We start from the raw sequence: 56445 nt of genomic DNA on the forward strand, positions 1-56445 counted from the left end.
ATCGGCCATCAGTGGCTCACCACTCCTGTGTCGTCAGCTCCCTGGACGTCGATGCCCCGGGCATCGGCCTCGTGGGTCTCGGTGTCGCGGCGCGGGAGGCCCGTTCCACGGCTGCCCCCGCGGCGCCACGCACTCGCCACGGCGACCGCATCGCGACTCTTCTCCACATCGTGCACCCGCACTGCCCAGGCCCCGTCCATCGCGGCCAGCGCCGAGATCGACGCGGTCGCGATCTCCCGGCCCGCAGGTGGACGCAACTCGCCGTCGCGGGCGAGCAACGTACCCAGAAACCGTTTGCGCGAAGCCCCGACGAGAACCGGGAATCCGAGACCGACAAACGTGGGCAGTGCGTGCAACAGCGCCCAGTTGTGTTCGGCGGTCTTGGCAAAACCGAGGCCAGGGTCGAGCACGATGCGATTGGGATCGACCCCCGCCGACACCGCGCTGTCGACCTGTGCCAGCAGTTCACCGGACACCTCGGCCACCACGTCGCGGTATCCGCCGACGTCTCCGATGCCGTGTGTGAACGCACCGTCGCGGTTGTCGCGGTCGATCGGCCGCCAGTGCATCAGAATCCAGGGCAGGCCCGCATCCGCGACCACACGGGCCATGTCGGCGTCGGCGCGCCCGCCGGAGACGTCGTTGATCACCGCGGCGCCTGCCTCGATGGCCGCTGCTGCGACCGGTGCGCGCATCGTGTCGACCGAGATGGGCACGCCCGCGCCGGCGAGTCCCGCGATCACCGGCGCAACCCGCTTCGCCTCGTCGGCGGGATCCACCCGGCTCGCTCCCGGCCGAGTCGATTCACCACCGATGTCGATCAGATCGGCACCCTGTGCGATCAGTTCGTGCCCGTGCGCGATGGCCGCGTCGTGGTCGAGGTAACGACCACCGTCGGAGAACGAATCGGCCGTCACGTTGATGACGCCCATCACGAGCGTGCGGTCGGCCGGCGCGAGCACGCAGTCCCGTTGTTCTGACGGCATCGGTCGGCGAACCGCGCTCAGGTCCGCGAGATCAGGTCGAGGGCCTCACCGCGGGAGACCGCACTCGTCTTGAACAAGCCGCGCACCGCGGAGGTGGTGGTGGTGGCGCCCGGCTTGCGGATGCCGCGCATGGCCATGCACAGATGCTCGGCCTCGATGATGACGATCACCCCGCGCGGATCCAGGCGCCGCACGATCGCGTCGGCGACCTGACTGGTCAGCCGCTCCTGCACCTGCGGGCGTTTGGCGTACAGATCCACCAGTCGCGCGAGTTTCGACAGCCCGGTGACCTGGCCGGAGACACCCGGGATGTAGCCGACGTGGGCCACTCCGTGGAACGACACGAGATGGTGCTCGCACGTCGAGTACAGCGGGATGTCCTTGACCAGGACGAGCTCGTCGTGGTCCTCGTCGAACATGGTGCCCAGCACCTCGCTGGGATCGGTGTAGAGCCCGGCGAACATCTCCCGATAGGCGTTGGCCACGCGTTTCGGCGTGCGCTGCAGCCCCTCTCGGGTCGGGTCCTCGCCGACCGCGATCAGCAGCTCGCGGATCGCGGCCTCGGCGCGCTCCTGATCGAAGTGCCTGCCCTCGGGTGTCGTGAGCTCGCCTCCGGCTGCGTCAGAATTCGGCCCGCTCCGGGCGCCGTCGGCATTCGGCCCGCTCGCTCCGCTCCCGGCGCCGTCCACACCATTGCGATCGTTCACGCGGGCGTCCTGATGTTCACTGACCGTCATCGTTCATCTGATCCGTTCTACGAACGTGTGTGCGGGCAGCCGACCGGTTGGCCGGCGCCCTGATCAACCGCCGGGGTTCTCGGGATGTCCGTGGCGGCCGGAACCATTCGTTCCGTTGCCATTCGACCCGCCACCGTTGGTGCCCGATCCGTTGGGACCGCCAGGCGAGGGGGCGGAGTCCTGCGGGGGCCACCCCGGCGCCGACCAGTCGCGCGGAGCGCCGTAGTCGGGTCGCGTGCCGTGGGTCGGCTGACCCGGATAGCCCTGCTGACCCGGGTGGCCGCTCTGCTGGCCCGGATAGCCTCCGCCGCCGTACTGCTGCGGACCGGGCGCCGACTGCGGCGGGTAGGCGGGCGGATATGCCTGTCCCGGAGTCGGATTCGGGTACCCCGAACCCGGCTGTCCCGCACCGGTGCCGGCGCCGCCGGAATGCGGCCCGCTCGCTCCGCTCCCGGCGCCGACCGGTTCCGGCACCGGCTCCGGGGTGACCGGCTCGGGCGGCCATGGCTCGCCCCGCTCGATCGCGAGTTCGCCCGGTGTCTTGACCGGCGGCTTGTCACTCGGCGTACGGTCACCGAACTCGTTGAACGTGGTGATCCGCGGACGCTTCTCGACACCGGAGAAGATCTTCTCGAGATCCTTGCGGGTCAACGTCTCCCGCTCGAGGAGTTCGGTCGCCAGCACGTCGAGGGTGTCGCGGTACTCCGCGAGGATCGCCCACGCCTCGGTGTGCGCGGCCTCGATCAGCCGGCGCACCTCCTCGTCGATCTCGCTGGCGATCTCGGCCGAGTACGTGGCCTGGTTGCCCATCGAACGCCCCAGGAAGGGGTCACCCTGTTCCTGTCCGTAGTGGACCGCGCCCAGCTTGGCACTCATGCCGTACTCGGTGACCATCGCGCGCGCGATCTTGGTGGCCTGGTCGATGTCCGACGACGCGCCCGTGGTCGGCTCGTGGAACACCAGTTCCTCGGCCGCCCGGCCACCCATGGCCATCACCAGACGCGCGATCATCTCCGACCGCGTCATCAGGTCCTTGTCCTGTTCCGGCACCGCGAGCGCGTGACCGCCGGTCCGCCCGCGGGCAAGGATGGTGACCTTGTAGATCGGGTCGAGGTCGGGCATCGCCCACGCAGCGAGGGTGTGCCCGCCCTCGTGGTACGCGACGGTCTTCTTCTCTTGTTCGCTGATGATCCGGCTCTTGCGGCGCGGTCCGCCGATCACTCGGTCCACGGCTTCTTCGAGCATCTCGGCGGTGATGGTGTTCTTGTTCTCGCGGGCCGCGAGCAAGGCGGCCTCGTTGACAACGTTGGCCAGATCGGCACCGGACATGCCCGGCGTGCGCTTGGCCAGACCGTCGAGATCGGCATCGGAATCGATCGGCTTGCCCTGCGCGTGCACCTTGAGGATGGCGCGACGACCCGCGATGTCGGGGTTGCCGACCGGGATCTGGCGGTCGAATCGACCGGGACGTAGCAGCGCCGGGTCAAGGATGTCGGGACGGTTGGTCGCCGCGATCAGGATGACGCCGCTGCGCTCACCGAAGCCGTCCATCTCCACGAGCAACTGGTTGAGGGTCTGCTCGCGCTCGTCGTGACCGCCGCCGAGGCCTGCACCGCGCTGGCGGCCGACCGCGTCGATCTCGTCGACGAAGATGATGCAGGGGCTGTTGTTCTTGGCCTGCTCGAACAGATCGCGCACCCGGGACGCACCGACACCGACGAACATCTCGACGAAGTCCGAGCCGGAGATGGTGAAGAACGGCACACCGGCCTCACCGGCGACGGCCCGCGCGAGCAGGGTCTTACCGGTACCGGGCGGACCGTAGAGCAGCACGCCCTTGGGGATCTTGGCGCCCAGCGCCTGGTAGCGCGCCGGGTTCTGCAGGAAGTCCTTGATCTCGTAGAGCTCTTCGACGGCCTCGTCGGCACCGGCGACGTCGGAGAAGGTGGTCTTCGGCATGTCCTTGGTGAGCTGCTTGGCCTTGGACTTGCCGAAGCCCATGACCCCGCCCTTGCCGCCGCCCTGCATGCGGTTCATCACGAAGAAGAACAGGCCGAACAGCAGGATCATCGGAAGGATGAAGATGAGGATCTGCCACAGCGCCGACTGCTGACTGACGTTGGTCTGATAGGGCGCACCCGTGGTGGTGACCGAGTCGAAGACCTGCTCACCGGCCGACGCCGGGTACTTGGCACTGATCTTGGTGACGTCGTCGCCGTCGACCTTGATCGGATTCTTCAATTCGATCCGCAGGGTCTGTTCGCGGTCGTCGATGTCGATCCGGTCGGTGTTCTTGACGTTGAGCTGGGTCAACGCGACCGAGGTGTCCACAGACTTGTACTCACGACCCGAGTCACGCATCACGCTCCAGCCCCACAGGGCGAGCACGATGAGCGCCACGATGGCGAGGTTGCGGAAGACTGACTTTCGGTTCATGCCTGTTGGTGGTGGTGGGGCTCGGCTTGTGTCCAGCCCGCGCCTTCCCACTGTCCTTCCCGGTCGACGTCGTGGACAGCCTCAGGTGTCTTCTGTAGGGCTGTCCGTATTAGAGGCTACCGGTCAACGAACAGCCAGGGAAAACCGTTCCGTGCCACACCGGTGGCACCTCGTCCCTGGTAGGACGTCAGTTCTGGTACACCGACGGCCGCAGCCGGCCGATGTAGGAGAGATCGCGGTAGCGCTCGGCGTAATCCAGCCCGTACCCGACGACGAACTCGTTGGCGATGTCGAACCCGACGTCGGCCACGTCGACCGGGGAACGCACCGCTTCCGGTTTGCGCAGCAGGGTGCACACCTCGAGCGACTTCGGATTCCGGGTGGCCAGGTTCTTCATCAGCCACGAGAGCGTGAGACCGGAGTCGATGATGTCCTCGACGATCAGGACGTCGCGGCCGGCGATGTCGCGGTCGAGGTCCTTGAGGATCCGCACCACACCGGACGACGAGGTGGCCGAGCCATAACTCGACACCGCCATGAACTCCATCTGCGACGGGATGGGCAGCGCCCGCGCGAAGTCGGTCATGAACATGATCGCGCCCTTGAGCACGCCGATCAGGACCAGGTCCTCGTCGATGTCGGCGTACCGCGCGGCCACCGACTCGGCCAGCTCCGTGGTGCGTTGCCGGATCTGCTCCTCGGTGATGAGGACCGCTTCGATGTCGTCGCCGTACGGGTCTGTGCCGCTGAGACTTGGGGACTGCACGCCTCTAGCTTGTCATGCCGGGAACGGACTGCGTCGGCGACCGCGCGGTCGCGCTCCTCTCCGGACCTCCGTGACCGCCGCGTAACGCTGTAGGACGTTCGTACGACATCCCGCGAGAGAACGGTGTGTCGCTGATCACACTCAGATCACGAATGGCAACATATCTTCACACGCGACACATTTTTCTCCTGAGATGACCGCGAATTTGTGAAGGTGAACTGTCCGCAGAAAAAGCGATTAAAGGGGGCCTGATCCTTTGTTCTGCGAACGAAATTCACCAGTGCCGACAATTTCCCCAGGCTCGTGTCGACGGAGCCGATCACGCGAAAGACATTCCCTATGTTCACAGCCCGGCGCACCGACGCTTCCCGGCGACACACGCGCCTCCATCTCACCACCTTGGCAACGATTTCCCTTGCAACCGCATTGATTACGGCCTTCGCCGGATCGGTACAGGCGGCACCGGCGAAACCTGCGCCAACCACCTACGACGTCGCGGTCGGAGCTGGCTCGTTCAGCCTCACCGTGCACAACGGTTCGATCAGCACCAATTCCGGTGCACTCGTCATTCGCAATTCCGCCGGCGCCGAAAAGTTCCGGATGCCGCTGGCATATCGCAAGGAATATCAGCAATTCCCCATCGATGCGAGGACCGTCGGAAATACCGCGACGCTGATACCGTCTCGAAATGTTGCGCGGTCGACGCCGGTTAATCCGGTGGAGGTGGAGGGCCTGCGAACCATCGCAGCGAGTCAGGTTGACGCTCCGCGGACCAAGCAGGAACGAGACGATCAGGCCTTGGCGCGGTTCAATCAGATGGCTTCGGCCGGTCTGACAATCTCGTCTCTCGTCGGCATCACAATTGGTGCGGTGCTAGGTGGAATTGTCGGCTGCGCAGGGGGCCTGCCAGCATTCGCAGTCGGATGTTTCCCAGGCGCGGTCCTGGGTGCATCGGTGGGTTCAATTGCTGGCCTGATCCTCGGAGGCGGCGGTTCCGTCATCGGAGCAGCCATCCAGTACTTCAACACCATCAACTCGCCGTTCGTCCCACCGCGGCGTTAGAGAACCACCCACCCCGACGGTCCGCCTCAGTGTTCGACGAGGCGGGCCGTCAACCTCTCACCGATTCGGTAGCAGCAATCCGCGCCTGGCGCGGATTGCTGCTACAAATCCGGGTCAGGCCAGAAGGTGCGCGTATGGATCGTCGTCAGCGCCGATTTCTTCCGGCATCGGGTAGTACGTCTTGATCAGCAGATTGCCTGCGTCATCCCAGGCGAAGGTCTCGATGCTGTATGCGGACATGATGTCCGGCTCTGTGCCGAAGCGATTCTCACAGACCCAGGCCATCTCGTTTCCGTTGACCTGCACGGTCAGCATGGTGATCCGCAAGATGTGCTGAAACATGTCCCAGGCCTCGACAGTCGCCACCTCGAAGCCGTGTTTCTCCTCGGTCCCGACCGGATCGAACATGCGCACCTGCGCCGGCATGATGGTGCGCCACGACGCCACCCAATCGTCCTTCTTTCCGGCGTTCCACAGCTCCGCATGCTGTCGTGCATGCGCGAGCCGGGCCGCTCGACTCGGGACAGACCCCATACCCATCACCACTCCCACCTATGGACAGCTATCTGGACAGATGTCCACGTTAGCACCCATCGGCGCTGCGCCGGCCTCACCGATTCGCCGCCGGACCTCGCCGAGCAGCGCCGTCCGTATCCGCTCCGGAATCCGCGGCCCGATCGACATGTACAACGGGACGTCGGGAACGTGCGGTAGCTCGCCAACCCGGCGCAGTCCGTCGGGCGGCGCACCGAAGCGTGGCAGTGGTGTGACGCCGAGCCCTCGGCGGGCGGTGCCCACCACGGTGGTCAGGTCGGAGCATTCGCGGACGATGGTGAAGTCCCGGCCGCGCAATGCCGCGATCGCCTGGTGACGCACCGCGCACGGTGGCGAGAAGAGGACGAGCCGATCGGTAGGGGCACCGACGGTCCCGTACCACTCGAGCGGCAGGTGGGCCACCATGCGACTGTCACGGGCCGCGCTGGTGAGCATCAGCGCGACATCGGCACGATCCTCTTCGACCAGATCACGGACTCGTGCGCTGCGCGTGAGACGCAGCCGCACATGGTGATTCGGCAACAGTTCGTTGAGCATCGCGACCACGTTCGGCACCAGGAACTCCGCTGCGTGCTCGGTGGCCGCCACCAGGAGTTCGTCGTCGGCCGGCGGGAGCAGTTCGCGCACGGCGTCGTCGTGCTGCTGGAGGATCGTCCGCGCCCGGCCGGCGAGTTCTTCACCGTCGCTCGTCAGCGCGATCCCCCGTCCCTCCCGGACGACGAGTGGACATCCGAGTTCGCGTTCGAGCTTGCGGATGTGCCCGGTGACCGCCGACTGCGAGAGGTGCAGCGCCTGCGCGGCCCGGCGGACACCCGAGAACGCGACGACGGCGTCGAAGCTGCGCAGCGGGGCGATGTCGAGGGTCGGCACCCCACCCAGTATGCCCTCCCAACCGTTCACGTTTCGTGAACGGTCTTGAGAGGCGCATCGCCCACTCGTCACCGTTGCGGACATGGAACAACGCACGTTGCAGATGCGGCTCGCAGTCCCGACGGTGCTGCTCTACGGGGTCGGATATCCCCTCGGTTCGGCCACCGTCGCCGTCATGTCACCCTTTCTCGTCATCCTTCTCCGGTTCGCCGCCTCGGCTCTGTTGCTGTGGGTGATCGTCCTCGTCCGAGGTCTCCGACTGCCGTCCCGACGACTGATCGGACATGCCGTGGTCGCGGGAGTGCTGACCCAGGGAGTGCAGTTCCTCGGCCTGTACTGGGCCTTGGCCCATGGCGTGCCGTCCGGCCTGGGGTCGCTGATCATCTCGCTGAACCCGGTGGTCACCGCAGCGTTGATGTCCCTGTTGATGGGCCATCGCGAGACACGCGCCGGGTTGATCTCGCTGGCCCTCGGCGCCGGCGCTGTCGTGTTCGCGTGCGCGCCACGACTCCTCGCGGACCACAGCATGGGCGCGGGTGTGCTCGCCGTCGTCGTCGCGATGCTCGGGTTGTCCGTCGGCGGGATCTATCAAGGACGTCACTGCACACAGATGGATCCGTGGATGGTGACCGCCATCGGCCTGACCGCCTCCACCCCGTTCGCCGGCGTCGCCACGCTCCTGACGCCGGTTCACTGTGACAACTGGCCGCGCGCGCTCGGCCTGCTCGCCGTGATGGTGGTGCTCAGCTCGGTCGGCGCGACGACGCTCTACGCGGCCTGCATCAGACGGTCCGGTGCCCGCGCAGCGTCGATCTTGTTCGCAGTGATCCCGGCCGCCGCCAGTGTGATGGCGTGGATCGGGCTCGGGGAGGATCTGTCCGCGTTCACCCTCATCGGACTGGCACTCGGCAGCGCCGCCTGCCTGCTGCAGTCCAGATCGGCTGCACCGCAGCCGAACAGGGTAGACCGAGGAGCGCGTTCGGAGTCGTCGGCCCGCTGATGGTCGCCAGAACGCCGGCGCCACAGTGAGCAGTCATTTCCGCGATCGACAAGTCTGTCATTCATGCCAGTACAGCCGTTAGATTTCTTCTGCAATGTTCTGGACTTCTCGGGTTGCCGCTTGCATGGCGCCCGATCAACTGTCGGGAGATCCGGTGAGACTTTTCCGCGCCATACTTGTGTCACTTGTATTGGCTTGTGGCCTGGCAATCCCGAGTGGATTCGTCAGTTCGATCGCTGCGGCCGCGCCGAGTTGCGGCACGCTGGATGCACGGGTGCAATCCCTCAACGCTGAGGCACAGGGTTATCGCCAACGCGTCGGGATACACAACGCGAAGGTGGCTCAGCTGAATGCACAACGTGATTCGGTTGACCGACGGAATTCTGCGGCGGTGGCCGCGTGGAATGCCTCGCGGCAACAACTTCTCAATGAGGAGTACGCGCTCCAAACCGAAGGCGCGCAGGGACAGCGACAAGCCTATGCCCTCCGCGAAGAAGCACGTCAGTGCGGCGCAGAGGATTCGACCGAGCCGCCGACCTTCACACCGCCGTCCGGCCTGAACCCCGCCCCTGACCAATCGCGGGAGCATCGGCAACCGGCACCGCCCCGCAGGAAGGCGCCAAGCCCGCCGAGTCAGCGAAACTATCCGGAACCTCCTGCGAACTGGAAGTCGAATTGGTCGAACGGAAAACTCGGCGATTCCCGAGCCAACGCGCTCACGCACTATGAAAACCATGGTCATGAGTTCCGCGGCATCACCTCCCCCGAGCAGTATGCGGCCGCAGCAAACGGTTTCCTGAAGAATCCGCCTCCCGGAACATTCCGGCTTACCCGTCCCAATGGCGATGTGTTGCTGTATAACTCGGGTACCAACACTTTCTTATCGGCTACCCATTCGGGCCAGATCAAGACGATGTTCAAGCCGGACGATCATCTCGACTACTGGCTGGGACAACTAAAGGCGGCCCCTGGCGCCCTACCCGGTATCATCAGCCGGAATATCGCGGATGTGCTGGGATGACCATGAAGGCGGGTGCCGTGAACAGTGACGAGTTGATCATTCTCGACCTGACGAGCGCCGAGCGAGATTTCCTCTTCCACGGTCTGATCGAATGGGGCGGTCCGGGGAGAATGTCGGATCCGTTGGCAATAGCCATCGGCTTCGATGACGCCGAGGACTTCCGCTCATCCAAGGGCGCTCTGGCAGACGCGATTGTGGAAGGTCGGGGACTGAGCCCGCAGGACTGGCGGCGTGCACTTGCCGCGGCGGAAATCTGCTTTGCCAGTGACACTCTGGGGGTGGGTCTGGAGTGGGAGGACGTCGGCGTCGATTCAGATGAGGTGACGTTCGAGGCGATGCGGTCCGTACAGATCAAGATCACGATGCACGGCATCGCGTAGCCGTTGCTCCAGAACCGATTTTGTAGCAGCAATCCGCGCCTGGCGCGGATTGCTGCTACAAATCCGGATCACCGGGGCGCCCGGCGGACCGTCAACCGCGGTCCGGACCTCTCCACCACCTGCCGGGCCGTCGGGTCGCCACCGATCGCGACCTGGGCGCGGGACCGTGCGTCGGTCACGAGGTCGTCGACCGCGGAGATCACCGGATGGGTCGGTTCGGTCGCCCCGATGTCGAGCAGCCATCGTCGGAGGACGCGAGTGCGTACCGCGGCCGGCGCACCGTGCAGCCCGTCGACGTCGAGTTCGCCCGCAGGCATCTCGTCGCCGTGGGCCAGGCGGCCGTAGAGGTCGTCGGCGAAGTGATCGAGTGCCTCGTTGTCGGCGCGCACCGACGACGCCGTCCGTCCCAACGCCTCCACCACCCCGCCGTGCAGGACGTCGTCGAGCAGGGGTAGCACCTCGGCCCGCAGCCGGACCCGGGTGAATCGCGGATCGCGGTTGTGCGGGTCGTGGTGTGGACGAAGGCCGAGCTCGGTGCAGGCGGCGAGCGTCTGAGCCCGACGGATTCCCAGCAGGGGCCGTCCCCACGGCGGATTCCACGGACGCATGCCTGCGATCGACCGCGCCCCCGAACCACGGGCCAGGCCGAGCAGCACGGTCTCGGCCTGATCGTCGGCGGTGTGGGCGAGCAGTACCGGGCATCCGTCGCGGGCGTCGTCGAGGGCGGCGTACCGCGCCTCGCGCGCCGCGGCTTCCAGACCGCCGGTCCGGCCGACCTCCACGCCGAGCACCTGCGACAGGGCGCCGAGCCGTCGGGCCGCGGCGGCAGCCTCCGCGGCGACGTCGTCCGAGCCGTCCTGCAGCGCGTGGTCGACCACCAGCGCCCGCACCGACAACCCGGCACGAATCGCACATGCGGTGAGCGCCAACGAGTCCGGGCCTCCGGACAGTCCGACGCACACCTGCCCGCCGGGTTCGAGGTGGGTCGCCGCGAACTGGGCGACCGCACGGGTCACAGCACCCGTTGCATCCATACCCGCGGCTCGTCGATCTCGTTCGGGCGCGGCATCGTCTCCGGCGACGTCCAGATGGTGTTGAACGTCTCCATCCCCACCGCCCCGACGACCTCGTCGACAAAAGCCTTGCCGCGCACGTATTGCGCGATCTTGGCGTCCATACCGATCAGCGCACGGATGATGCGCTGCACCGGATTACGCGGGGCGCCACGGCGTTTGTCGAAGGCCGCCCGAATGCTCGCCACCGTCGGCACGTGCACGGGCCCGACCGCATCCATGACGTGGTCGGCATGACCCTCGAGCAGGGTGCCCAGCATCATCATCCGGTTGAACGCCTCGAATTGCTCCGGGGTCTGCAGCAGTTGCATGGCACCGAGCACGCCCTTTTCCCGGGGCTGTTCGTCGGAGCCGCGCAGCGTCGAGGTGATCCGGGCGACGATCTCGCTCGTCGATTCGCCGGACTCGGAGGTCAGGATCTCCAGATTGTCGACCATGTACTGGCGCAACCACGGATTCGCCGAGAACTGGACGCGATGGGTGACCTCGTGCAGACACACCCAGAGCCGAAAATCACTGGGCACCACACGAAGTGAACGCTCGACCGAGATGATGTTGGGCGCGACGACCATCAGCACCCCGGGATCACCGGTTTCGGGATCGGGGGTGAACGGGTCGTACTGGCCGAGGATCGCGCCGGACAGGAAGGCGAGCAGTCCGCCGGCCTGCAGGCCGCCTGCCTTCGCGGAGAACCCGGCGAGGGCGGTCTCGATCGCGTTGGGCGATCCGCCGTCGTCGGGATCGCTCACTCCGCTCCCGGCGCCGAGACCATCCGGCCCGCTCACTCCGCTCCCGGCGCCGAGCATCGACTGCATCGACTGCGCGGCCGCATCCACCCATTCCTTGCGGTCGAGGATGCGGGTGGTGGGCACGCGCAGGCCGTCGGCGAGGCCGGTCACCTCACGCACCGGTGCCTCGGCCCGGGTGGCCGCGTCGGCGAGTTCGGCGTACGCGGCGTCGAGGGTGTACGCGGTGGTCTTCGGCCCCGGGCGCGCCAGGCGCTTTCCGGTCGCGGCCGCCAGCCCCCAGTCGATCCGCGCGCCGATCGACTCGGCGTCGTCCCGCCCGCGATCCGCACCGGGCGCATCACTGCTGGTCGAATCGCTGCTGGTCAGATCGCTACTGCTCAGCTCACTGCTGGTCATCGGCACCCACATTCCCTCAGCTCGCCGGCCACGTTGTCGAGCGCGGGCCGAGCGTCGGCCGGAGATGTTCCGCCCGACATCAGCGCGAACGAGAGCACCCGGCCGTCGATGGTCTGGACTATCCCCGTCAACGAACTCACCCCGGTGAGGGTTCCCGTCTTGGCCCGGACCCACCCGGCGCCCGGATTGGAGTTCGGGTCGAAGCGATCCGCCAGGGTGCCGGTGCCTGCGGCGACGGGCAGTCCGTCGAGCATGGGCCGCATCAGCGGCTGCGACGGCCCACTTGCCCCGGCCATCAACTTGTCGAGCAGCGTTGCCGGCACCTTGTTGGCATAGGAGAGGCCCGAGGCGTCGTGCAGGGTGACCATCGACATGTCGAAACCACGTTCCGCCAGTGTGTTCTTGACGGCGGCCACTCCTCCGGCGAGCGACGCCGGCCCGCCCTTGGCCACCGAGAGCTCCACCGACAGTGCCTCGGCGAGCACGTTGTCGCTGTAGCGCAGCATGTCGTTGACGCGGGTCACCAGCGGCGCCGACGTCACCGAGGCGACGGTCTGCGCGCCGGTGGGTGCGGTCTGCTCGGTGACCGGAGCGTCCACGCCGAGTGCCTTGGCGAGCGCCTCGCCGGATGTGATGGCCGGGTTCGCCACCCGCGGCGAGTACTCGTCGAGCGGCTCGATCCGGCCGCCGTCGGCGATCAGGGATTCGATCGGCGTGATGTCGCCACCGGCGATGTCGCCTTTGTCCCAGGTGCTGTCCATCGTCGGGCCGCTGAACGCACTCGTGTCGACGGCCACCGACGTCACCGGGACGCCGGCTTTGCGGATCTGCGCGGCGAGGTCGGCGATCCGCGCCGGGTTGGTATAGAAGGTGTCGGCACCGCGCGGCTGGGCAGACAGCGTCGGGTCGCCCGCGCCCTTGAGGATCACCTGGCCGTCGGCGCCGACGACGACCGTCGTCGTCAGCCGCTTCTCGTGTGGCAACGCGAGCAACGCCGCGCTCGCCGTCAGGATCTTGGCGTTCGACGCCGGGACCCGTGGCTGTGTCGGTCCGTCCGACCACAACGTCGCGCCGGTGAGGGCATCACTGATCTGTCCGGTGAACTGACCGAGCGCGGGGTCGCGGACCGCCTGGGCGATCTCGGTGCGCACCCCTGCGGCGGTCGGCTCGGGAGCATTCGCCGACACCGTCTTGATCTGCGGGTTCACCGCGATCGCAGCCGGTTGGGGCGGAATCCCGGGCGGGAGTTCGTCGGAGTCGTCGAGCCGCAGCGCCACCGCGACCGAGCCGACGGCGATCAGCGCCAGGACCACCACCGAGATGACCGTCCACAGCATCGTGCGTCTGGTCGACCTGCGCCGTGCGCCCACAGAACCTCCGGATCAGTGCCTCGGGGTCCGGCCCGGCCCTGACCCCTCTCGACTTCTCACAGTATCGTTGAGGCGATCTGCGCAGGCGACCCAGCGGTGACGTCGGGCCGCGTGCGATCACCACCAGCGAACACTTGCCAGGAGGAACCGTGGAATTCGATGTGACCATCGAGATCCCCAAGGGCGGACGTAACAAGTACGAGGTCGATCACGAGACCGGGAAGGTCTATCTCGACCGTTACCTGTACACCTCGATGGGCTACCCGGCCGACTACGGGTACATCGACAACACACTGGGCGAGGACGGCGATCCGCTGGACGCGATGGTGCTGCTCCCCGAGTCGGTGTTCCCCGGGATCATCGTGAAGGCGCGCATCGTCGGCATGTACACGATGACCGACGAAGCAGGCGGCGACGACAAGCTGCTGTGCGTCCCGGCCGGCGACGTCCGCTGGGATCACATCCAGGACATCGGCGACGTCAGCGATTTCGAGCTGGGGCCGATCTCCCACTTCTTCGAGCACTACAAGGATCTCGAGCCCGGCAAAGAGGTCCAGCCGGGCGGCTGGGTCGGCAAGGACCAGGCCGAGAAGGTCGCCCAGGAGGCCATCGATCGTCTGAAGGCACATCCGGAAGAGGTCAACGAGCCCTCGCGCGGCTGACTTCTCTTCCGCGCCGACGGCAACACCGAAAACGCCGACAGCAACCTCCACTGGTTGCTGTCGGCGTTATTCGTGTTGCTGTCGGCGCTATTGGTGTTGCTGTCGGCCGGGTTGTTGTGCGCCGGACTCAGGCCGCGTCGACGGTCTCCGGAGCCCCGATCGGCTTGCCCTGTCGGAGCGGCAGCTCCTTCCAGGTGATGGTGCCGACGATCGCGAGCAGCGACATGATCGACACCGCGAGGAAGACCCGGTCCATCGAATCGGCGAATCCCTCCTTGATCGGCGCAGCGAGCTCGGTCGGCAGCTTTTCGATCACCGACGTGTCACTCATCACGCCGTCCGAGGACGACGATGCCGCACCCGGGTTCTGCGACGCCGCGACCAGCGACTTCCCGAACCCACTGACCTGCGGATCACTGCTCTGCGCAGCCTGCACCACGGCCGTGCGGTACTCCGGCTGCGAGGCCGCCGACGTCATCTCGTCCTTGATGTTCGGGCCCATGAAGGAGAACAGCAGCGAGAAGAACACCGCGACACCGAGCGTGCCACCCATCTGCCGGAAGAACGTCGCGGTTCCGGTGGAGAGCCCCATGTCCTTGGGCGGCAGGATGTTCTGCATCGCCAGGGTGATCGGCTGCATCAGGTTGCCGAGGCCGAAGCCCAGCAGCGCCGCCATCAGCATCACCAGATAGACCGGCGTCCCGGTGCCGACCAGGTGCAGCAGGAATGTCGCCGACGTGATCAGCACGGCGCCGATGATGGTGAAGACCTTGTAGCGCCCGGTCCGCGATATCAGCTGGCCGGACACGATCGAACCGGTCATCAGCCCGAGCACCATCGGCAGCATCTGGAGGCCGGCGACCATCGGGCTCGACCCCCGCAGCACCTGGAAGTACTGCGGCAGCATCGAGATACCGCCGAACATCACCGCACCGACGATGACGGACACCACGATGCCCTGGCTGAACACACGGTTCTGGAACACCCGCAGCGGGATGAGTGCCTGGTCGCCCATCTTGTGCTCGATCCAGATGAAGGCCCCGATGCCGATCACGCCGATGGCGTAGCAGAGCATCGCCAACCCGGAGGTCCAGCCCCACTCACGACCCTGCTCGGCGACGATCAGCAGTGGCGCAACGGCCACGGCGAGTGCCGTCGCACCCCAGTAGTCGGTGCGTCCGCCGACGCCCTTCTGCTGGTCGTAGTTGAGCACCTTGTAGACCACGAACAGCGCGACGAGCCCGATCGGGACGTTCACCAGGAACACCCAGCGCCAGCCGGAGACCCAGAGAATCGACGCCTGCCCGGCGAACAGTCCGCCGAGGACCGGGCCCAGAACGCTGGACGTGCCGAACACGGCCAGGAAGTAGCCCTGGTACTTCGCACGTTCACGCGGCGGCACGATGTCGCCGATGGTGGTCAGCGCGAGCGTCATCAGACCGCCGGCACCCAGGCCCTGGAATGCGCGGAACGCGGCCAGCTCGTACATCGACGTCGCGATACTGCACAGCAGCGATCCCACGATGAAGATCGAGATGGCCAGCAGGAAGAACGGTTTACGACCGTAGAGGTCGGAGAGCTTGCCGTAGAGCGGTGTCACGATGGTCGCCGTGACCAGGTACGCGGTGGTCACCCACGCCTGCATGTCGTAACCCTGCAAGTCGTCGGCGATGGTGCGGATCGCGGTCGACACGATGGTCTGATCGAGTGCCGCGAGGAACATCCCCATCATGAGGCCCGCGAGGATCGTCAGGATCTGACGATGCGTCAGTCCTGCGCCCGCGACCTCGTCGGGAGCCGCCGTGTCCACGGCGGCCGTTGATTCTGTCATGCCTGTCCTTTCACAAAGTCTGTTATCGCCCGCGGCGCCTCATCGGTCTTGGCGCACGGCGGCGCGATGACGGATTCGGCGGCATCGACGAAGCGACTGAGCAGACGCACCAACGTCGCGAGCTCGTCGTCGGTCCAGTCCGACATCGCATCGTCCATCGCGGTCCGGCGCACCATCCGCATGGCCTCGACCCGTTCGCGCCCGGCATCGGTGATCACGAGCAGAGTCGCGCGGCCATCCGCGGGATCCGCCTCACGCCGCACCAGCCCGAGTTCGACGAGCTGCGCCACGTGGCGGCTCACCGTCGAGGGATCGGCGTTGAGGCTCTCCGCCAGCTCACGTGAGCGCATCGACTCGCGAGCGAGGTGGAAGAGGCCTTTGAACGCGGCCGTCTCGAACTCCCCGTCCGCGGTCTTGAACGTCGTGTGGACCGCACGGTCGCGCAGGCGCATGTACCGGGAGAGCACATCGAACAGATCATCGACGGCTTTTTGATCGAGCATGCCCGTCCCCTCCCTGAGATCAGCGATTTTACTTTCTCTTTGCAATTAGTTGCTGACTGCAATTAGTTGCCGATCGCAAGTATGCGCTCGACCTCCGGCTGAATGCAACCTGGCCTACGATGAGAACCCGTGACTCCCCAGCCGCCGGCCACCGCGGGCAACCGCCCACATTTCACTTCCATGCCTGACCTGGCACTTCGCGACCTCGGAGGCGCGGTGGTGTGGACCAACGACGATCTGTTCGCGGAGGCGCAGAACCTGATCAAGACGGCAGCCGCCCAGTATCAGCCGGCGACCTTCGGCCACAAGGGACAGGTGTACGACGGGTGGGAAACCCGTCGTCGCCGCGTGGGTGGCGTCGACCAGGCCATCGTGCGACTCGGCGCACCCGGCGTGATCTACGGCGTGGTGGTCGACACGTCGTGGTTCAAGGGCAACTACCCGCCGTTCATCTCCGTGGAGGCCGCCGCCGTCGAGGGCGTCGTCTCCGTGGATCAGCTCCTCGACGACGTCGAGTGGGTGACGATCGTCGAGAAGACCGCGGCCGAGGGCGACACCCGCAATCCGTTCAAGGTCGACGCCAAGGATCGCTTCACCCACGTCCGGCTGACCATGCACCCCGACGGCGGCGTCGCGCGCTTCCGGGTCCACGGACGCGGCGTACCCAATCCACACTTCTTCCGGTACGGCCACTTCGACCTCGCGGCACTGGAGAACGGCGGCCTGATCACCGCGTGTTCCAATATGTTCTACAGCTCGCCCAACAATCTGCTGATGCCCGGCCGGGCGCGCAACATGGGCGAGGGCTGGGAGACCTCACGCCGTCGCGACGAGGGCAACGACTGGGTGCAGGTCCGCCTCGCCGGACGCGGGCAGGTCAGTCTCATCGAACTCGACACGAGCTATTTCCTGGGCAACGCACCGGGAGCCGCCATGATCCGCGGTCGCGACGGCGAGGACGGCGAATGGTTCGAGATGTTGCCGCGCACCGACTTACAGCCCGACACCCGGCACCGTTTCGTCGTCGACCTCGATCGCCCGATGACCGAGGCCCGGATGGACATCTACCCCGACGGCGGGATGGCCCGCTTCAAGCTCTACGGAACGCTGACCCCCGACGCCGAGGCCGATCTCGTCGAGCAGTGGGAGCGCGGCGAGGCCTGAGGGGCGCGGGAACGGTTGCCGTCGGCGGGATTTCGGTTGCCGTCGGCGAGATTTCGGTTGCCGTCGGCGAGGTCTCGGTTGCCGTCGGCGGGATTTCGGTTGCTGTCGGCGGGGGGGGGCGGGTCAGGAAACGGTGACCTTGGTGTGCTCGACGGCGTCACCGAGGATCTTGTGCAGGTTGTAGATCGGACGATGTGATTCGAACTGGGTCTCGTAGGGGACCTTCATCTGCGCGACGAGTTGCCCGTAGTGGTTGTTGACCATGTCCTGGTAACGCGGCAGCAGTTCAGTGGTCACGTACTTCCAGCGCAGATCGAACACCGACCAGTCCCAATCCGGGATCGGGGTCGCGATCTTCACGGTCCGGCCGTCGGCCGTCCGGCCCTCGTAGGTGTAGGAGATGAAGTCGCGCAACGCCGGAACTCCCGCCACCGACGGGGAGCCGGCGAGCGTCATCGCATAGGTCAGCGCCGAGCCGACACCGGCCGACCTGCGGTAGTTGCGCACATTGTCGAACTGCCAGCCGACCACGTCGTACTGCTCGCGGCGCAACAGCGTCCCGTTGCCCTCGGAGACCCGAGCCGGTTCGTTCGACTCGATGTCGCGCCAGGCGGCGGCGACGGTGTCGTCGACGATGCCCGCACGACGGAACTCGTCGATCCCGTCGAGGCCGTCCTTGACGAACGCGACGTGCATCGGCATGAGGTCGGAGAAGATCGCCTTCTGCATCACCAGGATCTGCTTGGAGAACCACGCCAGATCGGCCGGGGTGATCTGGTCGGCGTGGTAAGCGAGGTTCTGCAGACCCTTCGGGAACTGGCCGATGATGCCGGGTCCGGCGACCTGGGTGGCCTTCTCGATGATCTGGGCGGCCAGCGGTTGCAGTCCACGGATGCCGTAGATGTCGCCCGCGAGGACCACATCGGCAGTGCCACCGCCGAAGTCGGCACCGACCATCCCGGCCATCCCCGCCCATTGCAGGTTCCGGTGGGCGATCTGGAAGTTCTCGTAGTAACGGTAGCTCTTGATCATGGTCGCCCGCGTCGCGTGGAATCCCTTGGCCGGATCCCAGCCGGCGAGGTCGATACCGGCGTCGGTGGTCGCCTGCACGAGGCGGTACTGGAACAGCAGTGCCGCATAGCGTTTCGGCGCGATACCGCTCGCGCGGGCCTCGCGCACCAGCTGTTCGAGTTGGTGGAGATCGGTCGGCAGGGCCCGGTTGACGCCGCCGCCGTACTGGTCGGCGAACCGGTTCGTCAGCGGCAGGTCGAGGTAGCGCGTCACGGTACCGGCGTGTGCGGGCGCCGCCAGCGAGACACCGCCGATCAGCGCGCCCATCACGGCAACGACGGCCACGGCCAGGCGGCCGGCCCGCGACACAGTACTTCCCCGATGCATGCGTTCCCCCTCGCCGGTCATCCCCTATGACCGAGACGGCAGAACCGTACTGACCAGTGCGAAGCAGTGTCAACACAGCCCGGGGTGAGACGAAACACATCACCGGTCTCACTCCCGGGCTGTCGATGTCGAGGCGTCAGGCGACGCGTCCCCGAGCGGGATCCAGGACGGGAAGCACCTGCTCGCGTACCCGGGCCGTGGTGGCCGAACCGTCGAGCGGCACGATGATGACCGCGTCGGCGATCTCGGCCACATAGATGTCGCGGATCAGCGAGACCAGCCCGTGTGGCGTCCCGACGTACCGGATCGTCTCGGGTTCGTCCGCGACCGTCGGGCGGTCGTCGAGATCGGCGGATGCGCGCGCCGATGCCGGATGCGGGGCGATGGCCGCCTCCACCTCCAGCGCGACGACGAAGTTCGCCTGATCATTCACACCGGCCCGCAGCAGCGACCGGGCCCGCTGCGCATCGCGCAGGGTCGGCCGCCGCACGACGATCGGGAACGTCCTCGCCGAGGCGTCCCCCGCCAGGGCGACCTGCAGTCCCGGGCGCCCGATACTGATCGTCGACGACGGGCGGGCGTATTCGATCGTCTCGGTTCTCTCGATCGTCCTGGTTCTCTCGATCGTCATCGTGCCCTCGCTCTCGTGGTCAATCTCGCCAGCGCGCCGACGAGGCGGTCGATGTCGCCGGAGCCGGTCCCGAGTCCGAAGCTCGCCCGCACCGCGCCGTCCGGATACCCCAGACGGTTCAACAGCGGGTGCGCGCAGAACTTCCCGTCGCGGACCCCGATTCCCGCGCTCTCGCTGAGGAACACGGCCGCCTCACGCGGCGTGCAGCCATCGACGTCGAAGCCCGCGATACCGACCCGGTCGGTCGAGTCCTCGAAGATCCGCAGCTCCGTGACACCGTCGATCGTCGCCAGCCCGTCGTCGAGCCGTGCGCGCAGTAGTTCTTCGTGCAATCCGATGTGCTCGAATCCGACGGCGTCGAGCGCCTCACATGCGGCCGCGATGGCCACGGCCCCGAGCACATTCGGCGAACCCGCCTCGTGCCGGGCCGGGCCGCCGTGCCACTCGATCGCGGTGTCGGCGCCGGTCTCGCCGAAGGAGACGCTCGCCGATGCGCCGCCGCCGGCGAGATAGGGCTCGGCGGCGTCGAGCCAGTCCTGGCGTCCGATCAGCACGCCCGCCCCGAACGGCGCATAGAGCTTGTGTCCGGAGAAGACCAGGTAGTCGATGCCGTGACCGACCATCGACACCCGACGGTGGGCGACGAGTTGGGCCGCGTCGATGAGGATGCGCGCGCCGTTGCGGTGGGCGATCGATGCCAGTCGACCGATCGGCAGCACCTCACCGGTGACATTCGACGCCGCGGTGACGGCCAGCAACGCGGCAGGCGCCGCGGCGAGTTCGGCCTCCAGCGCCGCGAGGGTGTCGTCGATGGTCGCGCACGCACCGACCACGCGCACGCGCGACGACCCGTCGCGATCGGGCGCGCACCATGGCAGCAGGTTGGCGTGATGTTCGATGTCGAGCACCACCACGTCACCGCGGGTCGCATGGGCTGCGAGGTTGATGGCGTCGGTGGTGCCGCGCGTGAAGACCACGGCGTCGTCGGCGCGTGCCCGGACGAATCCCCGGATCACCTCGCGGGCCTGCTCGTAGCGGGCCGTGGTGACCTGGGACAGGTGGCCTGCACCCCGGTGGACGCTGGCGTACTGCGACAACGAGTTCGTGACGGTCTGCGCCACCGCGGCCAACGCCGGCGCGCTCGCCGCGTAGTCGAGGTTGGCGTAACGCACCGTCTCGCCGGTCGAGCACGGCACGCACTCGTCGGCACCGACGACCTGCGCCAACGGCGGGATCGTCTCGGTGTCGACGACCGGGGTGTGGCGAGGCGACAGCGCTGGGGTGGTGAGGGGCGCCGGGTTGGTGAAGGGCGCCGCAGTTGTGAAGGGCGCCGAAAGGACAGCAGTCATGACAAATAGCTCCTGAGGAATCCGCACTTGCCGTGATCACTTCGAACACGGCCGGGTCGTCACCCGGAGCACCCCACCGCGGAGGAGGGTTGCCGACCAGCGAGCCGGGGCTTGTCACTGGCACTCATGACCCACGTCAAGATTCACTGATCGCGCCTCGACGTGTCAATTTTCACTCACCGTGCGCAAAAGCCCGGCGGTAGCGTGAAGCCATGGTCAACCCCGACGCCGACGGCGCGGAACCCGATGTGTTCATCCTGTCGCGGCCGACCGGCTCGGTGGTGGCGAACGGTGTTCGTCGTGGTTTCGTCGACGCCCGTGCGGCCGCGGAGGCCCTGCGCACCGGCGCCGTCGATGCCGTCGTCGGCGCGATCCCGTTCGACGTCGACGATCCCGCCGCCCTGATCGCCCCCGGCACCCTCGTCCACTCCGCACGGCCCGTGGCCGGATCGACGGGTGCGCCGCATCAGGTGCTGTCGATGTCGCTCCACCCCGACCAGTCGGCCCATCGTGACCGGGTCGAACGCGCGATCAAACGGATCGCCGACGGCGAGCTGGACAAGGTGGTGCTGGCACGATCGGTCGATATGACCCTCGACCCGGCGGTCGACGTCGACGACCTGATCCGGGCTCTGGCGCATGGCAATTCGGAGGGTAATGCGTTCGGCATCGACATCGGGGCGGCACGAGGAAGCGGCGGCTGGCTCCTCGGCGCGAGTCCGGAGTTGTTGGTGCGCAAGCAAGGTCGGACGGTGACCTGCCATCCGTACGCCGGCTCGGCGCCGCGTTCCGCGGATCCCGCAACCGACCGTGCCGCCGCAGACGCGCTGGCCGCATCAGCCAAGGACCGGACCGAGCATGCGTTCGTCGTCGACTACCTCAGGGATCGCCTGGCCCCACACTGCGCGGAGATCACCGTGCCGTCGTCGCCGGAGTTGCGCTCGACCGGCGAGATCTGGCATCTGGCGACGCCCATCCACGGCATCCTCCGCGACGACGCCATGACCGCCCTGGACCTCGCTCTGCTGCTGAGCCCCACGCCGGCGGTTTGTGGAACACCCAGTGACCTTGCCGCCCAGTTCATCCGGGACGTCGAGGGCGAGCGCGGCCTCTACGGCGGAGCGATCGGCTGGTGCGACGGCGCCGGGGACGGCGAATGGATGGTGACGATCCGCTGCCTGGAGCTGACCGCGGATCGACGCAGCCTGCGCACCTGGGCGGGGGGCGGCATCGTCGCGCAGTCCGACCCGGGCGCCGAGGTCGACGAGACAACGGCCAAACTGCGGACGGTGTTCAACGCGCTGGGGATAGAGCAAGCCGCCAACCGCTGATCGAGCCCACCGAGAACGAGATCCGCCGACCGCCCGCTACCCCAGCGCCTGATCGAGATCCGCGAGCAGATCCTCGACACCCTCGAGCCCGACCGACAGGCGCACCACCGAGTCGGTGACCCCGATCGACGCCCGGCCTTCCGGCCCCATCGCACGATGCGTGGTGGTCGCGGGATGGGTGATGAGCGACTTCGAATCACCGAGGTTGTTCGAGATGTCCACCACCCGAAGCGCATTGAGCACTTCAAAGGCACGCTTCTTGCCGTCGACGCCGTCGCGGTCGGCGATCTCGAAGGTGACCACCGTGCCACCACCCGACATCTGCTTGTGCGCGAGCACATGCTGCGGATGTGATTGCAGGAACGGGTATTTCACCCAGCGAACCCGCGGGTCGTCTTCGAGGAACTGCGCGATGCGCAGAGCCGAGGCCACCGAGGCGTCGAGCCGCAACCGCATGGTCTCGAGCCCCTTGAGCAACGTCCAGGCGTTGAACGGACTGAGCGCCGGACCGGTGTGGCGCATCAGCGTCTGGACAGGTCCGTCGATGAATTCTCTCTCGCCGAGCACCGCTCCGCCCATCACCCGGCCCTGACCGTCGATGTGCTTGGTACCCGAGTACACGATCACGTCGGCACCCATGTCGAGCCCGCTCTGCAGCAACGGCGTGGCGAAGACGTTGTCCAGCACCACCTTTGCACCGGCGGCGTGCGCGAGTTCCGAGACCCGCACGACGTCGACCAGTGTCTGCATCGGATTCGACGGCGTCTCGAAGAACACCGCCGTCGTCGGCTTCGACAACGCCGCTTCCCACTGGTCGAGGTCTTCGCCGTCGACGAAGACGGTCTCGACACCCCAGCGGGGCAGGATCTCGTTGCACACCACGAAACACGAACCGAACAAGCTGCGCGCGGCGACCAGCCGATCGCCCGCCTTCAGCAGTGCGCCAAGCGCGACGAAGACCGCGGCCATACCGCTCGCGGTGGCAAAGCACGCCTCGGCACCCTCGAGACTGCGCAGCCGTTCCTGGAAGATCTCGACGGTCGGGTTCCCGTACCGGGAGTAGACAAATCGGTCGTCCTCACCGGTGAACGCGCGCTCGGCGGCCTCGGCGGACTCGTAGACGTAGCCGCTGGTCAGGTACAGCGCCTCGGAGGTCTCGAAGAATCCGGACCGGTCGAGCCCGGCGCGGACGGCGAGCGTGTCCGGCGAAACCCCTTCGGGCAGTTCCCTGCTCACGACTGCCGCCACGGAAGATCGAGCGCACGCCAGCCCCGGCCGCCGCGATGGTCGTTCTCGTCGAGCGCACCCTCGAAGCCGTCGAGAATGTTGTAGGCCGCACCGATCCCGTCGGCGGTGGCCGCCTCCGCGGCGCCGATGGAACGATGTCCCGACCGGCAGATGAAGATGACCTCACTGTCGTCGGTGACGCCGCCGTCGCGCAACTGCTCGACGAAGGCCTCGTTCGGCATGCCGTCGGGGAACGTGGTCCACTCCACGAACAGAGTCTTCTTGCCGATCACCTCGAGGTCGGGAACGCCGACAAAGGCCCACTCGGCCCTGGTCCGACAGTCGACCAGCACGGTCTTCGGATCGTTCTCCAGTTTCTCCCACGCCTGCAGCGGCGTCAGATCACCCGAATAACTCACGACGTACACACCTTCCAGTCCCCGTCTTCACGCACCACGACCGTGTCGGTCACCTGTTTCTGGTCGGGCTTGTCATCGAAATGCCAATGTACCTGCGCCCTCGCCCGGTCTCCCGACACCGTGATGCCGGTGATCTCGGGGATGACGATATGTCCGTTCTCATCGAACGACTTCCGGTTCTCGTCCACGAACGTCGACTCGTTCGGGAATGCCGCCGACGACACGTCCTTGGCGCAGATCGACGCGCGATACTTCTCGTAGTCGACGTCATTACGGGCGGTGTAGGCGTCGTTGATGGCGTGCTGGACCTGCGCGTCGGTGCTCATCCGCTCGTCGGCCGGCCGGATCAGATACGAGATCCCGATCCCCGCGGCCGCGATCACAACGACACCGAGAGCGACCAGTACGGGCCACGCGTCCTTCCACGACCGTTCGCGGTCCTGCGCGCCCTCTGCCATGGCGGGCAGTCTATCGACCACCGTCGATACCGGTTCCGCGGGCGCCGCCCGCGCTCGATCCGGCCCGTAGTTAGGGTAGGGTAAGTCCGACTTCCATCGACCTGAGGCTCCCGTTGCGCACATCCCGAGTACAACTGTCCCGTCCGATCCGACTGGCGGCCGTCGGGCTCACCGCTGCCGCGACCCTCGTCGTCGGCGCCTGCAGTGCCCCCGAAGAGGATTCGTCGGCGTCGTCGTCGATGCCCGCCGCCGAGGCGGGCTCGATCCCCACGACGATCCAGCACGCCTACGGCTCGACGACGATCTCGAAGCAGCCGTCCCGGGTGGCCGCGATGGGCGTCGGTGACGCCGACACCCTGCTCGCGCTCGGTGTCACGCCGACCACCGTCGCGCCGTTCGGCGATCCCCCGGAACGCAGCACCCCGTGGAACGCCGACCTCCTCGGCGACGCCCAGCCGGTGGTCCTGCCGCAGACAGCGAACGACTTCGGCAGTCAGATCCCGAACGCGCTCGCGACCGACCCCGACCTGATCACCGCGATCGGCGCCGCACCCACACAGGAGCAGTACGACATCCTGACCAAGGCCGCACCGACGATCGTGCGGCCAAAGGAGTACCCGAACTGGCAGATCCCGTGGGATGTGCAGACCACCGAGATCGGCCGGGCCGTCGGGCTGCCGGCCACCGCGCAGCGCAAGATCGACGAGACCAAGAAGTACCTCGCCGACGTTCGTGCGAAGCATCCCGAGTTCGCCGGCAAGACGGCCGCGGTGGTCTCCGGACTGCCCACCGGAGCGGTGTCGATCTACAGCCCCGAGGACGGTCGCGGCCAGACGCTGACCGACTACGGCTTCACCTTCCCGGAATCGCTGAAACCTGCCCTCACCAACGGTTTCTACGGCGAGATCTCGGCCGAGAACCTGTCGATGCTCAACGATGTGGACGTGGTGGTCGCGGTGGACTGGCAGGGTTCCAACGCCCGGCTGAAGAACGATCCGACATGGAGCAAGCTCCCCGTCGTGACGCAGGGACGGGTCGTCTATCTGGACCAGCAGGTGGGCAGCGCGATGTCGGTGCCGACGGTCCTGACCCTGCCCTGGGTCGCCGACCAGTCGGTGGGTCCGATCTCCGAAGCCGCCAAACGCTGACACCCGGCATGTGGCACAAGTGAGGTAATCCTCACAAACAGATTTTGGCCACGCGCGTCGAACGCCTACCGTAGAAGGGATAGGCGCCGCGTGAGCGGCCACCACCAGCGACTCTTTCGCCAGAGTCACACGAGAGCCACGGAAAGCACCTACTCCATGAGTGACACCAGCCGCCCGTTGCGGGTTGCCATCGTCGGTGCAGGTCCCGCTGGGATCTACGCAGCAGACGCGTTGATGAAGTCCGACACTGCGAAGGACCTGGCGCCGGGAGCAACGCGAGAGGGCCAACCGATTTCCGGCGTCAGCATCGACCTCTACGAGCGGATGCCCGCCCCCTTCGGACTGATCCGTTACGGCGTCGCGCCCGACCACCCGCGCATCAAGGGCATCATCACCGCGCTGCACAAGGTTCTCGACAAGCCCCAGGTGCGGCTGCTCGGCAACATCGACTACGGCACCGACATCACCCTCGAAGAGCTGCAGGATCTCTACGACGCGGTGATCTTCTCGACCGGCGCCACCGACGATCGCGTTCTCGACATCCCCGGCATCGATCTCGACGGCAGCTACGGCGCCGCACAGTTCGTCGCCTGGTACGACGGCCACCCGGACTTCCCGCGCACCTGGCCGCTCGACGCGGAGAAGGTCGCCGTCATCGGCGTCGGAAACGTCGCGCTCGACGTCGCGCGGGTGCTCGCCAAGACCGGCGACGAACTGCTCCCGACCGAGATCCCGGCCAACGTCTACGAGGGACTCAAGGCCAACAAGGCCATCGAGGTCCACGTGTTCGGCCGCCGCGGACCGGCCCAGGCCAAGTTCACGCCGCTCGAGCTCAAGGAGCTCGACCACTCGCCGAACATCGAGGTCGTCGTCGCTCCCGAAGACATCGAATACGACGAGGGATCGGCCGTCGCGCGTCGCGGGTCGAAGATCACCGACCAGGTCGCCACGATCATCGAGAACTACGCGATCCGCGATCCCAAGCAGGGCGCCATCCACAAGCTGTTTTTGCACTTCTTCGAGAACCCGGTCGAAATCCTCGGCGAGGACGGCAAGGTCGTCGGGCTGCGGACCGAACGCACCCAGCTCGACGGAACCGGCAACGTCAAGCCGACCGGCAAGCACACCGACTGGGATCTCGGCGCTGTCTACCGCGCGGTGGGGTACCTCTCCGACAATCTCCCGAAGATCCCCTTCGATCAGCAGGCCGGCGTGATCCCGAACGAGGCAGGCCGCGTCTTCGACGAGGGGCAGCACCTCACCGGCATCTATACCACCGGCTGGGTCAAGCGCGGTCCCGTCGGACTGATCGGCCACACCAAGGGCGATGCCAACGAGACCGTCGACTGCATCCTCGAGGACATGACCAACGGGGCGCTGCTCTCGCCGGGCAAGCCGTCGGAGGACGCCGTCATCGAGCTGCTCGAGGGCAAGGGCATCCCCTTCACCACCTGGGACGGCTGGTACCGCCTCGATGAGCATGAGCGCAGCCTCGGTGCTGCCGAAGGCCGCGAGCGCGTCAAGGTCGTCGAGCGTGAGGACATGATCGCGGCGTCCGAGCCGCACAAGGTGTCCCGCCCCAGCAGCTGACGCCCCCCCCCCCGATCGGGCACAGAATCCCGTCGATCGTGCGCAGTTTCGCGCCGATCGTGCACGGAATCCCGTCGATCGTGCGCGCAGCGGTTCCCAGGCGGACATCCCGTCGGGATCTGCGCACGGTCGGAGCGAAAGTGCGCACGATCGGCGAGTTTCCGGGCCCGATCGGCGAGGATTTGAGCCCGCTCGGCGAGAACTGAACAGGACAGCAAAACGGCGACCGGTGATCCGGTCGCCGTTTTGTCGGGTGAGGGTGAGTGAGACGAGGCGCCTCGCCTCACGCGGCCCCTCGGGGTCAGTTCCCGGTGGTGGTGCCCCCGGTGTTGTTCGCCGGGGGGTTGTCCTGGCGGCGGAAGTTCTGCCAGTAGCCGAAGTTGTTCGTCAGGTTCTCCGCCTCGTTGGCGAAGGTGAAGCCCGAGATCGACGACGGGAAGCAGCCGAACCAGCGCGTCTCGACAGGACGGACCCAGCGCTGCGCCTTGTTGTCCCACTTGGACAGTGACGCGCCGGGCTTGAGTTCCTTGACCCGGACCGACTTCCCGTTGATCTCGTTGAGGATCACGTCATGCATGGTGGTGCCGCCGATGTTCCGGACAGTCATCCAGCGGTACATGTACCAGGCCTGGTTCCACGGCTGGCCCCACTGCCCGAAGTGGCATTCGATACCCCCGATGATCTCCAGGTCGCCTGGCGTCGCCGCCTGCGCGGGGGTGGTGCCGGCCAGCGTGCCGGCCGCGATTCCGACGGTTGCCAGGACTGCGGCACCCGCGCGCTTGAGCGATGCTCTCATCAATCTCTCCTACTCCGGTGTCCTCGTGACGTTCTGGTTGGACTATCGACCCATGCCAAGCGAATCGTTACGCACCACACAGGTTCTTCACAGCAGCGTAGATCTTTCGTTATCCAAACGACATCGACGGCTGGGACGCTCTGAGGGCCCATCGGAGTGACAACAGCGAGGAGGTAAGGTAACCCTTCATGCGCCGAATGACCGGGATCCTGCTGCTCATCGCGGTGGTCGTGGTGGCGCTCTTCGCGTCGATCGCTGTCGGCACACGACAGCTCGGCATCGGCGAGGTGATCGATGCGCTGCAGGCCGGTGGCTGGCCATCACTGAACGTCACCGACTTCCACGGCATCCCCTGGATCGTGCTCGAGGCGCCGCCTGCACCGCCGGGAGCCTCGGACGTCTACGGCATCGTCTGGGATCTCCGCTTCCCACGGACCGTCCTCGGTCTGGTGATCGGCCTCGCGATCGGCGCCGCCGGCGCGCTCGCCCAGGGGCACACGCGCAATCCGCTGGCCGATCCGGGGATGCTGGGGGTCAACGCGGGCGCGGCCTGCGCCGTCGTCGCGGGTGTCTATCTGCTGGGGATCCAGAGCCCGATCGCTTTCATGGCTTTCGGCCTGATCGGCGCACTCGTCGCGGCGAGCGCCGTGTTCGGTCTCGCCGCGCTCTCCGGCGCGAGTCCGCTGACCCTGATTCTCGCGGGCACCGGCCTCTCGGCGCTGTTGTTGGCGATCACGTCGGGGATCGTGTTGTCGGACAGCGTCACCCTCGACGCCTGGCGTTTCTGGAACGTCGGTGCCACCACCGGCCGAGGGCTCGACGTGTTCTCCGCCGCCCTGCCCTTCGTCGTCATCGGCCTCGTGCTCGCGCTGGGCAGCGGCTACTTCCTGAACGTGCTCAGCCTGGGCGACGACATGTCCAAGGCCCTCGGCTCACGTGTCGTGCTGATCCGCGTCATGGGCATCCTCACCATCACCCTGCTCGTCGGTGCGGCCACGGCCGCGTGCGGTCCGATCGTCTTCCTCGGGCTCGTCGTCCCGCACATCGCACGCGCGTTCACCGGGTCCGACTACCGGTGGATCGTGCCGTATTCGGCGCTGCTGGGCGCGATCCTGGTGCTGGTCTGCGACGTCATCGGACGGGTCATCGCCCGGCCAGGTGAAGTGCAGGTCGGTGTGGTCCTGGCGCTCGTCGGCGCGCCGTTCCTGATCGCCCTCGTCCGCAAACGGAAGTTGGCCAGCGTATGACCACCGACGTCCGACCGGGTCCGCTGAGCCCCGAACCACAAACACCGCAACGGACGCGACATCGCCGCATCCTGCGCGTGGGGTCGTCGTCGTGGGTCGTCCGCCCCCGGATGCTGGTGGCGATGGCCGTCGCCGTCGCGATCACCCTGCTGCTGTTCCTGCTGAGTGTCGGGGTCAGCGACTACCCGATGAGCCCGATCGACGTGGCGCGCGTCCTGCTCGGTGGTGGCACCCGGATCGAGAACGTCGTGGTCTTCGACGTCTCGCTGCCCCGCGCACTCGTCTCGCTGCTGGTCGGCTTCGGCTTCGGCATGGCAGGCGCCCTGACCCAGCTGATCGCACGCAATCCGCTGGCCACGCCGGACATCCTGGGCATCACCGCGGGAGCGAGTGCCGCGGCCGTCGCGGCCATCGCGTTCTCCACCTCGTGGGGGGCCTGGCTCGCCGGTCTCGGGGTCCCTGCGGCCGCCCTCATCGGCGGCTTCGCCACCGCGATCGTGATGTACGTGCTCGCCTGGCCGGGCCGGTCGGCGAACATCGGCATCGACCCGTTTCGGCTCGTCATCATCGGCGTCGGCGTCACCTGGATGCTGCAGGCGCTGACCTCCTACATGCTGACGCGCGCTCAGATCGCCGACGCGGCACGCGCGCAGACCTGGCTGGTGGGTTCGGTCTCCCAGGCGACCTGGTCCGATGTATGGCCTGCCACGATCGCGGTCGGGGTCGGTGTGGTGACGGTGATCTGGCTGTCGCGGGCCATCGGCATCCTCGGACTCGGTTCCGAGGTCGCCCGGGGCCTGGGCATCAACGCGGGCCGGGTGACCGGGATCCTGCTGATCGTCGCCGTCCTGGTGGCCGCACTCTGCGTCTCGGCGGCAGGCCCGATCGCGTTCGTCGCGCTTCTCGCGCCGCAGATCGCGTTGCGCCTGACCGGCTCGTCGCTCCCCACGCCGCTCGCCTCCGGCGTCATCGGCGCAATCCTCGTACTCGGCGGCGACCTGCTGTGCCGCACGCTCCTGCCGGGCGGTCTGCCGGTCGGCATCGTCACCGCGGCGATCGGCGGCCCGTGCCTCATCTACCTCATGATCGCGATGTCCCGAAAGGCCACGGTATGACCCACTCCGACGCGGCGATCACCCAAGCCACCACCTCGCCGTCACGACTGCGCGCGGCGGGCCTGCAGGTCGGCTACGACGACCGCACGATCATCTCCGATCTCGACATCGCAATCCCCGACGGCGAGATCACCACCATCATCGGCCCCAACGGGTGCGGAAAGTCGACGTTGCTGCGCGCCCTGTCCCGGCTGCTGCCGCCGCGGGCCGGGACCGTCTACCTCGACGACGCCGACATCAACCGGATGCGGCCGAAGGACGTCGCGCGGCAGCTCGGACTGCTGCCGCAGAATCCCGTTGCACCGGAGGGTCTCATCGTCGAGGACCTGGTCGCCCGGGGACGACACCCCCATCAGCGGTGGTATCAGCAGGCGTCGGCCGCCGACGAGGCCGCGGTCGCGCTGGCCATGGAGCAGACGGCGACCACCGACCTCGCCGATCGCCCGATCGAGGCACTGTCCGGTGGGCAGCGGCAAAGGGTGTGGATCGCGCTCACCCTCGCCCAGGAGACCGACCTCCTACTCCTCGACGAACCCACCACCTACCTCGACCTCGCTCATGCCGTCGAGATCCTCGACCTGGTCCACACGCTGCGCACCGAGCACGGCAAGACGGTGGTGATGGTTCTGCACGACCTCAATCTCGCTGCGAGATACAGTGATTCGCTGTTCGTGATGAGGTCGGGCGAGATCGTCGCACACGGACGGCCCGACGAGGTGATCACCACCGACCTCCTCGAAGCGGCCTTCGGCCTGCAGTCGCACGTGATGACAGATCCGGTGTTCGGCGCTCCGATGATCGTGCCGCTGGGTTCACGCGCGGGCGCGCGCCTGCCCTGATCACCAGATTCCCGCGCCAACCAGCCAGACCGCCGTTGCCAGCAGGGCCGCGAACAGCTCGATCCCCATCGTGATCAACGCCGCCTTGGACGCCGACACGGTGCCTCGCCAGGCGGCACCCACACTGCGTGTGCGGAAGAGTTCGGCCAGCAGTGCCCCCAGGACGAACCCGATGAACAAGCCGATCACCGGGATCACGAAGAACCCGACGATACCGAGCAGCCCGCCGACCGCAATGGTGACGTTCGGGATGCCCGCGGACTTCAACGACCGGCCGGCGACCACGTACTTGACGACTTCGCCGAGCAGGATGAGCGCCGCCGCGACACCGAAGATCGCCCATGCCCAGCCTCCGACGATCGCTGCCCAGACACCGATCGCACCGACGACCAGGAGGCCGCCGGGCAGGACCGGGAAGACGATCCCGAGCAGTCCGACGAGGATGACCGCTCCGACGAGCAGTTCCCCACCCAGGGACATCGGTGGCCTGCCGGTCTAGCGCACGCTCAGTCGACCGAGGCGCGCGTCGGGTTTGGGTTTCCCGACGGTCGGGGCGGCGGCGGTCCGGCCGGGCGGCCGCCGGTCGGCGGGACGGGCCGCGGCGGCGGGCCCGCCGGTCGTGCCGGAGCACCCCGTGGCGGCATCGGCCCGCGCGGCGGAACCGGTCCCTGGCGCGGACCGGGCGGCTGCGGGGGCCCGGGGGTGCCGCGTGGCGGTGCACTGGGCCGCGAGGGTGCAGGTGGCGGTGGAGGAGGCGGCGCCGGCCGTGACGTCGTGGGCGGGACCACCGGCTCGGCCATCGGGGCCGGGGTCAACCGCTCGAACGGGCGCCCCGACACCGGGGTCACCAGTGACGCTGCGTGGACGGCACGCTGCCGGGCGACGGCGACATCGTCGGCGGTCGCGGTGATCACGCCCATCCGCCGACGATGGAAGCTCTCCGGCTTCCCGAACAGGCGGATGTCGGTCTCCGGCACCGTGAGTGCCCGGGCGACGTTCTCGAATCCGATCGCGGGCTCGTCGAGCTGGCCGTAGATCACCGCCGATGCACCCGGCGACGCCAGCGTGACGTCGACGGGCAGGCCCAGGATCGCCCGGGCGTGCATCTCGAACTCCGACAGACGCTGGGTGGCCAGGGTGACCAGACCGGTGTCGTGCGGGCGCGGGCTCACCTCGGAGAAGTAGACGTCGTCGCCCTTGACGAACAGCTCGACACCGAAGACACCCCGGCCCGCGAGCTTTCCGTCGCCGAGACCGGTGGCGATTCGTGCCGCGATGGACGTGGCCGCACCGAGCGCGTCGGTGGACATCTCGTGTGGCTGCCAGCTCTCGACGTAGTCACCGCCGACCTGCTGATGGCCGATGGGCGCGCAGAAGTGGGAGGCCAGCCGCCCGGTGGCGGGATCGATCGCCCGCACCGTCAGCAGGGTGATCTCGTAGTCGAACTCGATGAATCCCTCGACGATGACCCGCTCGCCCTGGACGCGGGCACCGGTGGTCGCGGTGTTCCAGGCCGGCCCGATGTCGGCAGGCGCGCGGACCACGGTCTGGCCCTTGCCCGACGACGACATCACCGGCTTCACCACGCACGGGAAGCCGATCTCCCCGACCGCCTCCTCGAGCTCCTCGTGTGAGGACGCGAAGAGATACGGCGACGTCGGGAGTCCGAGTTCCTCGTCGGCGAGACGTCGGATGCCCTCGCGGTCCATGGTCGCGACCACGGCTCGCGCCGTCGGGATCACCTCGGCCAGTCCGCGCTTCTCCACCTCGACGAGCGCCGGAGTCGCGATCGCCTCGATCTCGGGCACCACGTAGTGCGGTCGGTAGCGCTCGATGACGGCCATCAGCGCATCGGCATCGGTCATGTCGACCACCTCGGCGCGGTGGGCCACCTGCTGGCCGGGCGCATCGGCGTACCGATCCACCGCGATCACCTCGACGCCGAGTCGCTGGAAGGCGATGATCACCTCTTTGCCCAGTTCACCGGCGCCGAGCACCATCACCCTGGTCGCGGTCGGGCTCAGCGGCGTCCCGAGCACCGCCGGCGGTCCGACCGCGGCATGTCCCACCTGCTTCACCGGCCCGCCCTGCACCGGTGCGGCCTCCCCGTCGGCCGGCACCGACGCCTCGGAAGCACCTTGGCTGTCTGACGTCATGCCCAAATCCTACGTGCAGTTCAGTACAGGCCCGCGGCGCCCACGGAACCCTCGCTCAACCCGTGACCTCGTGCACGTAGCACCACCGCCACACCTCGCCGGGCTCGGCCGAACGCATCACCGGGTGGCCGCTCTCGTCGAAATGTGCGGTGGCGTGACGACGCGGGCTGGAGTCGCAGCATCCGACATGACCGCATGTCAGGCAGATTCGCAGGTGCGCCCAATGATGTTCGCCGAGCGCGGTGCACTCTTCGCAGGCCGCGTAGTCACCGGCGCGCGGGGCGGGATCGGCGTTCGAGTCGACGCCGTAGGTCGCCAGCTCGTCACATCGTGATCCGCCGCCCGACGATCCACCCCCACCCGTGGTCTCGGATCGATCGTCTGCCCCTCGCCGGAAGATACGCATGTATGCCATTATCCGGATCGTCGCGACCCCCGCGACGGGCGATGCCGGGATAGGTTCTTCGCGTGAGTGCATCGCTGTTGTTGGTGGCGGTGGTCGCCGTGGTCCTCGCCGCACTGTGCCGGCGTTACGGATTGTCGGCACCACTGATCCTCGTCGTGATCGGGCTGGGTATCGGCTGGATCCCCGGCACCCCCGAGGTGACGCTGGAGCCGGAGCTGGTGCTGTTCCTGATCCTGCCGCCGCTGCTCTATTCGGCCGCGCAGGAGAGCTCCTATCAGGCGATCCGCGCCAACCGCCGGGCGATCGGACTCCTCGCCATCGGCCTGCCGCTGTTCTCCACGGTGATCGTCGGACTGGTCGCCTACGCGACGGTGCCCCACCTGCCGCTCGCCGCGGCGCTGGTGCTCGGTGCCGTGGTGGCACCGCCGGACGCGGTGTCGGCGCAGGCGATCGGGCGGCGCGTCGGACTCCCCCGCCGGATCATGACCCTCCTCGGCGGCGAGAGCCTGCTGAACGACGCGACCGCCCTCACCGCCTTCCGGGTGGCCCTCGCCGCCGCGATCGGCGCGACCGCGTCGGTATGGGAGGGGTTGTCCACCTTCGCCATTGCCGCCGTCGGCGGGCTCGTCATCGGGCTGGCGGTCGGATTCGCAGTCTCCTGGCTGCGGCTCTGGCTCACCGACCCGCCGATGGAGACGGCGATCGGCCTGGTGGTGCCGTTCGGGACGTACTACGTCGCCGAGGAGATCCACGCGTCCGGTGTGATCGCGGTGGTGGTCGCGGGGCTGTTCCTCGGTCAGCGGTCGGTGCGGCTCGGCTACGCCACGCGACTGCAGGACGACGCGGTCCGCAAATCGATCGACGCCCTCCTGGAATCCTTCGTGTTCCTGCTCATCGGTCTGCAGCTGCCGTTCCTCATCCGCGGTCTCGCCGGTGAGTCGTGGGTCCAGATCGCCATCGATGCCGCAGCGGTGCTGGCCGCGACGATCCTGGCGCGGTTCCTGTGGGTCTACCCCGCCACCTACCTGCCGAGGGCCCTCTCGTCCAAGATCCGTCGGCGCGAGGAACGCCCCACGCCACGCGCGGTGTTCATCGTCGGGTGGGCCGGCATGCGGGGTGTGGTCTCGCTCGCCGCGGCCTTCGCCATCCCGCTGACCACCGACGACGGCGGACCTTTCCCGGCGCGCGCCGAGATCCTGTTCCTCACCTTCGTCGTCGTGGTCGGCACGCTGCTCCTGCAGGGCACCACCCTGGGCTGGATGATCCGCCGACTCGGCATCGGCGCCGACGACGCCGCGAAGGACCGACTGGCCTACGCGTCGGCGCAGGATCGTGCATCCCGGGAGTCCGAACGACGACTCGACGAACTGGCCGCAGAACTCCCGGAGAACGACCCGCGCAGGCATCAGGTGGCGATGTTGCGGAAGTGGGTGACCACCCAACGCAACGTCGGCTGGGAGGAACTCGGGCGTGGCCCCGAGGACATCGGCGAGAGTCCGACGGCGGCCGGTAACCGGATGCGCATGGACCTGCTGCAGATCCAGCGCAAGGTGTTCATCGAGGAGCGCGACGACGGGCATATCGACGACGAGGTCTTGCGAACCGCGTTGCGCCGGTTGGATTTCGCGGAGGGACAGATGGATCGGGAGGTCGACTAGCGTACCCTGCACCCATGTCCGAGCCGCCTCCCTTCAGCCCCACCGTGATGCTGCTGACGGTGAGCCGCGTATGGGAGGCCGCACTCGCCGAGGCGTTGAAGCCGCTGGGTCTCACCACCCGAAAGTACGGTCTGCTCGGGCACATCCGCGGGACGCCGGGCATCTCGTTCAGCGAACTCGCGCGGCGGTCCCGTATCACCGTGCAGAGCGCACACACCGCGGTGACGTCGCTGGCCGAGGCCGGGCTCGTCGACGACGGCACCGCACATGCGGGTTCGGCGTCCAGTCTCCAGGTCACCGCCGCGGGCGAGGCGCTGCTGACCCGGGTCGCGACGGAGGTCGCCCGCCTCGACCACGATTTCGCCGCACGACATCCCGACCTGACCGAGGCGCTGCGCGCCCACATGCGCAGCGTCCTCGCCGAGGGCACCTGATCGTCGCCCCGAGCGCACAGATGACACCTGAGCGCGCCACGAGGGCGGCATTCGACACGGCGGCCCGCTCAGGTGTCATCCGGGTCGGCGATCCGGGCGGCATGGACCACCGTCTCCGCGGTCCGGCCGCGGAGCGTAGTGGTCTCCTGCCGCTCCCAGCGGGCGGCCTCCGGCCCGGCCGCCTCCACCGCATGACCGGACGCCAGCGGACGCGCCGGATCCCGTTTGGCCAGCTCCGAGAGCCGCGCGCTCTCGTTCACCGCGTCGCCGATCACCGTGTACTCGAATCGTTCGATGGCGCCGACGTTTCCGGCGACCACCCGCCCGTAGCTGACACCGATGCCCGCGGCCAGATCGGGCACGTCCCGGGCGAGGCCGCCGGCGATCTGCCGGGCGGCGGACAGCGCGGCGCCTGCCGGGTCGTCGAGGTCGATCGGCGCGCCGAAGATCGCCAGCACCGCATCACCTTCGAATTTGTTCACCAGACCGTGCCGGTCCTCGACCGCCGCGACGATCACCGCGAAGAACGTGTTGAGGATCTCGACCACCTCGGTCGGGGTGTGCCGCGACGCCAGGGTGGTGGACCCGATGACGTCGACGAACACCACCGCGACGATGCGCTCGGAACCGCCGAGCTCCGGATCTCGTTGCAGCGCAGCGGCAGCCACGTCGCGTCCAACGTGCCTGCCGAAGAGGTCACGCATACGTTCACGTTCACGCAGACCACCGACCATGCTGTTGAACCCCACCTGCAGGTCGCCGAGCTCGGTGCCGTCGTACACCACGAGATCGGCGTCGGAGACCTCACCGCGCTGCACCCGGTTCATGCCGGTGCGCACGCTGCGGATGGGTGCGGTGACGCTCACGCTGATCAGCACGGTGAGCAACAGCCCGGTGGAGAGCGCGATCACCGCCAGGACCGTGACCCCGACGAAGAGATCGACCTTCGAGGTGTCGTCGCGGAAGGCACCGAAGAACACCACGAGCAGGATGCCGACGATCGGGATGGCCGAACCGACCATCCAGGACACGATCGACCGTGAACGGACGCCGCTGCGCTTGCGCCGGCCGTATCCGGCCGTGATGACCTCGGCGGCCACCGGCCGGAGCGCGAACTCGATGAGCAGGTACGAGACCGCCACCACGACAAAACCACTGAGTCCGACGACGAAGAAGGTCTTCGGGATCAGATCCGGGTCGAGAACGCCGTACATGATCGTGAACATGACGGTCGCGACGCCCCAGAGCACCCCTTGGATCAGCACCAGTTGCCACGGGGCCCGCTGCGCCCGCCGGGCGTCCTTGGCCGTCGGCTTCTGATCGCGGATCGCCCAGCGCAGATCGCGGACCACCACCACCGTGCCGAGGGCCGTCCCGACCACGAAGGCGACGACGACGTACACCGGGACGGCGATGAAGTTGACCCACCAGAGTTTCGACTGGAACACCGTCGGCTGCGGAATGCCCACCGCCGACAACGCAATCGCGAGCACCGCCCCGATCAGGTTGGCGACCACGATGAAGACGGTCAACAGCGTCTGGATGCGAATCCGCTGTTTGACACCGCCTTCCGACGCCGAGCCGAGCAGGATCGATCCATAGTCCCGGCTGCCCCGCGCCATCGCGCCCCCCTGGTTGTCGGTGTCGCTACACGATGTCGCGACGCACGATCGTCTGCTCGCGGCCGGGCCCCACACCGATGCACGAGATATGCGCTCCGGCAAGCTCTTCCAGGCGCAAGATGTAGTTCTGGGCGTTCTGCGGCAGGTCCTCGAAGCGAGTGCACTCCGAGATGTCCTCCCACCACCCGGGCATCTCCTCGTAGATCGGCTTCGCGTGGTGGAAACCGGTCTGGGTCATCGGCATCTCGTCGATGCGCTCGCCGTCGACCTCGTAGGCCACACAGATCGGCACCGTGTCCAGGCTCGACAGTACGTCCAGCTTGGTGAGGAAGTAGTCGGTGATGCCGTTGACACGCGTGGCATACCGCGCGATGACGGCGTCGAACCAGCCGCAACGACGTGCGCGACCGGTGGTCACGCCGACCTCGCCGCCCGTCTTGGCGAGATAATCGCCCCACTCGTCGAAGAGTTCGGTGGGGAACGGTCCCGATCCCACGCGGGTGGTGTAGGCCTTGAGGATGCCCAGCACGGTGGTGATCTTGTTGGGACCGATCCCGGAGCCGACCGCGGCGCCGCCGGAGGTCGGATTCGACGACGTGACATACGGATACGTGCCGTGGTCGACGTCGAGCAACGTGCCCTGCGACCCTTCCAGCAGCACCGTCTCGCCTTGTTCCAGTGCCTGGTTCAGCAGCAGCCTGGTGTCGGCGATGCGGTGCTTGAAGCCCTCGGCCTGCTCGAGCACTTCCTCGACCACCTGCGCGGGATCGAGGGCACGACGGTTGTAGATCTTCACCAGGATCTGGTTCTTCAGCTCCAGCGCGGCCTCGACCTTCTGCGCCAGGATCTTCTCGTCGAGCACGTCGGCGGCCCGGACACCGACGCGGGCGATCTTGTCCTGATAGCAGGGCCCGATGCCGCGGCCGGTGGTGCCGATCTTCTTGTTCCCCAGGAACCGCTCGGTGACCTTGTCGATCGCCACGTGGTACGGCATCAGCAGGTGCGCGTCGGCCGAGATGAGCAGACCCGAGGTGTCGACGTCGCGGTCCTCGAGGCCACCGAGTTCGGTCAGCAGCACCCCCGGATCCACCACCACGCCGTTGCCGATGACGTTCTTCACCCCGGGCGTGAGGATCCCGGAGGGGATCAGATGGAGTGCGAAGGTCTCCCCGTTCGGGAGGACGACGGTATGTCCGGCGTTGTTGCCGCCCTGATACCGAACCACCCACTGCAGCTTTCCGCCGAGCAGGTCGGTTGCCTTACCTTTGCCCTCGTCCCCCCATTGGGCGCCGATAAGCACGATCGCGGCCATGGTCGGATGCTCCTTTGAGTTGGCGCGCTGAACAACAGGCCAACCTTACTTGGTCGAAGCCGCATCCTGAGCGGTGGATACGCTATCGGTGTGCCGATTGTCCCGATCACCGAAGCGGAGACGACCGCGGAGAAGCGGGCGATCCGCGCCGCCGTCGCCGATGTCCTGATCGATCCCGACGCCTCACGGGTCGTCGTGACCCCGCTCGACGGGGCCGGGGCCGACGCCTACCTCGCCCAGGTGGTGGCCGCCCTGATGATCAGTGAACGCCTCGACGTGGAGGTCGCCTACGCGGCGCCGTCGCCGACCCGTGCCACCGCCGTCTACGGCCTGCCCCACGGCGTCGGCGCGACGGCACTCGCCGAGCGGGGCCGGGCGCAGGCCGTACCGCTGATCCGCGACGACGCGGCCACCGTACTGGTGGGCCGGGCCCGGCACCTCGGCGCCGACGACGCGAAACTGCACGGCGAGACCTACGTGGACAACGAGCGGCTCTTCACCGGCGAGGTCCGCGGGGTGGAGATCGAACCGCTGCGCGGCGCACCCGGGCTCCGGGCGCGCCTGGATCGCCCGCTGATCAACGGCCGATGGCACCTCGGACGGGCCGCGCAGACCGGCGGCACCAACATCGTCGTCGAGCGCGAGGGGACGATCACGCCGCGGGTTCTGAAGCGGTCGACGTTCTACCGGCATCATGTGGACATGAACCTGGTGTTGCTGCCATGACCACGACGACCCGCGAGATCGCCCGCGCCGTCCGCCCCGGCCCGGTCTTCCTCGGACTCGTCGTGGTGGCGGTCATCGGCGGGTGGATCGTGGCCGGTTCCGCGCCCGGACGCAATCTCGGGTCGGTCGGCGGGACACTGCTCGTCGTCCTCGCCGGCTGGGTGATCTCGCTGTGCCTGCACGAGTTCGCCCACGCGGTCACCGCGTTCCGGTTCGGCGACCGCAATGCCGAACTGCGCGGCTACCTCACCCTGAACCCGTTGCGCTACACCCATCCGGCGCTGTCCCTCGGACTGCCGCTGCTGATCATCCTGTTGGGCGGCATCGGCTTTCCCGGCGGCGCGGTCTACGTGAACCAGCACGGGTTCACCCGTGTGCAGCGGACGATCGTGTCGCTGGCCGGCCCGGCGACCAACGCACTGCTCGGCGTCGCGCTCCTGCTGACGGTCCGGTTCGCCACGCCGGACTCCTACGGAGCGCAGGGGTACGGTTCGCCGTCGAACGTCCTCTACATCGTCGACGGGCTGAACCTGTGGGCCGCGTTGTCGATGCTGGCCTTCTTGCAGATCACCGCCGCGGTGCTGAACCTGCTGCCGGTGCCCGGTTTCGACGGCTACGGCGCGATCGACCCGTACCTGTCGGATCAGACCCGCGCGTCGGTCGCCAAGATCGCACCGTACGGATTCCTGATCGTCTTCGCGCTGCTGTTCATCCCGTTCCTCAACCGCGCGTTCTTCGACCTCGTGTATTGGCTCTTCGGCCTGTCCGGGGTGCCGAGCGTACTCGCGTCCTACGGCTGGGATCTGTTCGTCTTCTGGCGGTAGAGGCCAGCAACGGATGCAGGCACTTCGCCGTGGGTCTCGGTGACCGGCTCGTCGTAGACGACTCGCATCGGGATGTGCCCGGTCCAGCCGGCCGCCTCCCCGTCCGAACCCGGCCCACCCGACCGCGCCTTGGCCAACCATTGCCCGTCGACGATGGGCAGAGCCAGGATCACGGTGGCCGACAACTCCTTTCGCGTGTGGTCGCGGACCTCGGCACTGCGACCGGGCAGCACCGTGTCGGAGAAGACGTCGAGGGCGCGCGCGGCATCGGACGGGTCGACGCGCTCGAGCGCGCCGCGCACGACCACCGACCGGTAGTTCATCGAGTGGTCGAACAGGGTGCCGGCGACGACGAGGCCGTCGACGACGAAGGCGGTGAACGTCGCATGCGCACCCGCGGCGACCTGCCGCAGCGCGCCCGCCCCCGAGGAACCGTGGATCAGGAGCCGGTCGCCGTCGCGGGCCACCAGCATCGGCACCGACCACGGGAACCCGTCGTCGGAGACGGTGGACAGCACACCGACGTGGGCTTCGTGGAGAACCTCGTCGAGCAGCGCACGATCACCGGCGCGATCGGGTTTGCGGGTGAGGGATGTCAGGTCGGCGTCGTCGGGCATGGAAGCCAGCATGACCGGACCGCCGCGGATTGTCAGCCGGGTTTCCCGCCGCGGCGCTACCACCGCAGTTCGTCGTGGCACCGCTCCCGCACGTCGTGCGGATCGACCTGGATGGTGGCGTGCTCGAGACCGTGCCGGGTGAGCACGGCCTGGGCCGCGGTCAGCACCGCGCGATTGGATCCGTTGCTGCCCAGGTGGACCGTGGCCACGTCCATGCCGGTGGTGAGCGTCCAGACGTGCAGGTCGTGAACGTCGTCGACGGACGGGATCGCGGCGAGCTCCTGTCGCAGTTCGTCGACGTCGATGTGCGGGGGCGCCTGCTGGTTGAGGATGCGCAGCGCCTCCAGCGCCAACCGCACGGCGCGCGGGACCACCCACAGAGCGATGAGGACGGCCACCACGACGTCGGCGTAACCCCACCCCGTGGTCAGCGCGACCACACCGGCGATCAGCACCCCAACGCTGCCGACCGCGTCGGCGAGGACCTCGAGGTAGGCACCGCGGACCGCGATCGATTCCTGTGCGTCCGCGCGCAGCAGAAGCATCACGGCGAGATTGACCGCCAACCCGATCAGGGCGACGACGATGAGGGTGAGGCCGGGCACCTGCGGGTCGGTGCCGAGCCGTTCCACCGCCTCGTAGAGCACGAAGGCCGCGACCCCGATCAGCAGTACGGCATTCGCGACGGCGGTGAAGACCTCGGCACGGTGCCAGCCGAAACTGCGGTCATCGGTCGTGGCACCGTGTTTGGCCAGCAGCAGCGCGACCAGACCCATCACGAGGGCGACGACGTCGGTCAGCATGTGTCCGGCGTCGGCGATCAGGGCCAACGAATCGACCAGCAGCCCCACCACGAGCTCGACGACGAAATAGCCACCGATGATCACGACGGCAACGGCCATCGGCCAGATCCGGCGATTCGCCACGGATCCGGTCGTCTCGGCGTGCGTGTGTGAGTGTGAGTGGCCCATTTGTCGTCAATATATGCGCGTTTTCGCATATATGACAAGAGGTAACCCTAAGTTGTCGCCGGTTTCCCGCGGTGGGAGCGATTCAGCGCAACGTGGCCATCGCCGACGACCGGCGCAGTCCGGCGATCATCAGCATGTCGATCAGCAGCGACCGCAGTTCAGCCATCACCGCCGTCTCCGACAGCGTGCTGCCTGCGACGAGCTCGGCCTTGGCCTTGCGCGCGACCGTGCGGATCACCCGCGCGGCGTCGGCCTGATCGGGTTCCTCGCCCGGTTTGGCGATCATCATCTCGCGCAGCACCTCGAAGGCCTCCGCGACGTCGGCGATGATGTCGACGATCTCGGGTCGCAGGGGTTCGTCGCGCTGGGTCATGCCGAGTGCCCGCCGCGCGATGATCCGGAAATTTCGGACGGCGTTGTCGATGGGGTCGGCCGTCGCCGAGATGCGAGCGAGGCGTTCGCGCGCGTTCCAGTACAGCGGCGACAGCGTGCTCACCTCGCGACCGCCGCGCATGTCGGCACGCATCTCGTTGATCGCGTCCTGCGTGCCGCGAGCGGAGACGAGCGCGGCGGTGACCGTCTCGGCATCCATGTCGCGCAGCCCGGCGACCAGGGTGCGGGCCGAGTCGCGCATCGTCGCGAGGAGGCCAGCCGCGTCGCGGCGGGCCCGGTGGGCCGGGTTGACCGGGAACAGCGCCACGATGATCATCCCGACCACCCCACCGATCAGTGCGTCGATCGCGCGGTGGAACCCGCCGATGCCCCCGGGTGGAAGCAACGTCGCGACCAGGACGCCCGACGACGCGGCCTGCATCGGGATCAGCGGCCCGTTGTCGAGGAACACGGCCACCGACATCGCCAGCGCGACGACCACCATGATCTGCCACGTACCCGACCCGATCTGCGAGACCAGGACGTCGCCGATGAGGATCCCGAGCGTGACGCCCGCGACGAGTTCGACCGACCGGCGCCACCGTTTACCCAGCGACAGGCCGAGTGAGACGACGGCGGCGATCGGCGCGAAGAACGGCTGCGGATGGCCGAAGATGTTCACGGCGATCCACCAGGCCGCGCCTGCGGCCAGCGCGCACTGTGCGATGGGGACCAGCGACAACCAGAGTCGCCGAACCCGCTGCCGCACCGGCGGCGGTAATCCGTTCAGCCGTCGGCGCAGCCAGTCGGTCAAGCGAGTCCGAGGTGCTGTGCCGCCGTCGGGTCACTGTCGTTGAGGAGGTCCAGACAGCGCAGATATTCGTCTTCTTCACCGACCGATCGCGCGGCGCGCGCAAGCGCACCGACACAGCGCAGGAAGCCCTGGTTGGGCTCGTGGCTCCACGGCACCGGGCCGAAACCCTTCCAGCCGTGCCGGCGCAGCTGGTCGAGGCCACGGTGATAGCCGGTGCGCGCATACGCGTAGGCCTCGATCACCTTCGGCGTACCGGCTCCGGCGTCCGCCGCCGCCAGGGCCGCATCGGCCAGGTACGCCCACGCGATCGAGGCGGTGGGGTGGGCGGCCGCGGTGTCGGCCGGATCTGCTCCGTTGAGCAGGTCCGATTCGGCCTCGTCGTCGCCTGTGAGCAGGACCGGCTGCGGTCCGAGCAGATCTCCGAAGGAAGTCACGCCTACATTGAATCACTCCAGAACCGCAGGAGTGCCCTGGCCGCGTGCGGCGTCGACGGATCGTCGGCCATCCGACCGGGGTACGTCACAGACCACCGAGTACTGCACACAGGTGGGATTCGCTAGGGTGAGTGGCGCGATCGACCACAGCGCAACCGACTCGGCGGTGTGACGGCGGGTACTCGGGGCGGCGACCACATCGATTCGGGAGAAGGCGGGGTGTTCAACACGATGCCTCCATCACGGGACGACCAGGACTCATTGCTAGGCCGCGCCCGTTCCGCGTGGCGCAATCGCGGTAAAGACCACGCGGCACAGACCGGCCGCCGCGGCCCGGATGATTCCTGGGTCGCCAGTACGAAGGGCGACGACGCAGCGGTGACCGACGCGACGAACGACGAGGGTGTGACCGACACGTCGGCAGACGACTCTGCGACACAGGACTCTGCGACTCAGGACGAGACGGCCCAGGACGAGGCGGTCGAGGAGACGACGTCCGCCGAGACCGCGGACACGACGTCGAGCGACGACGCGGAGCCCGAGTCAGACGGCACGCCCGGTGAAGCCGACAACCCGGCCACAGAGGACGATTCGGCGACTGAAGAGCCGTCGGCCGAAGCTGCCGCGGCACCAGACGACGCCGAACCAGAGGACGCCGAATCAGAGGGCGCCCAGCCGGGTGAGGCGACGGACTCCCCCGACACCGAGGCGGCATCCGAGGCCGCTCCCGACAAATCGCAACCGGCCGCCGCCGAGCAGACCACGGACCAGACCCCGGAGCAGACCACCGACGCCCCCAAGGCGGCCCGTCCGAAACCCAAGGGCGGACGCGGGATCGACTCGGCCACCAAGGTGATCCGCCGCGAGGACCTGCCCGACATCAGCGAACTCGAGGACCTCGAGAACATCGAGGCGGAGGGCGGTGCCGAGGCAGAGGCAGAGGCAGAGAAGTCCGCCACCGACCGCGGCGAGAAAGCCCCGTCGGACACACCCAAGACGAAGCGGTCGGGTATCGGTCCGAGCGATTCGGCGACGACGGTGATCCAGCGCGGTGATCTCCCCGATTCCGCAGACCTCGACGACCTGTCCGAGATCGACGCGCTCGGCGGCGGCGCCGAGACCGCCGCGGCCACGGCCGACGCCGACAGCAACAGCGATCACGCCGACAGCAACGACGACCAGGCTGCGGACGGGTCCACCAAGGCCTTCCCCACCGGCACCGACACCACCGGGACCACCGCCGAGCCGACGGAATCCGACGATGCCGAGACCCGGCCGGTGACCAAGGCTGCCGCGGCAACGGCAGCAGCAGGTGCGGCAGCAGCGGGCGGAGCGGCAGCGGGCGCGGCCGGCGGCACCACGTCGGCAGCCCAGGGCTGGTCCACCACCGCCCACAAGCCGACCGTCTACCCCGGCAAGGACGACACGTCGAAGCCGAAGCCCGCCAAGGAGTCCTCCGGTAGTCGTCGCTGGCCACTCCTCGTCGGTGCCGCCGTGGTGGTCGTGATCGCCGTGATCGGCGGCATCTTCGCGTACATGAACCTGCGTGCCCCGGCCCCGGCCGACGAGGCCGCCGACGTCGCGAAGGACTTCTCCACGGCGCTGTACGAAGGTGATCTGAGCACCCTGCGCTCGACCACCTGCGGTGAACGCCACGAGTTCTACACGACGATCAGCGATGCCGATTTCCAGAAGATCTACGACGGCCAGAAGACCCGGAACGAACTCATCCAGGTCAATGACGTCAAAGCCGTCAAGGTCACCGGCGACGGCGATCAGGCCGTGGTCGAGGTGTCGGCGCAGCACAGCAGCAAGCCGGACGCACCCCAGACCGTCACCATCAATCTGCAGAAGTCCGGCGATGATTGGAAGGTGTGCACGCCTCAGTGACCGGCAACGGACCGACCACCCGACTGCCACATCTCAACACCTCGCCACAACGCGACACCCCGTCACAGCACGACACCCCGGCACGACGCGACACCTGGGTTCAGCACAACGCCCCGCCGCCCCGGAGTCCGCACGCCCCACATCCGCACGACGCACCGCCGCAGGCCTACTTCGAGCCCGCGACGCATCCACTGCGCATCGAGCGACGGACCACCAGGACCACGCCGCCGCCACGTCTGCACCGACGTCGGATCGATCCCGCCGTGGTGGTCGCCGCAATCGTCATGATCGCCCTCGCCGTCGGGGTCGTCGTCGGTCTCGTGACGCTCTGATCCGACCCACACCCCCGCCGACAGCAACCGGAATCCCGCCGACAGCAACCGAACCTTCGCCGAGAGCAACCGGAACTCCGCCGACAGCAACACCTTTCCCACAGCACACCGACCTCCCGCCGGATAACACCCCGAGACGCCGACAGCGCCCGGCCGTGAGCCGGACGCTGTCGGTGATACGCGGCGCCGGTCCGGAGACCGACGAGCAGGCGGGTCGGATCAGGCGCTGATCGACTTGCCCGTCGACTTCAGGTCGGTACACGCCTCGACGACACGCTCGGACATCGACGTCTCGGCCTTCTTCGACCACACGCGCGGATCGTAGGTCTTCTTGTTGCCGACCTCACCGTCGACCTTGAGCACACCGTCGTAGTTCGAGAACATGTGGCCCGCGACCGGACGGGTGTAGGCGTACTGGGTGTCGGTGTCGACGTTCATCTTGACGACGCCGTAGCTGAGCGCCTCCTCGATCTCGCTCTTCAGCGAACCCGAACCACCGTGGAAGACGAAGTCGAACGGCTTGCTGCCGTCGGCCAGCCCGAGCTTCTTGGTCGCGACCTCCTGGCCGGTGCTCAACACGTCGGGGCGGAGCTTCACGTTGCCGGGCTTGTACACGCCGTGCACGTTGCCGAAGGTGGCGGCGAGCAGGTAGCGGTTCCCCGAGTCGCTCGCGCCGAGGGCCTCGAGCGTCTTCTCGAAATCTTCCGGGGTGGTGAACAGCTTGTCGTTGATCTCGGCCTCGACGCCGTCCTCTTCACCGCCGACAACGCCGATCTCGATCTCCAGGATGATCTTCGCCGCGCCCGCCTTGGCGAGCAGATCCTTGGCGATCTCCAGGTTCTCGCCGAGCGGGACCGCGCTGCCGTCCCACATGTGCGACTGGAACAGCGGGTTCTGGCCCGCGTCGACGCGCTCCTGCGAGACCGCGAGCAGCGGACGGACATAGGTGTCCAGCTTGTCCTTCGGGCAATGATCGGTGTGCAGGCCGATCGTCACGTCGTACTTCGCGGCGACCACGTGCGCGAACTCGGCCAGCGCGACGGCGCCGGTCACCATGTCCTTGACGCCGAGTCCGGAGCCGAACTCCGCACCACCGGTCGAGAACTGGATGATGCCATCGCTACCCGCGTCGGCGAATCCTTTGATGGCGGCATTGATCGTCGACGACGACGTGCAGTTGATGGCCGGGAAGGCGTATCCGCCCTTCTTGGCCTTGTCGAACATCTCGGCGTACTGCTCGGGGGTTGCAATCGGCATTTCTCGTCCTCCAACCGGATCGGTTTCGCAGTCGTGGTTCACGCTGTCGCAGCGGTCACTCCCGTTCAGTATGGCAAGTGCCGTCCTCGCGCGTGCGACGCCTGGTGCCCAGGCGATGTGACGCAGCGCAATGACCGATATGTCGGATTGTCGGTACGATGGCCGGCGATGTCCACGAACCCGACGACCGCCGAGACCCCCCTCTCCTCCTCACCCGGGCCCGACACCCCCACCGGCCCCACCGACCGGCCGGGCCGACCACGAGCCGTCGCCGCCAACGTGATCCGTGGAGCCCTCATCGGTGTGGCCGAGACCGTGCCCGGCGTATCGGGCGGCACGGTCGCCCTCGTGTCCGGCATCTACGGCCGGCTCATCGCATCGGTCAAACATGTCCTCGACATCCCGCGACTGCTCGTCACCAGAGGCGACTGGCGCACCAGCGCGCGGCAGGTCGACTGGTGGCTGCTGCTCCCGGTCTGTCTGGGCATGGCCGTGACGGTCTTCTTCATCGCGGGCGTCATGGAGAGTTTCGTGACCGATCAGCCGGTCGCCTCCAAGGCGCTGTTCATGGGCATGATCGCGACGTCGGTGATCGTCCCGTTCCTGGAGATCGACAACGGGGCGCTGACCAGGCGCCCGGCCAGACTCCGGGCGGTCGGTGTGTTCGCCGCCGCCGCCGTGGCCGCGTTCGCGCTCACCTCGCTACCCCGGTCCGAGATCGTCGACCCACCCCTCATCCTCACCTTCGGTGCGGCGGCTATCGCTGTCTGCGCCCTGGTGCTCCCCGGCGTCTCCGGCTCGTTCTTCCTCCTCGTGGTCGGGATGTACGCGCCGACGCTGGCCGCCGTCGACACGATGGACATCCGCTACCTGGCCGTGTTCGCCCTCGGCGCGCTGGTCGGGCTCATGTCGTTCGTCCGTGCGCTCGAATGGCTCCTGGAGAACCACCACACGGTCGCCATGGTCGCCGCGGCCGGCCTGTTGTCGGGCTCGCTGCGCGCGCTCTGGCCGTGGCAGACCGACGACGGCGGACTGCTGGGTGTCGGCGACGACTGGCCGATTGCGCTGATCCTGTTCGCGGTGGGCGCCGCGGTCGTCGGCGTGGTCGCGCTCGTACAGCGCCGCCTCTACATCGCCGACGCCTCGGCGGTTGACGTCGAGCATCGCGACGCCAGGTACTCTGGGGCCCCGTGATCGACTCCGCGCTCGCCCAGACCACGACGAACGTCGCCCTCATGCCGGGATTCCTCGACCCGGTGACCCTCCTCGGCTATTTCGGCGCGTGGGCCTTCTGGGGCCTGCTGCTGGTGATCCTGATCGAGTCCGGAGTCCTGTTCCCGGTACTCCCCGGTGACTCGCTGCTGTTCGTGGCAGGCATGGTGGTCGCCGCAGGCGGCAAGGAGGGCATCGACAAGTTCGCCTCCCTGTGGCAGTTGCTGATCTTCGTCCCGATCGCCGCCATCATCGGCGGACAGATCGGCTACTGGATCGGCCGCTACGTCGGCACCAACATGTTCAAGCCGGATGCCCGCTTCCTGAAGGAGAGGTATCTGACCGAGGCCCACGAATTCTTCGACCAGCGCGGCCCGATCACCATCTTCCTGGCCCGCTTCGTGCCCATCGTCCGCACCATCGCCCCGATCGTGGCGGGCGCGGCGCGGATGAAGTACTCGGTCTTCATCATCTACAACGTCGCGGGCGCCATCGTCTGGGGCGCGGGCATCGTGCTGCTGGGATATTGGCTCGGCCGTTTCGAATTCGTCCAGAACCTCATCGAGCCGATCTTCATCGTGATCGTGCTGCTGTCGGTGTTGCCGATGTTCATCGAGTGGTACCGCAGGCGCCGTTCGGCGAAGACCGACGCCGGACAGCAAGCGAGCTGATCATCGGTTGAATCGTGCGCCGGTTTCCGGCACCCGATTCAACACCGCCGTCCGCTCAGGGCGACACCGCGTACGCCGCGGCGAGATCGATGCGCAGCCAGCCGCCGTTCGGCCCCGACTGATCGAGCGGGTAACCACTTCGGATCGCCGTGCGACGCAGGATGTCCAGACGCTGCGCGTCGGTCAGCCCTGGGAACCGGCTACGCAGGAGGGCCGCGGCCGAGGCGGGGATCGCGTTGCGCTGTCCGGGCGACACGACCGGGAATCCGTACGTCATCATCCCGCGATGCTCGGTGACCGCCTGCTGCGTGGTCAGGTACGGGTTATCGCGGGCGATGAAGTCGTTGAGCGGCATGCCGATCGAGCGTCCGAGTTGGGCACGCAACTGCGCACCTGCCTGGTCGACGAGACGGGCGAACCGCGGGTCGGCCAGCCGGGCGGCGGCGATGTCGGTGCCCATGATCCGGCCGCTCATCACGTCCAGCGGATAGTGCACGCCGAGGACCATGCGGCTCCGGCCGATCTCACCGGCTCGCGCGATGATCTGCGGACCGAGCTCGGGCAGCCAGTACGCCAGCAGCGCGCCCTTCCAATAGGCCATGCTGGTGTGGCCCGATGGGTAGGAGCCGTTGTTCACGAGGTCTGCGTAGAGGTCGCCACCCGGCTTGTTGTATTTCTTGATCGAGTTGGGCGCCACCACGAACGGTCGTGGATTGTCGTAGTACTCCTTCTCCAGGAGTGTCGTGCCCAGCGGGAGCCCCGCCCGAGCCGTGTCGCCGCCGGCCAGTGCATCGACCTTGGGCAGCTTGCCCGCCGCGAGCAGCTGACGGAAGACGGTCCCCAATCGGTCGCCGAGGGCGTCGGACAGCGACACCAGCCGGTCGTCGTAGTTGATCGAGATGGCGTCGGCCTGCTGCGCACGGGTCGCGGAATTGTTGATTCCCTTCACCATCTGCAGGTTCGACGCGATGATGTCCGGACGATCCCGTCGAAGCCCCGCGAAGCCGTCGAGGACGGGGATGTAGGTGCCCGACGGCGGTACGTCGGAGGCGTACGGACCGACGAGCTCGGCGGGGGTGAACGGGGCCGGGGTGGTCACCGTCGGGGCTGCGGTGGCCACGCCACTCGCGACCAATCCCGTGACGAGGAGAATCGGGGTCAGGACAGAGATGATCGCAGAGCGCAACCGCAGAGTCGACACGGCTGGTAACTCTTCCCCGGTCGTGTTGATTGCGCAAGTGAACGATCGGTTACGGTGTGCGGCACAGCAGCGCGCGTGCGCGGCAGACCCGAGGTGATCGATGAGCAGCACCACCGCACATGTCACACAACTGTGGCGGCACCCGGTGAAGTCCATGGCCGGAGAACAACTCGAGACCGCCACAGTCGGCCGTCGAGGCGTGCTGGGCGACCGACTGTGGGCACTGCACGACGTGGAACGCGACACCACCATCTCGGCGCGCCGATTGCCCGCGGTCCTGCGCTTCGCCGCCCGCTACGTGAGCGCTCCCGGCCCCGACGCCGGACCGGGACATGCACCGACCGTGATCGTGACGGCCCCGGACGGCACCGAACACCGCAGCGACGATCCCGGCATCCACGCGGCTCTGTCGTCGCGACTCGATCGCGACGTACGCCTGGTCCCGCTGCCCGACGATCCGCGTGCGCATCGGCTTCCGTGGCGAGAGCGTCTCGGGACCCTGACCCCCGGCGCCCTCGCCCGTGATCTCGGGATCGCCCCCGACGAGAAGATGCCGAAGATCTCGGACATGAACGCGAGAGCACTCGCCACTCTGGCCCGGAATGCCACTCCGCCAGGGAGTTTCGTCGATCTCTGCCCGGTGCATCTGATCAGCGAGGCGAGCACCGACACCATCGCCGACGCCATCGGCGAGGATCACGTGGACCCGCGGCGCTTCCGCCCGAACATCATCGTCGCCGGAACCGCGAGCGGACTCCCGGAGGCCGAATGGCCCGGGGCCACGATCGATCTCGGCAACGCGCGATTGCACGTCGTCATGAAGACGGTGCGCTGCGTGGTCCCGAGTCGGGAGCACATCGACCTGCCACTCGACAAGCGGCTGACCCGGGCGGTCGCCTCGACCTCCGACCGCTATCTCGGTGTCTACGCCGACGTCGTACGGTCCGGTGAGATCCGCGTCGGGAACACGCTCACCGTGACGCCACCTCGGCCGCCCAACCGCTTACAGCGCCTCGCGGGCACCGGACGCACTCTGGCCCTCGACAGCGCGAACCGGGCCGTCGAACTCCTGCGGCGTCCCTGAGCCGCACCCCCGCGCCGACTTCCGGCCACTGCGCCTGGTCACCAGGCCCGATCGAGATCCGCGTGCTGCCGAACCCAGGCGTGCATCGCAATGCCCGCTGCCACACCGGCATTGATACTCCGCGTCGACCCGAACTGCGCGATCGACACCGTGAGGTCGGCGTGACGTTGGGCATCGTCGCTCACTCCGGGCCCCTCCTGGCCGAAGAGCAGGACGCATTCGCGGGGGAGGTCGGCGGTCTCGAGTGGCCGTGCCCCCGGTGTGTTGTCCACCGCGACGACGGCGATCCCCTCTCCGCGCGCCCAATCGATGAGGTCGGCGACCGACTCGTGGTGCATCAGATGCTGATAGCGGTCGGTCACCATGGCCCCGCGACGATTCCAGCGCCGTCGGCCGACGATGTGCACGGCGGCCGACGCGAACGCGTTCGCCGTCCGGACCACCGTCCCGATGTTGGCGTCGTGCGCGAAGTTCTCTATCGCCACGTGGAACGGATGCCGACGGGCGTCGATGTCGGCCACGATCGCCTCGCGTGTCCAGTAGCGGTAGGCGTCGACGACGTTGCGGGTGTCACCGTCGGCCAGTAGCTCGGGATCGTATCGGGGATCTGTCGGTGCAGGCTCATCCCGCTCGTCGGCCCACGGCCCGACGCCCACCGCCGGTCCCGACCGTGGTTGCCACTCGGTCGGCCCGGGCTCGTCCACGCCTCAGGCCAGTCCGAGGTCGCTCAACCCGAGCAGCGAGCGGTACGGCACGCCGAGGGCGCCGATCACCTCGTCGGCACCGGTGGCGCGGTCCACCACGGTGGCCACGCCGACGACCGTCGCCCCGACCTCTCGGGCGGCTTCGACTGCGGCCGACGGCGACGCGCCGGTGGTGGATGTGTCCTCGACGATCAGGACGTTCCGTCCGGCGATGTCGGGCCCTTCGATCCGACGCTGCATACCGTGGGTCTTGGCCGCCTTGCGCACCACGAACGAATCGATCTCACGGCCGGGCGCGTGCATGATCGACGTCGCAACCGGGTCAGCGCCGAGGGTGAGCCCGCCGACAGACAGATAGTCCCAGTCGGCGGTGAGCTCACGCATGAGGCTGCCGATCAGACGGGACGCCTCGTGATGCAACGTCGCACGGCGCAGGTCGACGTAGTAGTCGGCCTCCTTGCCCGACGACAACGTCACACGACCGCGCACCACGGCGAGTTCGGTGACCAGCTCGGCCAGTCGGGAACGTCCATCTTCGTTGACGCTTGGCGGCACAGGCGCGGACATGTCACGGCTCATTTCTCGCTGATGGTTTCCGGTGCGTGACGGACCGTCCGCAGGTCAGCTGCGGCGATGACGATTGGGGCGGTCCGTCGGGGCGTTGGTACCCGGGGGCATATCGTACGGCCGCGCGGGACGTCCACCTGCCGGTGGTGGCGTCGCGGCGCCCTCCCCTGGTTCCGCGGGCGGTCGCGGCCCTCCGGGTGCCTGGGTCGGCGGCTGCGACGGACGACGGACCGGCATCGGCTGCATCCGCCGGCCGCCGGTCGACGGTGGCGCCGACTTCGGCGCCGAGGGCGGAGCGGAATCCGGCACCGCGCTCCAGGCCCGCGTGGGTGCCTGCGGTGCGGGTTCGTCGGCAGGCGCGTTGTCGGCGGCCGCGATGCGCGCACGACGCTGCTTGTCACGCATGTTCTCGGTCTTCTCGTCCGCGAGCTCGGCACGAGTCGGTCCGTGCGGATCGCGCGGGTCCGGGGCGTCCTGCGGATCGTTGACCGGCGGCAACACCCGCAGCAGATCCGCGAACCGCCGGACCACCTCGAGTCCGGTGTCGAGGTGATCGGTGTCGGTGGTCAACGGCATCGAGCCGAGCACCCAGTTCCCCTCGTTCCACAGCACCTCGATGTAGGACGGCGTGGTGTTCGCCAGCGCCACCATCCGCCGATCACACACCCGGCGGGCCACATCAAGGTTGTTGGAGAACATCACCCTCGGGCCCATGGCTCCGAGCAACTCGACGTCCTCTTCGGCCGGGGCGAGTACGTCCTCGTGCCGTAGGTCGACCACCACGGACGACGCGACCGCGCGGCGGACCGCCACCACGGTCGCGGTGTCGACGAGGTCGAACACCGCGGCCTCCGCACCGGAGTAATGACCGAATGCGACATCCTGGACCTCGACGTGGTCCGGCACGTTCATCGTCGCGCGATGAAAGACCTTGCGCAGTTTGGTATCCGACTCACGGAACTTGAACTCGTGCTGATCTCCCCAGACCGCGCGCTGATGCCGCGCAACACTGGAACGCTGGTGATCCAGCCACAACAGGGCGCCGGCACCGGCCAGCGCCAACACGGCGATCACGAAATACACGATGGTCATCGCGCTACAGCCTACTATCGCCGCCGCCGCGACCTGTGCTCACGACATAACCTCGCTCCTTGTCGACGATGTTTTCCAGCACTTCGGACGGGGATCGCCCGTCCGAACCGAGGTAACGGCGCAGATTCGCCAGGAACAGCCGGGCGAGTTCGTTGCGCCAGCCGACCACGTCACCGCTCATGTGCGCCGAGATCGCGACATTGTCCATCGCCCAGAGCGGACTGGACGGATCGAGAGGTTCGTCGGTGAACACGTCGAGCGAGGCCGCACCGATCTCGCCTGCCGACAGCGCCTCGATCATCGCCGGCTCGTCGACGAGCTGGCCGCGCCCGACGTTGATCAGATGGGCGTCGTCGCGCATCGCCCGGAGAACGGTCGCGTCGATCATCCGATCGGTCTGCGGCGTCAGCGGCGCGATCGCCACCACATTGTCGAAGTCACCCACAAAGGAGGCGAGATCCGACGTCGGCAGCACGGTGCCGAAGTCGGCGTCGGATTCGCGCGACGTCCGGCCCGCTCCGGTCACTCGCAGACCCACGGCGCTCAGCAACCGGGCGGTCGCCCGACCGATCCCCCCGGTGCCGATCACCAACGCAGACGACCCCTCGGTCCGCGCGGTCTCCCGATGGCGCCACACCCGCTCCGACTGCAAGGCCTTGGAAAGGTGTAACTGCTTGTCCCGAGCCAAGATCGACGCCAAGACGAACTCCGCGATCGGCCGGTCGAAGACGCCTGCGGCGTTGGTGACCACCACATCCGCCGAACGCAGATCGTCGAACAGCAACGAGTCCACGCCCGCCGCACATACGTGGACCCACCGCAGGTCGGCGGTCGCGGGACCCCAATTGTCTTTCAGCGCACGCGAAAAGAAGTCCCACACGAGCAAGATGTCGGAGCCGGGCAGCGCATCGGGAAGCGTGTCGGCGGTGCAGTTCCGGATGGTCGCGAGGTCGGCGATCTCGTCCAGGTTGGTCGGTGGCGGGACCCCCGGGGCCCCGAGGAGTGCGATGGTCGGTCGTTTGGTGGCCACGCCCCACCGTAACCAGATCCCTCGCCCCGCCGCCTCCGAGCGCGCCCCACACCCCCGCCGCCGAAGCACCCGATTCACCACTGAGAGCATCACCCCGAACCCGGGCCCCTGAGTTCCGTCCCGGCCCGGGCCCCTCCGCCCGGGTCGACCTGTCCCAGATGACACCTCAGCAGGCCACCGTGTCGATATCCACCTCGACGTGACGCTCGGGTGTCATCTGGGACACCCATCTGTGGCGAGGCCACAGCCCACCCTTGGCGCACTGTCGAATTGTTGACAATCCGACGATCGACCGTCACCGTGGACGCATGACCGTCACCGCCGAATCCATGCAGACCGCCCAGACCGCGACGCTCAGCCCCGCGCTCAAACAGGCCACGCCCGTCGTGGTCGACCATGCGCTCGGCTCGTGGATTCACGGCACGGACGGCAACGACTACCTCGACTTCACCACCGGCATCGGTGTCACCAGCACCGGGCACTGCCACCCACGCGTCGTCGCGGCCGCCCAGGAGCAGTGCACCAAGATCATTCACGCCCAGTACACGACCGTGATGCACCCGCCGCTGCTCGAGCTGACCGAGAAGCTGGGACACGTCCTGCCACTCGGTCTCGACTCCGTCTTCTATGCGAACTCGGGGTCGGAGGCCGTCGAGGCGGCGATCCGCCTCGCCCGCATGGCCACGGCACGCCCGAACATCGTCGTGTTCCAGGGTGGGTTCCACGGGCGCACCGTGGCCGCTGCCAGCCTGACCACCGCGGGGACCAAGTTCTCCGCAGGCTTCTCGCCGCTGATGGCCGGCGTCCACATGTCGCCCTTCCCGTACGCCTACCGCTATGGCTGGGACACCGACACCGCCGTCGACTTCGCGCTGCGCGAGCTCGACTACCTTCTGCAGTCGCGGGTCGCGCCCAACGACACCGCCGCCTTCCTCATCGAGCCGGTACTCGGCGACGGCGGCTACCTGCCGACGCCGCCGCGCTTCCTGGAAGGACTGCGTGAGCGCGCGGACCGCCACGGCATCGTGCTCATCCTCGACGAGGTGCAGGCCGGCTTCGGCCGCACCGGCAAGTTCTGGGGTCATCAGCACGCGGCCGACCTCACCCCCGACATCGTCATCACCGCGAAAGGCCTGGCCTCCGGGTTCCCGATCTCCGCGATCGCCGCATCGACCGAGCTGATGAGCAAGGCCTGGCCGGGCTCGCAGGGCGGCACCTACGGCGGCAATGCGGTGGCCGCGGCGGCCGCCGTCGCCACCATCGACGTGATCCATGACGAGAACCTCGTCGACAACGCACGGGTCCGGGGCGAGCAGATGCTCGCCGGGCTACAGCAGATCGCCACCGGCTTCGACGCGATCGGCGACGTCCGCGGTCTCGGCCTGATGGCCGGCATCGAGTTCGTCACCGGCGGTGACGGCACCACGCCGGTTCCCGATGCGGCCGCCGCCGCGGCCGTCCAGCAGGCCACCACCCGGCACGGCCTGTTGACCCTCACCTGCGGGCCCGCAGGCAATGTCGTGCGGTTGATCCCCGCGCTCGTGGTCACCGAGGACGAGATCGCGACGGGCCTCGAGCGATTCGCCGCCGCCCTGTCAGACGTGCTCCCACGCGATACGCTCGGTTGAGATGACACATGCCCCCACCGCCGGCGGTACGCAGACCGATGTCGCCGGAGACCTCGACGCCCTCGGCGTCGAGGTCGACTCCTCGTCGCGGCGTCTCGCGGAGTACTCCTACGACGCCTCCAACTACCGGATCCGTCCGGTCGCCGTGGTGTTCCCCCGCGACGCCGACGATGTGGCGCGCACGGTGTCGTACTGCCACAGCCATCGCATCCCCCTGATCCCGCGTGGGGGCGGCACCTCGATGGGCGGCAACGCCATCGGCCCCGGCATCGTGATGGATCTGTCCCGGTACATGAACCGGGTTCTGTCGGTGGACACCGAA

57 protein-coding genes and 1 riboswitch (2 of these 58 cut by a window edge) are annotated in these 56445 nt (G+C 67.8%); of the genes, 23 read left to right on the plus strand and 34 right to left on the minus strand.

Annotation, left to right across the window (positions count from 1 at the left end; genetic code table 11):
• From folB to hpt, 5 genes are all read right to left on the minus strand, one after another.
• A protein-coding gene (gene folB, locus OVA31_RS06735; RefSeq protein ID WP_267630319.1) for a dihydroneopterin aldolase crosses the window boundary here: on the minus strand, positions 1-9 show its beginning. The gene continues 366 nt to the left of window position 1, outside the view; only the first 9 of its 375 coding nucleotides appear in the window; its start codon is at positions 7-9; the stop codon falls past the left edge of the window.
• On the minus strand, positions 9-932 hold the full coding sequence (gene folP, locus OVA31_RS06740; protein WP_267631432.1) for a dihydropteroate synthase: 924 nt from the start codon (positions 930-932) through the stop codon (positions 9-11). Before folP ends, folB begins: the two co-directional genes overlap by 1 nt.
• A 71-nt stretch (positions 933-1003) precedes the next feature.
• Positions 1004-1723 (minus strand): GTP cyclohydrolase I FolE, encoded by a 720-nt coding sequence (gene folE, locus OVA31_RS06745; protein ID WP_420714150.1) that lies wholly within the window; start codon positions 1721-1723, stop codon positions 1004-1006.
• Positions 1724-1786: 63 nt separating this feature from the next.
• Positions 1787-4159 (minus strand): ATP-dependent zinc metalloprotease FtsH, encoded by a 2373-nt coding sequence (ftsH, locus tag OVA31_RS06750; protein WP_267630321.1) that lies wholly within the window; start codon positions 4157-4159, stop codon positions 1787-1789.
• 187 nt (positions 4160-4346) lie between these two features.
• A complete protein-coding gene (gene hpt, locus OVA31_RS06755; RefSeq protein WP_267630322.1) occupies positions 4347-4925 on the minus strand; it encodes a hypoxanthine phosphoribosyltransferase in 579 nt (192 codons plus the stop codon).
• A gap of 339 nt (positions 4926-5264) precedes the next feature.
• Here hpt and OVA31_RS06760 point away from each other — a divergent pair, with 339 nt between their 5' ends.
• Positions 5265-5987 carry a glycine zipper family protein gene (locus OVA31_RS06760; RefSeq protein WP_267630323.1) on the plus strand — a complete coding sequence of 241 codons (723 nt, stop codon included), beginning with the start codon at positions 5265-5267 and terminating at the stop codon, positions 5985-5987.
• A gap of 114 nt (positions 5988-6101) precedes the next feature.
• Here OVA31_RS06760 and OVA31_RS06765 read toward each other — a convergent pair whose 3' ends face one another.
• Positions 6102-6527, minus strand: coding sequence for a hypothetical protein (locus tag OVA31_RS06765; RefSeq protein ID WP_267630324.1), 426 nt, complete (start codon positions 6525-6527; stop codon positions 6102-6104).
• A gap of 12 nt (positions 6528-6539) precedes the next feature.
• A complete protein-coding gene (locus OVA31_RS06770) occupies positions 6540-7412 on the minus strand; it encodes a LysR family transcriptional regulator (RefSeq protein ID WP_267630325.1) in 873 nt (290 codons plus the stop codon).
• An 82-nt stretch (positions 7413-7494) separates the two neighbouring features.
• Between OVA31_RS06770 and OVA31_RS06775 the strand changes: the two genes are divergently transcribed.
• The 3 genes from OVA31_RS06775 to OVA31_RS06785 all read left to right on the plus strand — a co-directional run bounded on the left by OVA31_RS06775 (position 7495) and on the right by OVA31_RS06785 (position 9813).
• Positions 7495-8412 (plus strand): DMT family transporter, encoded by a 918-nt coding sequence (locus tag OVA31_RS06775; RefSeq protein WP_267630326.1) that lies wholly within the window; start codon positions 7495-7497, stop codon positions 8410-8412.
• Positions 8413-8536: 124 nt separating this feature from the next.
• Positions 8537-9433 carry a hypothetical protein gene (locus OVA31_RS06780; protein ID WP_267630327.1) on the plus strand — a complete coding sequence of 299 codons (897 nt, stop codon included), beginning with the start codon at positions 8537-8539 and terminating at the stop codon, positions 9431-9433.
• Positions 9434-9450: 17 nt separating this feature from the next.
• The gene (locus tag OVA31_RS06785) at positions 9451-9813 is read left to right on the plus strand and encodes a hypothetical protein (protein ID WP_267630328.1); all 363 of its coding nucleotides are present in this window, start codon (positions 9451-9453) and stop codon (positions 9811-9813) included.
• Positions 9814-9881: 68 nt separating this feature from the next.
• On the opposite strand, the gene tilS is transcribed toward OVA31_RS06785, so the two are convergent.
• Genes tilS through dacB form a run of 3 tightly spaced genes read right to left on the minus strand, consistent with a single transcriptional unit; the run spans position 9882 to position 13368 of the window.
• Positions 9882-10847 (minus strand): tRNA lysidine(34) synthetase TilS, encoded by a 966-nt coding sequence (tilS, locus tag OVA31_RS06790; RefSeq protein ID WP_267630329.1) that lies wholly within the window; start codon positions 10845-10847, stop codon positions 9882-9884.
• The gene (locus tag OVA31_RS06795; protein WP_267630330.1) at positions 10826-12031 is read right to left on the minus strand and encodes a zinc-dependent metalloprotease; all 1206 of its coding nucleotides are present in this window, start codon (positions 12029-12031) and stop codon (positions 10826-10828) included. The genes tilS and OVA31_RS06795 overlap by 22 nt, the downstream gene beginning before the upstream one ends.
• Positions 12028-13368 carry a D-alanyl-D-alanine carboxypeptidase/D-alanyl-D-alanine-endopeptidase gene (gene dacB / locus OVA31_RS06800; protein WP_267630331.1) on the minus strand — a complete coding sequence of 447 codons (1341 nt, stop codon included), beginning with the start codon at positions 13366-13368 and terminating at the stop codon, positions 12028-12030. The genes OVA31_RS06795 and dacB overlap by 4 nt, the downstream gene beginning before the upstream one ends.
• 182 nt (positions 13369-13550) lie before the next feature.
• Between dacB and OVA31_RS06805 the strand changes: the two genes are divergently transcribed.
• Positions 13551-14063: an inorganic diphosphatase gene (locus OVA31_RS06805; RefSeq protein WP_267630332.1), complete on the plus strand. Its 513-nt coding sequence runs from the start codon at positions 13551-13553 to the stop codon at positions 14061-14063.
• A gap of 127 nt (positions 14064-14190) precedes the next feature.
• Here OVA31_RS06805 and OVA31_RS06810 read toward each other — a convergent pair whose 3' ends face one another.
• Both OVA31_RS06810 and OVA31_RS06815 read right to left on the minus strand, forming a co-directional pair.
• Complete coding sequence (locus tag OVA31_RS06810; RefSeq protein WP_267630333.1) at positions 14191-15894, minus strand: MDR family MFS transporter; 1704 nt, start codon at positions 15892-15894, stop codon at positions 14191-14193.
• Positions 15891-16397, minus strand: a complete 507-nt coding sequence (locus OVA31_RS06815) for a MarR family winged helix-turn-helix transcriptional regulator (protein WP_267630334.1) — start codon at positions 16395-16397, stop codon at positions 15891-15893. Before OVA31_RS06815 ends, OVA31_RS06810 begins: the two co-directional genes overlap by 4 nt.
• A gap of 180 nt (positions 16398-16577) precedes the next feature.
• Between OVA31_RS06815 and alc the strand changes: the two genes are divergently transcribed.
• Complete coding sequence (gene alc, locus OVA31_RS06820) at positions 16578-17561, plus strand: allantoicase (RefSeq protein ID WP_267630335.1); 984 nt, start codon at positions 16578-16580, stop codon at positions 17559-17561.
• 123 nt (positions 17562-17684) lie between these two features.
• Here the strand turns inward: alc and OVA31_RS06825 are convergent, their stop codons facing one another.
• The 3 genes from OVA31_RS06825 to OVA31_RS06835 all read right to left on the minus strand — a co-directional run bounded on the left by OVA31_RS06825 (position 17685) and on the right by OVA31_RS06835 (position 20939).
• The gene (locus OVA31_RS06825; protein WP_267630336.1) at positions 17685-18959 is read right to left on the minus strand and encodes a hypothetical protein; all 1275 of its coding nucleotides are present in this window, start codon (positions 18957-18959) and stop codon (positions 17685-17687) included.
• A gap of 136 nt (positions 18960-19095) precedes the next feature.
• Positions 19096-19590 (minus strand): hypothetical protein, encoded by a 495-nt coding sequence (locus OVA31_RS06830; RefSeq protein WP_267630337.1) that lies wholly within the window; start codon positions 19588-19590, stop codon positions 19096-19098.
• Positions 19587-20939 carry an aminotransferase class V-fold PLP-dependent enzyme gene (locus OVA31_RS06835; RefSeq protein WP_267630338.1) on the minus strand — a complete coding sequence of 451 codons (1353 nt, stop codon included), beginning with the start codon at positions 20937-20939 and terminating at the stop codon, positions 19587-19589. The genes OVA31_RS06830 and OVA31_RS06835 overlap by 4 nt, the downstream gene beginning before the upstream one ends.
• A gap of 18 nt (positions 20940-20957) precedes the next feature.
• Positions 20958-21071, minus strand: a riboswitch (SAM riboswitch).
• An 80-nt stretch (positions 21072-21151) separates the two neighbouring features.
• On the opposite strand from OVA31_RS06835, the gene OVA31_RS06840 reads away from it, so the two are divergent.
• A complete protein-coding gene (locus OVA31_RS06840) occupies positions 21152-22270 on the plus strand; it encodes an isochorismate synthase (protein ID WP_267630339.1) in 1119 nt (372 codons plus the stop codon).
• Positions 22271-22306: 36 nt separating this feature from the next.
• Here OVA31_RS06840 and OVA31_RS06845 read toward each other — a convergent pair whose 3' ends face one another.
• From OVA31_RS06845 to OVA31_RS06855, 3 genes are read right to left on the minus strand one after another with little or no spacing between them, the layout of a single operon-like run.
• The gene (locus OVA31_RS06845; protein ID WP_267630340.1) at positions 22307-23506 is read right to left on the minus strand and encodes an O-succinylhomoserine sulfhydrylase; all 1200 of its coding nucleotides are present in this window, start codon (positions 23504-23506) and stop codon (positions 22307-22309) included.
• The gene (locus OVA31_RS06850; protein WP_267630341.1) at positions 23503-23916 is read right to left on the minus strand and encodes a rhodanese-like domain-containing protein; all 414 of its coding nucleotides are present in this window, start codon (positions 23914-23916) and stop codon (positions 23503-23505) included. The genes OVA31_RS06845 and OVA31_RS06850 overlap by 4 nt, the downstream gene beginning before the upstream one ends.
• Positions 23913-24374: a hypothetical protein gene (locus OVA31_RS06855; protein WP_267630342.1), complete on the minus strand. Its 462-nt coding sequence runs from the start codon at positions 24372-24374 to the stop codon at positions 23913-23915. The genes OVA31_RS06850 and OVA31_RS06855 overlap by 4 nt, the downstream gene beginning before the upstream one ends.
• A gap of 113 nt (positions 24375-24487) precedes the next feature.
• On the opposite strand from OVA31_RS06855, the gene OVA31_RS06860 reads away from it, so the two are divergent.
• Both OVA31_RS06860 and OVA31_RS06865 read left to right on the plus strand, forming a co-directional pair.
• Positions 24488-25522: an ABC transporter substrate-binding protein gene (locus OVA31_RS06860; protein WP_267630343.1), complete on the plus strand. Its 1035-nt coding sequence runs from the start codon at positions 24488-24490 to the stop codon at positions 25520-25522.
• Positions 25523-25678: 156 nt separating this feature from the next.
• Positions 25679-27112: an FAD-dependent oxidoreductase gene (locus OVA31_RS06865; protein ID WP_267630344.1), complete on the plus strand. Its 1434-nt coding sequence runs from the start codon at positions 25679-25681 to the stop codon at positions 27110-27112.
• A 301-nt stretch (positions 27113-27413) separates the two neighbouring features.
• Here the strand turns inward: OVA31_RS06865 and OVA31_RS06870 are convergent, their stop codons facing one another.
• Entirely contained in the window at positions 27414-27908 is a 495-nt protein-coding gene (locus OVA31_RS06870) for a hypothetical protein (protein ID WP_267630345.1), read from the minus strand.
• Positions 27909-28096: 188 nt separating this feature from the next.
• On the opposite strand from OVA31_RS06870, the gene OVA31_RS06875 reads away from it, so the two are divergent.
• Genes OVA31_RS06875 through OVA31_RS06885 form a run of 3 tightly spaced genes read left to right on the plus strand, consistent with a single transcriptional unit; the run spans position 28097 to position 31109 of the window.
• Entirely contained in the window at positions 28097-29155 is a 1059-nt protein-coding gene (locus OVA31_RS06875; protein ID WP_267630346.1) for a FecCD family ABC transporter permease, read from the plus strand.
• Positions 29152-30270, plus strand: a complete 1119-nt coding sequence (locus OVA31_RS06880) for a FecCD family ABC transporter permease (RefSeq protein WP_267630347.1) — start codon at positions 29152-29154, stop codon at positions 30268-30270. The genes OVA31_RS06875 and OVA31_RS06880 overlap by 4 nt, the downstream gene beginning before the upstream one ends.
• Positions 30267-31109 carry an ABC transporter ATP-binding protein gene (locus OVA31_RS06885; RefSeq protein WP_267630348.1) on the plus strand — a complete coding sequence of 281 codons (843 nt, stop codon included), beginning with the start codon at positions 30267-30269 and terminating at the stop codon, positions 31107-31109. Before OVA31_RS06880 ends, OVA31_RS06885 begins: the two co-directional genes overlap by 4 nt.
• Here the strand turns inward: OVA31_RS06885 and OVA31_RS06890 are convergent, their stop codons facing one another.
• The 3 genes from OVA31_RS06890 to OVA31_RS06900 are packed head-to-tail and all read right to left on the minus strand — an operon-like array spanning position 31110 to position 33671.
• Positions 31110-31589, minus strand: coding sequence for a DUF456 domain-containing protein (locus OVA31_RS06890; RefSeq protein ID WP_267630349.1), 480 nt, complete (start codon positions 31587-31589; stop codon positions 31110-31112).
• Between the two features lie 26 nt (positions 31590-31615).
• Entirely contained in the window at positions 31616-33265 is a 1650-nt protein-coding gene (purT, locus tag OVA31_RS06895; RefSeq protein ID WP_267630350.1) for a formate-dependent phosphoribosylglycinamide formyltransferase, read from the minus strand.
• Between the two features lie 55 nt (positions 33266-33320).
• Positions 33321-33671 carry a UBP-type zinc finger domain-containing protein gene (locus OVA31_RS06900; RefSeq protein WP_267630351.1) on the minus strand — a complete coding sequence of 117 codons (351 nt, stop codon included), beginning with the start codon at positions 33669-33671 and terminating at the stop codon, positions 33321-33323.
• Positions 33672-33733: 62 nt separating this feature from the next.
• On the opposite strand from OVA31_RS06900, the gene OVA31_RS06905 reads away from it, so the two are divergent.
• Positions 33734-35329, plus strand: coding sequence for a Na+/H+ antiporter (locus tag OVA31_RS06905; RefSeq protein WP_267630352.1), 1596 nt, complete (start codon positions 33734-33736; stop codon positions 35327-35329).
• Positions 35330-35343: 14 nt separating this feature from the next.
• Positions 35344-35763 carry a MarR family winged helix-turn-helix transcriptional regulator gene (locus OVA31_RS06910; RefSeq protein ID WP_267630353.1) on the plus strand — a complete coding sequence of 140 codons (420 nt, stop codon included), beginning with the start codon at positions 35344-35346 and terminating at the stop codon, positions 35761-35763.
• A 68-nt stretch (positions 35764-35831) separates the two neighbouring features.
• Here OVA31_RS06910 and OVA31_RS06915 read toward each other — a convergent pair whose 3' ends face one another.
• A complete protein-coding gene (locus OVA31_RS06915; RefSeq protein WP_267630354.1) occupies positions 35832-37385 on the minus strand; it encodes an adenylate/guanylate cyclase domain-containing protein in 1554 nt (517 codons plus the stop codon).
• A gap of 25 nt (positions 37386-37410) precedes the next feature.
• Entirely contained in the window at positions 37411-38697 is a 1287-nt protein-coding gene (locus OVA31_RS06920) for an adenylosuccinate synthase (RefSeq protein ID WP_267630355.1), read from the minus strand.
• Between the two features lie 90 nt (positions 38698-38787).
• Here OVA31_RS06920 and OVA31_RS06925 point away from each other — a divergent pair, with 90 nt between their 5' ends.
• Both OVA31_RS06925 and OVA31_RS06930 read left to right on the plus strand, forming a co-directional pair.
• Complete coding sequence (locus OVA31_RS06925; RefSeq protein WP_267630356.1) at positions 38788-39423, plus strand: hypothetical protein; 636 nt, start codon at positions 38788-38790, stop codon at positions 39421-39423.
• Positions 39420-40247, plus strand: coding sequence for a site-2 protease family protein (locus tag OVA31_RS06930; RefSeq protein ID WP_267630357.1), 828 nt, complete (start codon positions 39420-39422; stop codon positions 40245-40247). Before OVA31_RS06925 ends, OVA31_RS06930 begins: the two co-directional genes overlap by 4 nt.
• On the opposite strand, the gene OVA31_RS06935 is transcribed toward OVA31_RS06930, so the two are convergent.
• From OVA31_RS06935 to OVA31_RS06950, 4 genes are all read right to left on the minus strand, one after another.
• The gene (locus OVA31_RS06935) at positions 40214-40864 is read right to left on the minus strand and encodes a pyridoxamine 5'-phosphate oxidase family protein (protein ID WP_267630358.1); all 651 of its coding nucleotides are present in this window, start codon (positions 40862-40864) and stop codon (positions 40214-40216) included. The genes OVA31_RS06930 and OVA31_RS06935 overlap by 34 nt on opposite strands.
• A 56-nt stretch (positions 40865-40920) precedes the next feature.
• Positions 40921-41835 carry a cation diffusion facilitator family transporter gene (locus OVA31_RS06940; RefSeq protein WP_267630359.1) on the minus strand — a complete coding sequence of 305 codons (915 nt, stop codon included), beginning with the start codon at positions 41833-41835 and terminating at the stop codon, positions 40921-40923.
• An 82-nt stretch (positions 41836-41917) separates the two neighbouring features.
• On the minus strand, positions 41918-43021 hold the full coding sequence (locus OVA31_RS06945) for an FUSC family protein (protein WP_267630360.1): 1104 nt from the start codon (positions 43019-43021) through the stop codon (positions 41918-41920).
• Positions 43018-43455, minus strand: coding sequence for a DUF3151 domain-containing protein (locus OVA31_RS06950; RefSeq protein WP_267630361.1), 438 nt, complete (start codon positions 43453-43455; stop codon positions 43018-43020). Before OVA31_RS06950 ends, OVA31_RS06945 begins: the two co-directional genes overlap by 4 nt.
• A 231-nt stretch (positions 43456-43686) precedes the next feature.
• Here OVA31_RS06950 and OVA31_RS06955 point away from each other — a divergent pair, with 231 nt between their 5' ends.
• Both OVA31_RS06955 and OVA31_RS06960 read left to right on the plus strand, forming a co-directional pair.
• Positions 43687-45345 (plus strand): DUF4878 domain-containing protein, encoded by a 1659-nt coding sequence (locus OVA31_RS06955; RefSeq protein WP_267630362.1) that lies wholly within the window; start codon positions 43687-43689, stop codon positions 45343-45345.
• Positions 45342-45677, plus strand: coding sequence for a hypothetical protein (locus OVA31_RS06960; protein WP_267630363.1), 336 nt, complete (start codon positions 45342-45344; stop codon positions 45675-45677). The genes OVA31_RS06955 and OVA31_RS06960 overlap by 4 nt, the downstream gene beginning before the upstream one ends.
• A 219-nt stretch (positions 45678-45896) precedes the next feature.
• Here the strand turns inward: OVA31_RS06960 and fbaA are convergent, their stop codons facing one another.
• A complete protein-coding gene (fbaA, locus tag OVA31_RS06965; protein ID WP_267630364.1) occupies positions 45897-46934 on the minus strand; it encodes a class II fructose-bisphosphate aldolase in 1038 nt (345 codons plus the stop codon).
• Between the two features lie 168 nt (positions 46935-47102).
• Here fbaA and OVA31_RS06970 point away from each other — a divergent pair, with 168 nt between their 5' ends.
• Entirely contained in the window at positions 47103-48128 is a 1026-nt protein-coding gene (locus OVA31_RS06970) for a DUF368 domain-containing protein (protein ID WP_267630365.1), read from the plus strand.
• Positions 48125-48817 carry a DedA family protein gene (locus OVA31_RS06975; RefSeq protein ID WP_267630366.1) on the plus strand — a complete coding sequence of 231 codons (693 nt, stop codon included), beginning with the start codon at positions 48125-48127 and terminating at the stop codon, positions 48815-48817. Before OVA31_RS06970 ends, OVA31_RS06975 begins: the two co-directional genes overlap by 4 nt.
• A gap of 55 nt (positions 48818-48872) precedes the next feature.
• Here the strand turns inward: OVA31_RS06975 and OVA31_RS06980 are convergent, their stop codons facing one another.
• Entirely contained in the window at positions 48873-50018 is a 1146-nt protein-coding gene (locus OVA31_RS06980) for a phosphatase PAP2 family protein (RefSeq protein WP_267630367.1), read from the minus strand.
• 100 nt (positions 50019-50118) lie between these two features.
• Here OVA31_RS06980 and OVA31_RS06985 point away from each other — a divergent pair, with 100 nt between their 5' ends.
• Positions 50119-51102 (plus strand): MOSC domain-containing protein, encoded by a 984-nt coding sequence (locus OVA31_RS06985; protein WP_267630368.1) that lies wholly within the window; start codon positions 50119-50121, stop codon positions 51100-51102.
• 38 nt (positions 51103-51140) lie between these two features.
• Here OVA31_RS06985 and OVA31_RS06990 read toward each other — a convergent pair whose 3' ends face one another.
• From OVA31_RS06990 to OVA31_RS07005, 4 genes are read right to left on the minus strand one after another with little or no spacing between them, the layout of a single operon-like run.
• Entirely contained in the window at positions 51141-51806 is a 666-nt protein-coding gene (locus tag OVA31_RS06990) for a TrmH family RNA methyltransferase (protein ID WP_267630369.1), read from the minus strand.
• Between the two features lie 3 nt (positions 51807-51809).
• The gene (locus OVA31_RS06995; RefSeq protein WP_267630370.1) at positions 51810-52373 is read right to left on the minus strand and encodes an orotate phosphoribosyltransferase; all 564 of its coding nucleotides are present in this window, start codon (positions 52371-52373) and stop codon (positions 51810-51812) included.
• Between the two features lie 54 nt (positions 52374-52427).
• On the minus strand, positions 52428-53465 hold the full coding sequence (locus OVA31_RS07000) for a hypothetical protein (protein ID WP_267630371.1): 1038 nt from the start codon (positions 53463-53465) through the stop codon (positions 52428-52430).
• Positions 53466-53469: 4 nt separating this feature from the next.
• Positions 53470-54495 carry a D-2-hydroxyacid dehydrogenase gene (locus OVA31_RS07005; RefSeq protein WP_267630372.1) on the minus strand — a complete coding sequence of 342 codons (1026 nt, stop codon included), beginning with the start codon at positions 54493-54495 and terminating at the stop codon, positions 53470-53472.
• A gap of 308 nt (positions 54496-54803) precedes the next feature.
• On the opposite strand from OVA31_RS07005, the gene OVA31_RS07010 reads away from it, so the two are divergent.
• Together OVA31_RS07010 and OVA31_RS07015 are read left to right on the plus strand one after the other, a co-directional pair.
• Positions 54804-56123 (plus strand): aspartate aminotransferase family protein, encoded by a 1320-nt coding sequence (locus tag OVA31_RS07010; RefSeq protein WP_267630373.1) that lies wholly within the window; start codon positions 54804-54806, stop codon positions 56121-56123.
• Between the two features lies 1 nt (position 56124).
• Positions 56125-56445: the 5' portion of an FAD-binding and (Fe-S)-binding domain-containing protein gene (locus OVA31_RS07015; protein WP_267630374.1), read on the plus strand. Its footprint extends 2931 nt past the window's final position; only the first 321 of its 3252 coding nucleotides appear in the window; it begins with the start codon at positions 56125-56127; the stop codon falls past the right edge of the window.

It is taken from the genome of Gordonia sp. SL306, assembly GCF_026625785.1.
Taxonomy (GTDB): domain Bacteria; phylum Actinomycetota; class Actinomycetes; order Mycobacteriales; family Mycobacteriaceae; genus Gordonia.

Excerpts from the sequence above, each read along its gene's own strand:
- OVA31_RS06765 (WP_267630324.1), bottom strand. The coding sequence starts at position 6,527 with ATGGGTATGGGGTCTGTCCCGAGTCGAGCGGCCCGGCTCGCGCATGCA.
- OVA31_RS06825 (WP_267630336.1), bottom strand. The coding sequence starts at position 18,959 with ATGCATCGGGGAAGTACTGTGTCGCGGGCCGGCCGCCTGGCCGTGGCC.
- OVA31_RS06920 (WP_267630355.1), bottom strand. The coding sequence starts at position 38,697 with ATGGCCGCGATCGTGCTTATCGGCGCCCAATGGGGGGACGAGGGCAAA.
- OVA31_RS07000 (WP_267630371.1), bottom strand. The coding sequence starts at position 53,465 with ATGACCATCGTGTATTTCGTGATCGCCGTGTTGGCGCTGGCCGGTGCC.
- alc (WP_267630335.1), top strand. The coding sequence starts at position 16,578 with ATGCCTGACCTGGCACTTCGCGACCTCGGAGGCGCGGTGGTGTGGACC.
- OVA31_RS06985 (WP_267630368.1), top strand. The coding sequence starts at position 50,119 with ATGAGCAGCACCACCGCACATGTCACACAACTGTGGCGGCACCCGGTG.
- dacB (WP_267630331.1), bottom strand. The coding sequence starts at position 13,368 with ATGCTGTGGACGGTCATCTCGGTGGTGGTCCTGGCGCTGATCGCCGTC.
- OVA31_RS06795 (WP_267630330.1), bottom strand. The coding sequence starts at position 12,031 with ATGACCAGCAGTGAGCTGAGCAGTAGCGATCTGACCAGCAGCGATTCG.
- OVA31_RS06955 (WP_267630362.1), top strand. The coding sequence starts at position 43,687 with ATGCCTCCATCACGGGACGACCAGGACTCATTGCTAGGCCGCGCCCGT.
- OVA31_RS06830 (WP_267630337.1), bottom strand. The coding sequence starts at position 19,590 with ATGACGATCGAGAGAACCAGGACGATCGAGAGAACCGAGACGATCGAA.
- purT (WP_267630350.1), bottom strand. The coding sequence starts at position 33,265 with ATGACGTCAGACAGCCAAGGTGCTTCCGAGGCGTCGGTGCCGGCCGAC.
- OVA31_RS06840 (WP_267630339.1), top strand. The coding sequence starts at position 21,152 with ATGGTCAACCCCGACGCCGACGGCGCGGAACCCGATGTGTTCATCCTG.
- OVA31_RS06865 (WP_267630344.1), top strand. The coding sequence starts at position 25,679 with ATGAGTGACACCAGCCGCCCGTTGCGGGTTGCCATCGTCGGTGCAGGT.
- OVA31_RS06890 (WP_267630349.1), bottom strand. The coding sequence starts at position 31,589 with ATGTCCCTGGGTGGGGAACTGCTCGTCGGAGCGGTCATCCTCGTCGGA.
- OVA31_RS06940 (WP_267630359.1), bottom strand. The coding sequence starts at position 41,835 with ATGGGCCACTCACACTCACACACGCACGCCGAGACGACCGGATCCGTG.
- OVA31_RS06930 (WP_267630357.1), top strand. The coding sequence starts at position 39,420 with ATGACCACGACGACCCGCGAGATCGCCCGCGCCGTCCGCCCCGGCCCG.
- OVA31_RS06870 (WP_267630345.1), bottom strand. The coding sequence starts at position 27,908 with ATGAGAGCATCGCTCAAGCGCGCGGGTGCCGCAGTCCTGGCAACCGTC.
- OVA31_RS06780 (WP_267630327.1), top strand. The coding sequence starts at position 8,537 with ATGGCGCCCGATCAACTGTCGGGAGATCCGGTGAGACTTTTCCGCGCC.
- ftsH (WP_267630321.1), bottom strand. The coding sequence starts at position 4,159 with ATGAACCGAAAGTCAGTCTTCCGCAACCTCGCCATCGTGGCGCTCATC.
- OVA31_RS06835 (WP_267630338.1), bottom strand. The coding sequence starts at position 20,939 with ATGACTGCTGTCCTTTCGGCGCCCTTCACAACTGCGGCGCCCTTCACC.
- OVA31_RS06775 (WP_267630326.1), top strand. The coding sequence starts at position 7,495 with ATGGAACAACGCACGTTGCAGATGCGGCTCGCAGTCCCGACGGTGCTG.
- folE (WP_420714150.1), bottom strand. The coding sequence starts at position 1,723 with ATGACGGTCAGTGAACATCAGGACGCCCGCGTGAACGATCGCAATGGT.
- OVA31_RS06935 (WP_267630358.1), bottom strand. The coding sequence starts at position 40,864 with ATGCCCGACGACGCCGACCTGACATCCCTCACCCGCAAACCCGATCGC.
- OVA31_RS06880 (WP_267630347.1), top strand. The coding sequence starts at position 29,152 with ATGACCACCGACGTCCGACCGGGTCCGCTGAGCCCCGAACCACAAACA.
- OVA31_RS06855 (WP_267630342.1), bottom strand. The coding sequence starts at position 24,374 with ATGGCAGAGGGCGCGCAGGACCGCGAACGGTCGTGGAAGGACGCGTGG.
- OVA31_RS06970 (WP_267630365.1), top strand. The coding sequence starts at position 47,103 with ATGTCCACGAACCCGACGACCGCCGAGACCCCCCTCTCCTCCTCACCC.
- OVA31_RS06760 (WP_267630323.1), top strand. The coding sequence starts at position 5,265 with ATGTTCACAGCCCGGCGCACCGACGCTTCCCGGCGACACACGCGCCTC.
- folP (WP_267631432.1), bottom strand. The coding sequence starts at position 932 with ATGGGCGTCATCAACGTGACGGCCGATTCGTTCTCCGACGGTGGTCGT.
- fbaA (WP_267630364.1), bottom strand. The coding sequence starts at position 46,934 with ATGCCGATTGCAACCCCCGAGCAGTACGCCGAGATGTTCGACAAGGCC.
- OVA31_RS06910 (WP_267630353.1), top strand. The coding sequence starts at position 35,344 with ATGTCCGAGCCGCCTCCCTTCAGCCCCACCGTGATGCTGCTGACGGTG.
- OVA31_RS06810 (WP_267630333.1), bottom strand. The coding sequence starts at position 15,894 with ATGACAGAATCAACGGCCGCCGTGGACACGGCGGCTCCCGACGAGGTC.
- tilS (WP_267630329.1), bottom strand. The coding sequence starts at position 10,847 with ATGGATGCAACGGGTGCTGTGACCCGTGCGGTCGCCCAGTTCGCGGCG.
- OVA31_RS06995 (WP_267630370.1), bottom strand. The coding sequence starts at position 52,373 with ATGTCCGCGCCTGTGCCGCCAAGCGTCAACGAAGATGGACGTTCCCGA.
- OVA31_RS06900 (WP_267630351.1), bottom strand. The coding sequence starts at position 33,671 with ATGCGTATCTTCCGGCGAGGGGCAGACGATCGATCCGAGACCACGGGT.
- OVA31_RS06885 (WP_267630348.1), top strand. The coding sequence starts at position 30,267 with ATGACCCACTCCGACGCGGCGATCACCCAAGCCACCACCTCGCCGTCA.
- OVA31_RS06875 (WP_267630346.1), top strand. The coding sequence starts at position 28,097 with ATGCGCCGAATGACCGGGATCCTGCTGCTCATCGCGGTGGTCGTGGTG.
- OVA31_RS07010 (WP_267630373.1), top strand. The coding sequence starts at position 54,804 with ATGACCGTCACCGCCGAATCCATGCAGACCGCCCAGACCGCGACGCTC.
- OVA31_RS06815 (WP_267630334.1), bottom strand. The coding sequence starts at position 16,397 with ATGCTCGATCAAAAAGCCGTCGATGATCTGTTCGATGTGCTCTCCCGG.
- OVA31_RS06915 (WP_267630354.1), bottom strand. The coding sequence starts at position 37,385 with ATGGCGCGGGGCAGCCGGGACTATGGATCGATCCTGCTCGGCTCGGCG.